The sequence below is a fragment of the Crossiella sp. NPDC003009 genome, from assembly GCF_053591555.1.
Genome location: NZ_JBSFUA010000021.1, coordinates 1 through 54,766 on the forward strand (window position 1 = coordinate 1; position 54,766 = coordinate 54,766).

Here is a 54,766-nt window from a genome sequence, read left to right on the forward strand (position 1 = left end):
CAGGGCAGCCCACTGCTCATCGGTCAGCTCATGACGACGCACCACGAACGTGATCAAAGCAGATCACACCAGCCGCTTTGAAAACGCCCCCTAGGGCCTGTCCTCAAAGGTGGTTCGTCTGACGTGCTTTGATCTTGTGTTGTGGTGCGCAGGCATGAGCTGACTGATGAACAGTGGCAGGCGTTGCAGCCGTTGTTGCCGGTGTCAGGCGCGAGGGGGCGTCCTCGTGTGGATGGCCGGCGTGTGATCAACGGAATGTTGTTCAAGGCCAAGACCGGGGTGTCGTGGCGTGATCTGCCCGAGCGGTACGGGCCGTGGAAGACGGTCTACAACCGGTTTTGGCGGTGGTCGCGCAACGGCACCCTGACCATGCTGGTGGCGAAGGTGCGGGTGATCGCGGAGGCGATCGACGAGCTGGACCGGAGGTCTCGGTCGACTCCAGCATCGTGCGCGCTCATCAGCACGCGGCCGGCGCCCGCCGCAGGCGTGGTCACACAGGGGGCGAGCGGGTCGTGTGGCGAGCAGACCGAACCAGATGATCATGCTATCGGCCGGTCACGCGGCGGTCCGTCCACCAAGATCCACCTGGCCTGCGACGGACACGGACGCCCGCTGACAACGGTGCTGACCGGCGGGAACACCAACGACTGCACCATGTTCGACACCGTGCTGGCCGGCGTGTGGTTCCCCCGGGCAGGGCCGGGACGGCCGGTCACGCGGCCGAGCAGGGTGATCGCGGACAATGGTTACTCCAGCCACGCCATCCGCGCTCATCTGCGCCGCCGCGGCATCCGGGCGAGCATCCAACCGGGCTCGCCGAGGCCGGGCGGGTGGCCGTCCACCCGCTTTCGATCCCGTGATCTACAAGCGCCGCAACGTCGTCGAACGCTGCTTCAACCGGCTCAAACAGTTCCGCGCGATCGCCACCCGCTACGACAAGACCGCACTGTCCTACCAGGCCATGATCGACCTGGCCACCCTCACCATCTGGCTTTGAGGACAGGCCCTAGGTCTGAATGCCATCGACTACCGGGGTGGTCCGCTGTCGTGCGCGTTCTGATCGGCTATCGACGCGGCGAGCATGACCACGGCGTCGTCGACCGCGCCGTCGGCGAGGTTGCCGTAACCCAGGACGAGGCAGTCGGCCGGTTCCCGGCGGTCCATTCGGTAGGTCCCCAGATCGACCAGCCGAAGCCCGCGCGCGGCCGCGGCCGTGACGACGTCGGCCGCGTCGATGCCGTCCCCGAGGTGAGCTACCAGGTGCAGGCCGGCGGCCGACCCGGTGACCTGACACGCCGGCAGCCGGGTGCGCAGCGCGTCGAGTAAGGCGGCCCGCCGGGCCCGGTAGCGCTGTCGCACCGACCGCAGGTGCCGGTCATAGCCACCGGTCCGGATCAGACGGGCGAACGCCAGTTGGTCCAGTACCGGCGGACCGGACCGGACGGTGCCGCTCGCCTGCAGCATCCGGCGCCACTGCGGCGGCGCGACCACCCAACCGATGCCGAGGGCCGGTGACAGCGTCTTGCTGACCGAACCGAGCAGCACCACTCGCTGCGGGCACATTCCCTGGACCGCGCCCAGCGGGCGGTGGTCGTAGCGGAACTCGGCGTCGTAATCGTCCTCCAGCACCACCCCGTCGATCCGCCGCACCCACTTCACGAGCGCGGCGCGCCGCTCAGCGGTGAGCGTGACGCCGGTCGGAAACTGGTGGGCTGGCGTGGTGAGCACCGCCCGGACCGTCGGATCGCGGTCCAACTCGGCCACCCGCAGGCCCTGCTCGTCCACCGGGACAGGCATGACGGTCAGCCCTGCTTCGCGCGCCACGTGGTGCAGCCGCGTCCAACCTGGATCCTCGACGGCCACGCGGGTGATCCCCGCCGCGTGCAAGGCCCGGAACAGGCGGGCGGCGCCGTCGGTGACGCCCGTGGAGATCACGATGTCGTCGGTGTCCGCCACGACGCCCCGTGAGCGGCGCAGGTGCTCGGTCAGGACCCGGCGAAGCTCGGGGTGTCCGCCCGGCGGGGGAAAACCCAGGTCGGGGAACGGCGCCCGCCGCGCCTGGTCGCGGACCGCCTCGCCCCACCGGGCGCGCGGGAAGGCCCGCAGGTCCGGCAGGCCCGGGGTCAGGTCGAATCGGGTCTGTGGTACTGACGGTCGGTCGGCGTCCGACGGTGCGGGCACTGTGTCAGGAGTCCAGCGCACCCTGGTGGCCGACCCGACCCGCGCGTCCAAATACCCCTCAGCGACCAGCTGCGCGTACGCCTGCGTGACGACCCAGCGGGAACAGCCCAGGTCGGCGGCCAGTGTTCGGCTCGGAGGCAGCGCACTGCCCGCGGGCAGCCGCCCGGAGCGGACCGCCACCCGCAGCGCGCGGGTCAGCCGCTCGTGCTTCGCACCCTCCCCTGGGAGGTCGAGCAGCGCGCTCCACGCGAGATTGGTTCGGGATTCCTCCATACGAATGGATCGTAATGCCGGGCCAATCGCCGTTAGCGTCATCCGCGATCACCACAGGAGGTCACATGGAACAGCGGACCTTGTCCGACGGCGGGTTGGGGCTCAGCGCGAGTGCGCTGTGCCTGGGCACCATGCACTTCGGCACGACGGTCGACGAACGGCGGGCGTTCGCCATCCTCGACCGGTTCACCGACGCCGGCGGCACGTTCATCGACACCGCCAACACCTACGCGTTCTGGGTGCCTGGCGGCACCGGCGCGGAGAGCGAGGAGCTCTTAGGCCGATGGCTGGCGTCCCGGCGGGCCAGGGACCGGGTCGTGCTGGCCACCAAGGTGGGCGCGCTGCCCGACCCGCTGGGCGCTACCTGGCCGCAGCACGCGGAAGGGCTGTCCCACAAGGTGGTCCGGGCCCAAGCCGAGGCCAGCATGCGCCGCCTGGGCGCCGACCACCTCGACGTCTACTTCGCCCACATCGAGGACCGTCGCACACCGTTGGAAGACACCGTGGCCACTTTCGCGTCGTTGGTGACCGACGGCCTGGTTAGGGTTACCGGGTGCAGCAACCACGCCGCCTGGCGCATCGCCAAGGCCCGTGAGATCGCCAGGACCGCGGGGCTGCCCGGCTTCACCTGTGTCCAGCAGCGCCACAGCTACCTGTGGCCGCGGCCGGACGCCAAGTTCGGTGCGAACCCGCACATCAGTGACGAGCTGCTCGACTACGCGCGCGAAGAGCCCGACCTGACAGTGCTCGGCTACTCGGTGCTGCTGTCCGGCGCGTACACCCGCTCCGACCGGCCCCTGCCCGAGCAGTACGACCACGAGGGCAGCAGGCGTCGGCTGGCGGTGCTGACTGACGTGGCGAAGGAGTTGGGCGCAACGCGGAACCAGGTGGTCCTTGCCTGGCTGCTGCGCGGCGAGCCTCCGGTGCTGCCGGTGCTCGGCGTCAGTTCGGTGAACCAGCTCGACGAGTGCCTCGGCGCCCTGGAGCTGGAGGTGGACGACGAGCTGCGGGACCGCCTCGACAACGCCTCATGACCTTGCGCGACCCCACCGTCCGGGCATTGACGAGGCAAGGCGATACAACTGCTGGGACTGGGGGGTCAGTGTGACGCAGGTGAGGGACGACGGGGCAGGCGGTTCGGTGGTGTGTGTGGTCACCGCCGAGGACGGTGCCCCGGGGCATGTCCCTCCTGTGGGGTGTTCGCCACCCGACTGAAGGGCTATCGCACCACCCGAGGCACCTGTCCTGCGGTGGGCGTCCCGTGCGCATCCGGTGGCGAAGGCGCAGGTACTGCACCGAACCTGCCCGGTCCAACCTGGCCGAACTGCTCGCGGCCAAGGGCGTGCCGGGCTTCGGCGTCGGCAGCTTCTCGGCCGCCATGCCCGGCGTCATCCTGGCCGTCACCCCCAAGAGCGAGACGTCGAGCGCCATGAGCTTCAACTACGTCGTCCGCAGCGTCGGGTACTCCCGGGCAGCGCCATCGGCGGCCTGATCCTCGCCGCGGGCACCTGCCCCGGCCACCTCTTCCCCGACGACAGCGCCTACACCACCGCGGCGCTGGTCGGCATCGGCGCCATGGCGGTCACGACGCTGACAAGCCTCCCCTCGCCCGCCGACGCTCACCCGAGACCAATCCGATCACAGCCCCATCCGGTTGATCGACGTCGTCCCCGTCGGCTCGCTGACCCACAGCGCGCCGGCGATGGATCTGAGTATGTTTCTGATGATCAATTCCGAACGCAGGAGGAACCGTGGCCAAGGGCTACTGGGTCAGCGTCTACCCCACCATCACAGACCCTGAGGGGCTTGATGTCTACAACGAACTGGCCGGTCTGGCCGTCAAGGCCGCAGGCGGGCGGGTGCTCGCCGGCATCGGCAGCCGGGTCGTCGCACACGAAGCCGGAATCGCCGAGCGCGTTGTCCTGATCGAGTTCGACAGCTTCGAACAGGCGGTCGCCGCATACGAGAGTGCGGCCTACCAGAAGGCGCTGGCCGAACTCCCCGACGGCTTCGAGCGCGACTTCCGCATCATCGAAGGCCTCGACTGACGATCGAGGCTGCGTCGGCGACGAACACCAAGCCGACTGCCGGGATCACCCCGACTCGTCAGCGCGCCGCACCGTCGCGAACAGCGCCAGGCCAGTGGTATCGGCAGTGATGTTCAGTCCGGCGACGGTTCCCGGCGGCGCGGCGGCACGGACGTTGGCCTCGATGTCGGCGGGGGTGCGTTCGACGAGGTTCCAGCGGCCGATGTGGGCCCCGTCAAGACCCTGACAGCGGATCGTGCCCACCCGGGCACGGTCAAGTTCGAAGACCCGTCATGTCCCGGGCGCCGTGGGTGATCACGGCTCACCTGCGTGTCGTGGCCGGTGCGTGCTGAGGTCGGTGACGCCGCTGCGGGCCGCGAGTTCGTTGGCGGGTCGGGTGTTGTCCACGGTGAGCCGCCGGATGTGTTCCTCGTAGAGTTCTACGTGCAGGCACAGTTGTTCGTTCTCCTGCCGCAGCTTGGTGTTCCGCTCGCGCAACTCCTGCGCAGCTGTTGGAGCTGACGGTGCTGCGGGGGTTCGGCTGGCGGCGGTCACGGCGCGGAACCGCTCGACGACGACTGGGTGGTTGCGGTAGAGCGTGGGCCGGGTGATCCCGGCGCGTTCGGCCAGGGCACTGATGCTGGCGCGGGCGGTCCCGGCGCGCGTCAGCGAGCAGGGTGTCGGCGATCTCCTGGATCTCGGCGTCGGTGGACGTGCCGCAGTTCATCAGGTGTCCTGCGGTGGGGCGGCGGGTTCCAGGAGGTCGCCGATCTGTTCGCGCCGTTGTCGCAGGCGTTCACGCACGTTGGGTGCCAGCGCATCCCCGGTGGTGAGCGCGACGCTGCGGCACGCCAGCGGCTGGCACTCGCCGAGCGAGGAACCTTGTTGGGTGCCGTTGTGGCACAGGGCCCGGTCGGGGTTGTGCACGCAGGTGACGTAGCGGCCGGGATAGACGTGCTGGTCGTGCCAGGCGACCAACGCGGCCAGCTGGCGGCGGTCGCGGGGCAGGGTACCTGGGAACCGGACGTGCCGACCGTACTCCCGAAGTCCGTGGGCGGTGCAGTAGTCGTTAATCCAGGTAATGAACCCGGCGATGTCGTCGTTCGAGGCGCGGCCACTAAGCCCTTCGTTGGTGTGCGGCTTGCCCTCTCGCTGCCCACGGTGGTGATGGCTGGTCGGCAGCGCCGCGAACAGCCACTCCTGCTCGGCGGGCTGCAGCTGTTCCAGGACCCGCACGGCCTGCGCGACCGGGGCACCGACGACCCAGGTGGCTTCCACGCCCAGCGGGGTGCCCTCGACCCTGAACGCCCTGCTGGTCACCTTGTACCGGGCCAGGCGTCCTTCGGTGTCGGCCTCGACGGTCAGACACCTGCGGCGCAGATGTTTCACCTCGCTGTCGCCCATGCCCGACAAGTAGGCGATCACGATGTAGCAGGCCGCGTTCAGCCGCTGTTCGTAGCGCGAGTAGGCGCGGTAGGACATGCGCTCCAGCCACTGGCGCCCGTCGACCTGCGCGGTCATCGGGCACCACAGGTAGGCGTCGTCGTCGATGCCGAGCTCGGCGATCGCCTGCTCGATGAGCACCCAGTTGCTGGCGCACTTCAACGAGTTGCGGGCGATGTCCACTTCGCGGGCCAGGTGGGAGATGCTCAGCCCGACCGGGCCACCCGGCAGCGGCCGGCCCGCCTCGCGGTAGCGCTCCAGCACCGCGATCAGGTGGGGTTGAGCGGTCTTGCTGCCCGCCGCGCGGTGTCCGTGCCGGCGCCGCCAGTGACAGGAGTAGAGGTGCGCCCATTCGGCGCGGGCGCCCAGGATGTCGCCGGCGAACTCCTGCACGTATCGCAGGGCCCAACCCAGCAGCGGACCGAGGACGGCCTCGGGAATGCGGCCGGTGGTGTTCTCGCCGGTTCCCTGGCTGACGCCTTCATCCCAGCGTTCCAGCGACGCCGGGTCGAAGCCGAGCCGGTCGCTGATCAACCGATCGCGGTAGACCCACAGACGGCGGACGGTCGCTCGCAGCCCAGCCCGCCAGGTGGCGGACACGCCAAGCCCAACCAGGTGCGTGCGATAGGCGTCCACCGTCTGCGGCCCCACCTCCGCCAGCGACGGGACGCCCTGATCGGCGGGCCATTCGAAGAAGATCTTCAACCGGGTGAACTCGACCCGGATCGTGACGATCCGCGGTCGACGCTGGCTCTCCGGGAGCTCGCCGGACAGCTGCGCGTAGAAGAGCTCCTCGGCCACCAACCGATACCGGCCGGGCAGAGTCGCGAAGTCCAGCTTCAGACTGCGTTGCCGTTTCTGCAGCACCGCCGGGGACAGATCCCACACGTCCTCGCCGAACCTCGCAGTCGAATCCAGGTCAACACCGTTTCGCAGCGGAGTCTGCGCGAAGATCAGGGCAACCGAGCTGACCGGCGTGTCGTCGGAGTGGCCGTGTGCCGTGGTCATGCGGTTTCCCTCGGTCCTTCCAGCAAGTCCAACGGCGTCGCGGCACGGCCATCGGCCCCTGACCGGGCTTGGTCCACTTCTGCGGGCGTGAACGTGGGCAGGATGTCCTCGGTGATCGACAGCCAGACCTGGCCGTATCGGCGCCACCATTCCTCGCGCCGGTTCCACTCCAGCGGTGCTCCAGCTCGGCGAGCAGGTCGAGCAGGCTCGGCAGATGTTCGGCGGTGACGATCGCGTTGCGGCAGGCAAAGCAGGCCAGGAACGAGGCCCGGCACACGCCCTCGTTGAACGGGCTGTTCCCGATGCCGGTGCACGAGGCGAACACCGTCGCCGTGGCGCGGCTGTCCGCATCAGCGTCCACCACCGGCACCGGTCCACCATTGCCCTCCAAGTTGTTGGTGGGCGGCTCGCGCGGCAGCTTCGGCGTTGGTCACCGCCTCGGCGACCACCTCCTCGGCCCAGTCACGAACCGTGGGATCGCCGGCGAGGTAGCTGGCGAACAGCAGGTCCTGGGTGCTGGTGCGCACCGCTGAGGGGAGATGCCCGCCGACGGCGCGGGTCGTGCGCCGCTCCACCGTGATCTTGAGCCGGTTCAACGTCAGCTCCACCAGCGCACCGTTCTCGGTCAGGCCGTGCCGCCGCGCCCACCGGCTCAGCGCCAGCCCCCGCGACAGGGTGGCGGCGAACGGGTCGGCGTGCCCTCGCCGACGAAGGCGTCCCGGACGCCGTCGTTGAGCCACACCGACCACGCCGTCGTCGAACTGCTGAACGCCCGCGACCGCTCGGTGAGTTCCAGCAACAATAGGTAGAACCCGCCCGGCGTGTGCAGTTGCCGACTGGGCGGCCCGATCTCCCAGACCACATCGCTGAACCAATGCCCGGCACCGCGGCGCCGCTTCACCGCCTGAACCTGCACCGCCTGATCCTCCAGCCGCCGGTGCTCAGCGGGCAACTCCTTGATGGTCTCGCCGTTGCGCCCCGACACCGCCACGCCGAGCACGATCAGTGGAGCAAGATCCACGCTCACCAGGAACAACCGGCTGGCGTAGGCCATCCGCGCCGGCGGATCTGGCGCCCCCGTCGGGAACCGAAAGCTCGGGACCTCGCCCGTCGCGGCCAGCTCCACCAACTCGGCCGCCTCACGACGCTGCTGAGCGCTGAGCCCGGCCTCCTCTGTCGAAGCCGCGGCCAACAAGCGTTCACCGGCCCGGATACGGTCCCGGATCCGGGCCACGTCCGAGCGGGCCGCCCGCACGATCTGCGCAAACACCTCGTCGCTGTAGCCCGGCACACCCGTGGCCGTAGTGCGGTTGACCATCAACTGCCCCGTGGTCAGCCAGGCTCGGGTCTCCGGCCTCATGCGCTCGGCGGGCACCTCCATCAACACGCGGCAGATCCGGCGCATCTCCGCCATCACCGCGACCTCGCTCATGGCAGCCAGCCGATCAAGCCGGAAGCGCCGCAGGTGCGCCTCCGTGATCTCGCCGATCGTCTCCGGTCGCCGCCCCAGCAGCCTGGCCAGGAACGCCGCGAACCGCCGCAGCGACTGCCACGCATTGTTCGCGCTGGTAAACGTGTGCAACGTGCCGGTGTACCCGGTCCGCACCGCGAACGCCGCCGCCAATTCCGCGCGCATGCCCGGCACCGGAAGTTCGCCGAAGTCGTAGCTGCGCCGACGATCATCCCGGCCCTCGAACTTGACCTCCAGGCCCTCGCCAGCCGACTTGACCGCGGCAGGGGCCTGATAGACACCCGCCGGCTGAGTCGATGTCCGACCGCGGCGCGTCGTGGCGCGGCGTGACCCGCCAACCCGCTCGGACGCACTCACGCAGTACGCTCGCTGAGCTCGGCGCCGCCGGTGGTGATCAGCTCGCTCTGCGCGTCCTCGGTCTCCAGTGCAAGGTCGGCCGCACGCAGCAGGCGTGGGTCTTCCCAGGCAGCGCCGACCAGGGCCACGCGTGTCTCCATCCCCAGTTCGGCCAAGGTGTGCAGGTAGATCTGGGTCGTTTCGACCGAGCGGTGCCCGAGCCGACGGCGGACCCAGTCCAGCGGGTCACCGAAGACCATGTGGTAGTTGCGGCGCTGCTCGGGGTTCATCGCGCCCAGCACGCTGAGGTGCCCGCGTTGCAGTTGTTCCAGGGGGGTCACGGCGAAGCTGTGCCGGAGCGCGTGCGGATGGCAGTAGATCACCAGCCCCGCCCGTCCGCATCGGTCGCTGGCGGCGCGGAACACCGACTTCCACGCGTGCGAGGTCAACGGCATCCCGTCCCCGCCCAGCCACAACGCCGCGGGTGCCAGCCCGTCAACCGTGCGGCGCAGTAGCCGGCTCCGCTGCTCGGGGTCGAGTCGGTCGACGGCCATCCAACGGCCGCCCAGTCGCACGGCGGCTCGTGTCGGATGCTCCACGACCAGGGCGTCGGCGAGACGGTCGTAGCGGCCGGCCGCGCGGGCCCGCGCGACCGCCTCGGCCCGGTCGACCTCAACGTAGGTCCGCAGATCCCGCAGCACGCTGTCAGGGAAGTAGATGTTGCGGGCCGAGCCGAGCTTCGCGATCGACGCGGGCAACCACGACCGGTAGTAGCCATGAAACCCGTCCCGGTCCGGTACTTCGTAGACCGTCAGGCTCGATTGCTCCTCCAGCCGGAGACCGGTTCGGACCATCGTGTCGGCGTAGACGGCGTTGCGCGCGACTCGTGCGCCGCGAAACGTTGGGTCCGGCAGGCCATCTGGGCCATAACCCCGCAGCCCCACATCCCGCCACGTCCGGTACATCCGCGGCGGCAACCACTCCACCCGATCCCGGCGCACATCCGGCCGCCGTTCCGCCGCCGTCTCCAACTCGCGCTGCGAACCCCGATTCTGCGGGTGCGAACGCGCCCGGCGCTGAACAATCGGGGAGTGCTCGACGTGTCCACTGTGGATAGCCCACCGGTAGAACCCGTTGATCGAGAACACCTCACGGTCCCAAGTGGACGCCGCCACCAACGGCCCCGACTCGTCACGGCACCGCCAGTACTCACAGAGACCGTCGCCGCGAGCCTTGTAAACGCTTCATGCCGCTCCGTTCCACAGTGGAGTCGGCGGCGACGTGGATCCGACCGCAGCGTGGGAGCGCTCGCACGACAAGGGCCGGCTCGCGGCGAGCGAGCCGGCCCTTCGGGAATCAGCCGGTTTCAGCCGCGCACTTCACGTCGCTCGGACGCTGTCCACCGAGCAGGTACTCGGTGACCTTGTCGTTGGCGCAGTTGTTCTTGCCGAGCAGGTAGGCGCCGTGCCCGCCCTGGTCGACGGTGATCATCGCGGCCCGGTCACCGAACGCGCGGCGCGTCGAGCGGGCGCCGACGAGCGGCGTGGCGACGTCACGTTCGTTCTGCACCATGAGGATGTTGCGCGGTCCGCGGTCGGACGGCAGCACCTGCTTCTCCAGCGGCTTCGGCCAGAACGCGCACGGGTAGATGTTCGCCCCTGCGGCACCGAACATCGGGTACCGGACGCGGTCCACGGCGACGTTGCGCTCGTAAGTGCTGACAGACGAAGGCCACTGGGAGTCGCCGCAGATCACGTGGAGGCGGCCGGAGATCAGGCTTTCCATGCGCGGGACCTCCGGTACTTCCTGGGGCGGCAGCGGCTGGTCGTTGTCGAGCGCCTTCCACTGCGCGGCCATCTTCGAGAACGCCGCGTCACCGGTGGCGAAGAGGCCGCCGAACACCAGCATCCGGAACTGCTGACCGGTGATGCCCTCGACGGACGGCTTCGCGTCCAGCCGGCCCGCGAGGTCGAAGTACTTGGCGCGCACCTCCTGCGACGTGGTGCCCAGCCCGTACTCGGGGTGTGCCGCCGCCCACTTCGCGAAGTCCGGGAACGTGTCCTCCACACCGGGGCCGTACATGCGGCCACCCTCGATGTCCCAGCCACCCTTGGGGAGGTTGCTGTCGAGCACGACGCGGTCGCTGGTCCTCGGGAACAGCGTGGCGTAGACCGAGCCCAGGTACGTGCCGTAGGAGTAGCCGAGGTACGAGGCCTTCTTCTCACCCAGTGCGGCGCGGATGCGGTCCAGGTCGCGGGCGATGTTCGCGGTCGTGTTGTACGGCAGTTCGTCGGCGGTCGACGACTTGAGGCACTGCTGTGCCATCGTCTTGACCTCCTCAGCCCGCTTGCGCACATCGGCCTGCGTCACGGCGTACGGCGGCACGCTGCCCGTAGACATCTGCGCATTGGTCAAGTTGCACGTGGCAGGCGAGCTGTAGCCGATGCCGCGCGGGTCAATGCCGATCACGTCGTACGCGTCCAGCACGCTCTGCGGCATTCCCATTGCCTTCAGGAAGAACGGGAACTTGAGGCCCTCGGCCGGCCCGCCGGGGTTGGTCAGCAGGATGCCCTTGCGCTTCTCAGGGCTCTTGCTGGCCAGCCGGCTGATCATGATCTCGGTCTGGCGGCCCTCCGGCTTGCGGTAGTCGAGCGGCACCTGGAGCTTTCCGCACTCCAGTCCGGAAACCGCCACGTCAGCGGGACACGCGACCCACTGCACCTGCTTCACGGGCGGTGCGGCGGACGCCACCCCCGGTACCGCCACCAGCGCTGCGGCGGCGGTCACCATCGTGGCCAGTGACAACGTTTTTCGCATTAGCAAATACCTCCCCGACGACGCGCCCCCTTCGGCGCGCCAAACCAATGAAATGTCAGCCGTTCATGCGGATCAGGACGTCGATCTGGGCCTTGTTGTAAAGCTCGGCCATGACCTTGACCATCGTCTGCACCGCGAACTTCTTGCCCCGCGGCGAATCGCCGTACATGCCGACGGCATCCGGGAACGCCGCACGCATCTCCTGCACGTACGGGAGCGCGCTCATGTGGTCGGCCAGGCGTTGGCGGGTCTCCTCGTCCGCGTCCGCGGGCAGGTTGTCGAACTCCACCATCGCGATGTCCTTCGAGTGGCTCCTCAACACCTCGTTGTAGGTGGCCAACGCCTCTGGTGAGAGCAACTGGGCGATCACGACGGTCGCCGCGCGGTCCTGCGGTGACAGGTTCGCCTCCGCGACCGTCGCCCCGATGTCGGGCGGCAGGTCGGTCGGCGCCTCCTGGCGCAGGATCAATGCCAGTTCGACGCGGATCCGTTGCAGCCGTTCGATCGTCGCGGCCAGTTCGGCGTCGAGTTCGCGCAACGCCTCGCCGGGATGTTCGTCCCCGTCACCGAGTTTCGCGATCTGCGTGAGCGACAGGCCGAGATCGGTGAGACGTTTGATCCTGAGCACCCGCACGAGATGGGTCACGCCGTAGCTCTTGTAGCCGTTGGAGCGGCGCTCGGGCTCGGCGAGCAGGCCCACGTCGTGGTAGTGCCGGATCGTGCGCAACGTCGTGCCGGCGAGATCAGCCAGCTGGCTGGTGCTCCACCCCACGACGTCTCCCTCCGTTCGGCCCTGACACGACCCAGTTGAAACTATGCCGCTGCGGCATGGTCAAGGCAGGCCGGATCTTTCAGACGAAGGTGTCGGGGAGAGTCCACTTTCGTCGCACGCAAAAGGCCCCGGTCAAGCCGACCGGGACCTTTTGTTGCGTTACAAGGACTTACCGGAACTGACCACCACGGGTGACAGCGCCGTAGGCGTCCACGATGCCGTGACCGTAGAAGCCGTTGAACTTCGAGTCACCCTCACAGGTGGCGTCGAATGCCGGCGTGCGGCCCACGTTGACGTATGAGACAGTGCGTGGGTTCGGGCAGGCGGGCTGGATCGCGGTTTTGTAGAGGACCTTCTCGACCTTGACCGGGCCGAGGCTGCGGCCGGGTTTCTTCTTGTATTTGCGGCCGTGCTCGCCGATGCCCAACGCAAGGTCCAGCCTGCACCATGCCCAAAAGAAGCGCGGTGAGTTAGCGCGCTAGAAGGTCCTGCGTAAGCGGAGGGGCCTGCACCCGCTCATCGGCATGAGCGTGCGTTCGGAGCTGCCAGATCCGGTGATGTCGTCTGCTTCTGGAAGTACTAAGTGCTCACCTGTGCCGTGATCGGCTGGTTCGAGGACTCCTTCTGTGTGAACGAAGGACGATGTGTTGCGCTGACCTGCGGAAATAGCGCTTCCGCAGGTCAGCGCGGAGCCGCTCAGATCCGTTGAAGCCCGTTTAGGGTCGTTCAGTTCGTAGTGTCGCTCCCAATCTGCTCCTTAGCGGTGCTCCCCACGGCCAACTCCGGGGATACGGCTACTCGTCGAACTTCATTGCCAGCGAGAATATCTGGAATCTCAGGAGGCCGGTTATGTGCTGCGGGCCGGTGTCCCTTCCGGGCCGACATGACACCGGGGGCTACTCCCGAACGTGTGGATACCCTGGTAGTTCAAGCTGGCTGTGTCCTGACCGAGAAAAGTGCTCCTGGACTGGGAAAACCCGCCGCACCCAAGGGCTCACGGCGACTTGGTGGCGGGCGGTGATCCGCTCGGCCCGCAGGATCGCAATCAAGACCAGGCTGACCATCGGGTCCAGCAGCCAGGCCGCCCACCACACCAGCGAGAATGCCAGGGCTCCAGCGGCTGCGAAGTCGTGGACATTGATCATGGTGAACAGCAGTCCGAGCACGATCCCGGTCCACAGCAGCGCATCGACCTGGTGCCGGATGCGCTCGACGGTTTCCACGACGATCGTGGGGTTGGGGTGGGGGTTCATCGGTGCTCACCACCCAGCTCGTCGGCGCGGTGGGTAAGCAGTTCATCCAGCCCGGCAGGCGGGACCAGCACGAGCCGACCGAGCGGCGGGTCGGCGGCCAGCAGGAGCCGGTCCCCGGCGATCAGGCCGCAAGCTCGGCGCACGGCGACCGGAAGCCAGAGATCGCCCTGGTTGCGGATCGCGAACTCCCCGGCCTCGTCCGCGGTGAGCACCAGCAGGTTGCGGGCGGTGCGCACGGCCAGCCGGGTTCCCGCTGACCAGCCGAGCGCGGTAAGGATGGCGCGGTCGAGGATGCGGCCGTTGCGGTCAATCGCCGACAGCCGGTACAGGGTGGTGGCGGTGCGGGCCGGTGGGCTGGCCACGGTGGCCAGCGGCAGCTTGCGACCGGCAGCGCCCTGGGTGCCCGGAGTCCGGGTGGGACGACCGGATCGTCCTGGAACGACGGTGGGCGGGATGAGCGGTGCGATGAGGGCGCCGGTCACGACAACCACCGCCACGAGTGGTGCTGTGGGGTGTCGCCGGAAGCTGCGGCGGTGTGTTCAAGCGTGCTTGAACACGACAACGTCAGATGTAGCAGGGACGCTACGTGGTGGTGTCCGAGGGCCGAGTTGAACCACCTTCCCAACCTGGTGTGCGCCACTGAACTGCGGCTTCTCTGAAATGCATCGTCACTGACTGGCGTGGACTCCAGAGAGCTAGCCCACCCCGCCTGGCTCAGCCCGTGTGCTGGTCACCCGCCCGGTGCCGCGCAGTTGGCGGCTGCTCCGACCGCGCACCTGGCCAGCCCACGCGGCCGGGCGGGCCGCGCTGTCGTCCGCGGTGCCGCAACGAAGGCGGGTCCACCTGACCCGCGAATGTGAACCCTGGTTCGCCGCGGCCGCCACCGCCGCGGCGCCGCAACGAAGGCGACTCGGTCTGAGCCGCGACGGGCGGAACATCGCCTCGTAGCCGCCGCTGCAGAACGGCGGGCCGCAACGACGGCGGCTCGGTGTGAGCCGCGCAGTGGCCTGTTCAGGAAGGTCATACGCCGGATGGCCGCCGCCGCGGACATCGGTTCCCCCGAGGGGCCGAAGCCGCGCAGGTCCACGTACAGCTGCCCGTCCGGGAACCGGTGGGCGTGCCGGTGCGCCCAGTGCAGCGCGAGGCAGGTCTTCCCGATTCCGCCCGCACCACCGATCGCGGAGATCACCACTGTCGACTGCGGACTCCCGTCGATCTGCGCGGCGCTCAGGACAGCGAGTTCGTGGCCGCGGCCGGTGAAGTGTTGCGGCGCGGCCGGCAGCTGACGCGGCACCGGGTGCGAACGGGCATGACCGGGATCCGCGGGCGGGGCGAGGACGGCATCGCTGGTGAGGATCTGCTCGTGCACCCGCCGCAACATCGGCCCCGGGTCGGCGCCCAGCTCCGCGGCGAGCAGCCGCCGGATCCGCTCGTACTCGCGCAGGGCGTCACCCTGGCGGCTGTCGCGGTACAGGGCGAGCATGAGCTGACTCGCGAGCCGCTCGTCCAGCGGATGTTCCGCGGTGAGCTCGGCCAGTCCGATGCTCAGCCCGTCGCACCGTCCACTGTGGAGCTGGATCTCGGCCAGGTCCAGCCGCGCGGTGAACCGTTGCCGCGCCAGCGTTTCCCGGACGCGCGCCGCCCATGCGCCGTCCAGACCGCCGAATGCCACTCCGGTCCACTGCGCCAGCGCTCGGGTGAGCAAGGTGGCGGTCTGCTGATCGTCCTGCGCGGCGCCGGCGTCGGCCATCAGCCCGCGGAACCGGTGCAGGTCCACGGTCTCGGGGTCCGCGGTCAGCAGGTAGCCACCGGATCGCTGCGTGATGGCGACCTCGTCGACCCCGGCCAGCACCGCACGCAGCCGGGACACATAGCTGTAGAGCGTGTCGCGGGGCCGCTCCGGCAGGTGTTCGCCCACACCCGATCAACCAGGGTGTCCTCGCGCCCCCACCCCTGTTGCGAGCCGTGGCCGGGCCCGCACGTCCGTCGCGTCGGATGCTAACCAGCCCGCAAGATCCGTACAGGCTCCACGCGAGCCCACACACCACCAGATAGGCCTGCAACTCACCGAGCGTGGCCCCGACTTATCCCGGCCTCCCGCAACATAGTCAGCTACTGCGCGGCCGTCGACTGCCCAGCGCCCACGGACAACGCCATCGTGACAGCGACCAGTCCGGCCTGGACAACTTCAGCGGCGAGCTGCGGCACGGCGCCGACTACCGAAATCCCGTGTTCCTACCGGGGAGGGCGCGTCATCGGACTGGAGTTCCAGCGAAAGTCCTGCGTCCGCCGGCCTTCGCTGCGTCGCCGCCGACGCGCGCTTCGGGTCGCCCGGCCCGCTTTGCCTCCGCCTCGGTGAGGAAGTCCAGCACCGGTCAGGGCCCGCCCGTGGTCGGCAAACCGACGCCACGCGGCAACCGCGCCCCGGTCTCCGTCCGATGGGACAGCAACCGGGTGATGGTGCGGCGGTTGGCCAGCATCGCCAGTCCGCTGGCCGCCACCACCGCGCCGATGACGAGGAAGTACGCCGGGTGGCCGAGGAGGTCGACCAGCCGGGCCAGCTGGCTGCCCAGTCCACCGCCGAGGGCGGCGAACAGCCACCACAGGCCGAGGGTCTGGGACAGGTAAGCCGGGGGCACCACATCCGCGGTAGCCGCGATGCCGACCGCGGCGATGATCAGTTCGCCGCAGGCGTGCAGGAGGTACACCGCCAGCAGCCACAGCACGGACACCTGACCGGGACCGGCGGCCGCGGTGGGCAGGGCCAGCAGCAGGAAGCTGCCGCCCGCGCACAGCAGGCCGAGGGCGAACTTCACCGGCAGGCCGCCGATGCGCGGCAGCAGCCAGGCCGCCGCCGGAGCCAGCAGGAGCACGAACAGCGGAGTCGCCGCGGGCAGCCAGCTCACCGGGACGGTGAACCCGAACAGCGTCCGGTCGGCGTGGTCCCGCGCGAACAGGGCGAGCACCGATCCGTCCTGAGCGGCGATCATCCAGAACAGCGCGGAACCGAGGAACACCCACAGGAAGGCTCGCAGCCGGACCCTGGCGTCCGGGGTGAGCGCGCGGCCCAGCCTGCGGTAGCCGATCACCGGGGCCACCAGGCTGGCCAGTCCCACCACCGCGATCGCGCCGGTCACGCCGAACGCGGCCCAGCCGGCGACGGGCAGGAGCAGGAACAGCGGGGAGAGCCAGAGCCGGCGCGGCAGCGCCGCCAGCGGCCTGCCGGGGCGATCGCCAAGCGGTCCGAGCCTGCGGGCGGCCACCACCAGCTGAACGACGCACACCGCCATCACGACGGCCGCGACCAGGAACCCCAGCCGCCAGCTGACCCGCTCGCCCAGGTAGCCGATGATCAGCGGAGCCAGCAGCGCGCTCGCCTGGATCGCGGTGTAGATCAGCGATATGCCCGCCTCCCGCCGGGCCCGGTCGCCGAACAACAGGTTGATCATCGCGAGGTGGTTCGGCTTGTACAGGCCGGTGCCCGCCGCGACCAGCAGCAGCCCGGCCGCGGCGCCCGCCGGGTCCGGCAGCGCCAGGCACAGGTAGCCGACGGTGATCACCACGCCGCCGAGCAGCACCGCTCGACGGGCGCCGAGCAGCCGGTCGGCCAGCCAGCCGCCGGGCAGGGACAGCATGAACATCAGGCCCATCCAGGCGCCGAACAACGTGGTGGCGTCGACCAGGTCCAGGCCGAGACCGCCCTGCCTGATCGGCGTGGCGGCGTAGAGCACCAGGATCGCCTGCATGCCGTAGAAGCCGAATCTCTCCCAGACGTCGGTGAAGTACAGCGTGACCAGCCAGCCCTTGGCGCCCGCCGCCTGCCGGGCGGGCGCGCTCATGAGGCGAGCCGCATCTCGGCGGTGGCGAACTCGCGCACCCCGCTCTGGAAGCCGACCTTCGGCTGCCAGTTCAGCTCCGCGCGCAACCGGTCCGGGGAAGCCACCACGTGGCGCACATCGCCTGCCCGGTACTCCCGCGTGACGATCGGCTCCGGCGTGCCCGCGGCCGCGGCGAGCGCGGTGGCCAGCTCGCCGATCGTGTGCGGCTCACCGCTGGCCACGTTGAACGCCCGCATGCCCGAGCCGTGCCAGCGCAGCGCCGCCACGTTGGCCGAGGCCACGTCGCTCACGTGCACGAAGTCGCGGGTGGACCCGCCGTCCTCGAACACCCTGGGCGCGCGGCCAGCCCGCACCGCGGAACGGAAGGTCGAGGCCACGCCGGAATACGGGCTGTCGCAGGGCATCCCCGGCCCGTACACGTTGTGGTACCGCAGCGCGACCGCCTGCCCGTCGGTTTCGGTGGACCAGGCGCCGACCAGGTGTTCCTGGGCGAGTTTGGTCACCGCGTACACGTTGCGCGGCGGGTCCAGCGGATCGTCCTCGCGCACCGCGCTCGCCAGCACGGCCAGACCGCACTTCGGGCAGAGTGGTTCGTAACGCCCGGCCTCCAGATCGGCTCTGCTGCGCCGGGCCGGCCGGATCCGGCCGTGTGCCGGACAGTCGTACCTGCTGTCGCCGTAGATCACCACCGAGCTGGCCAGGACCAGCCTGCGGACCCCGAGCCGGGTCATCACCGCCAGCAGGTTGGCCGTGCCGAGGTCGTTGCAGCCGACGTAACGCGGGCCGTCCAGGATTTCCTTGCCACGCCCCACCATCGCGGCGTGGTGGTTGACCAGCTCGATGCCGTCCAGCGCCCGCTCGACCGCGTCCGGGTCGCGCAGATCCCCGTGCACGAACTCCACGCCGTCGGGTAACGCCGGCGGCGCGCCGTGGACCAGCGCGTCCAGCACCCGGATCCCGTGCCCGTCGTCGACCAGCTGCCGCACAACCCGCGAGCCGATGAACCCCGCCCCACCGGTGACCAGTATCCGCATGGGCGCAGCCTGTCCCGGCGATGTCCAGAACCGTTCGAGGCCCGCTCGACCACCCGCTCCTACCGTCCCGGCACTCATCAGCCTGGGAGAGGACACGGACATGGGGCCTTCCGTCGCGGTCATCGGTGCGACCGGATTCATCGGCAGGCGGCTGATCGCCGCACTCGATCGCCGGGGCATCCCGGCGGCACGGTTCGACCGGACGACACCGGTCCTGCGCGCGGGCCGCGTGGCCGCGGAGATCCGCGAGGCCAGCGTGGTCTTCTACCTCGCGAGCACCATCAACCCGGCACTCGCCGTCCGCCATCCGGAACGCATCGAGCAGGACCACCAGCGGTTCGCCGCCTTGCTGCGCAGGCTGCCGGGCCAGCCGACCGTGGTGCTGAGCAGTTCCGGCGGGACCGTCTACGACCCGGATCTGCCCGCGCCCTACCACGAGACCACCCCAGCCCGGCCGGTCTCGGCCTACGGCATCGCCAAGATCAACCTTGAACGCGAGCTGCTGGCCAGTGCCGCGCGTCCGGTCATCCTGCGCATCGCCAACGTCTACGGCCCCGGCCAGCGCACCAGCACCCTGCAGGGGGTGGTCGGCCAGTGGCTGCTGGCCATCAGGGCAGGCGCCCCACTGCGGGTCTTCGGCGATCCGCGGGCCCGGCGGGACTACGTGTACGTCGATGACGTGGTCCGGGCCATGTTGCGGGTCTACGACCTGGTCGTGCTCGGCCTGGCCGCGCGGATCCCCCGGGTGCTCAACATCGGCTCTGGCCTGCCGGTCTCCCTCACCGACCTGGCCGCGGCAATCGGTCCGGCCACGCATTGCCCGGTCCGGCTCGCGCACGAGCCGGGCCGAGGCTTCGACCGGCACGACGTCTGGCTGGACTGCTCGCTGGCGGCGCACACGCTGGGTTGGCGGGTGACCACCTCCCTGGCCGACGGCCTGGCCAGAACCTGGCGGCTGGACCACGAGCCGCATCTCGTATAGTGTCGATTGCACTAATTGATTCGGAGTAGTGCATGAAGCATCAACTACGCGAGTTCGCGGGTCTCATCGCACTCAGCCTGCTGCTGGAAGGCCCCCGGCACCCCTACGAACTCCGGCGCATCTGCCAGGAACGGCAACAGCCGTGGTCGGGCAGCCTCTACCACGCGATCAACTGGCTCAGCCGGGCCGGATTCGTCGAACCGGTCGAGTCCCAGCGCGAAGGGCGCAGGCCGGAACGGACCGTCTACCGGATCACCCCGGAGGGCCAGGAGGAGTTCTTCGGCGCCCTGGGCGAACTGCTGACCAGCGAACCGACCGACTGCTCGGCCACCACGACGGCCGTCTCCCTGCTCGTCCACCTGCCGCCGGCGCAGGCCGCCCGGCTGCTCTCGGTGCGGGCGAGCCTGCTGGAGGGCAAGCTCGCCGGCCTGGACGCGCAGCTGCGGCTGGTCGCCGAGCACACCCATCGCGTGTGCGGCCTGGAACTTGAGCACCTGCGCGCGGTGTGGCGAGCCGAGCTGGACTGGCTGCGGTCCGTGCTGGCCAGCCTCGGCCGCGGCGAACTCGACTGGGACCCGGTCGCGGTGCGCGACGACCCCGAGGTGCTGCGGCACTCGCTCCGAAATCTGCACGTCGTGCCAACAGAGCGGAGTGGGTAGTGAACGACACTGTGCGCCGACTCGACCAGGTGACCAGGGCCGACGCCGGCCTGGTCGGCCAGAAGGCGGGCATGCTCGGCGAACTGCGCGCCGCGGGCTTCCCGGTGCCGGACGGGTTCGTGCTGACCGTGGCCGCGGACGAGGCGGGCCTGGACCGGATCCGCGAATCCGTGCGGGCCGCGCTGGCCGAACTCGGCGCGGACGGCGCCTACGCGGTGCGCTCCTCCGGCGTGGACGAGGACCTGGCCGGCGGATCCTTCGCCGGTCAGTACGAGAGCGTGCTCGACGTGCGCGGCCTGGACGAGGTGCTCGCGGCGGTGCGGGTCTGCTGGGACTCCGCCCGTTCGGACCGGGTGACCGCCTACCGGCGCGGCCGCGGCCTGGACGGCTCGGGGCGGATGGCCGTGCTGGTGCAGCGGATGGTGCCTGCCGACGCCGCCGGCGTGGCCTTCAGCGCCAACCCGGTCACCGGCGACCGGGCCGAGACGGTGGTCAGCGCGGTGCGCGGGCTCGGCGACCGGCTGGTGTCCGGCGCGGCCAGCGCGCAGGAGTGGGTGGTGCGGGAGGAACCGCGGCGCCGCTCCGACGGCGAGGAGGTGCTCACCCCGGCGCAAGCCGGTGCGGTCGCCGAACTGGCCCGCCGGGTCGAGCGGCATTGCGGCCTCGCGCAGGACATCGAGTGGGCGATCGCGGCCGGGCGGATCCTGCTGCTGCAGGCCCGGCCCATCACCGCGCTGCCCGAACAGCGGCCCGAGATCGAGGTGGCGGTGCCCGAGGGCTTCTGGCTCCGCGACCCCTACCTGCGCCGCCCGTGGACGCCGATGCAGCGCTCCCTGTTGCAGGAGGGGCTCAACCAGGTCAACTGGCGGCTGTTCGAGTACGGGCTGATGCACGGCTTCGAGTACCGCGACATCGGCGGCTGGTCCTACTTCCGGTTCGTGCCGCTCGGCGAGCGGACCGCGGACCGCATCCGGGACATCGTCACCGCGGTCGCCTGCGGGGAACCAGCCGAGGTGATCGAGCGCTGGCACACCGAATGGCAGCCGGACCTGGCGGCACGGGTCCGCGCCATGCGCGACCGCGAGCTGCCGCGGCTGACCGATGCCGCCCTCGCCGAGCACCTGCTGGCCGCGCGGGAGCTGTCCACCGAGTCCAACGAGGTGCACTTCCGGGTCGGCGGCGCCAGCTCGTTCATCTGGGGCACGCTGGGCGTCACCTGCGCGGAACTCCTCGGCTGGGACGCCTTCCAGGCGCTGCGACTGGTCGTCGGCATTCCGGGCAAGACCACTGAACCCGGGTTCCGGCTCGCCGGACTGGCCCGGCTGGCCGCGGCCAAGCCCGCCGTGCGCGAACTGCTGCCCACCGGTGAGGTGGACCGGATCCTGGCTGCCGACCGGGAGTTCGCCACGGCCTTCGCCGACTACCTGAGCGAGTACGGCAGCCGGACCATGGGGCAGGACATCACCAAGCCGACCCTGGCCGAGCAGCCGGAGCTGGTGCTGCGCCTGGTCGAGGGCCAGCTCACCGGCGAGCACGACCCGGAGGCGGAGCTGGCGGCACTGGCCGAGAACCGGGACCAGGCCTACGCGGAAGCTGTCGCCGGCCTGCCCGGCCCGGCCGCGGACCGGCTCGCCGAAGTGGTCCGGCTGGCCCGCCGGGCATATCCGGTGCGCGATGACAGCGCCTTCTACACCCACGTGATGCTGGCGGTACTGCGGCAGGGCGTGACCGAGCTGGGCCGCAGGCTCACCGCCCGCGGCCGGCTGGCGGATCCCGCGGACGCGTTCCTGCTGGAGCTGCCGGAGGCGCTGGCGGCGCTGCGGGACGGCACCGACCAGCGCAAGCTCGCCGAACGGCGCCGGGCCGAACATGCCTGGGCGAGCACCCATCCCGGCCCGCCGCACTACGGCGAGCCGCCCGCGCAACCGTCCGAACAGGACAGTGCGTCCTGGCTCGGCTCCCTGGAGGCGACGGCCCGGCAGACCATCGAGATCGTGCTGTGGGTGGGCCGGACGGCGAGTCCGGTCGCGCAGGCGCAGGCCACCGCGACCGGGCTGCGCGGGCTGGCCGCCTCGGGCGGTCAGTACACCGGGACCGCGCGGGTGATCCTGGACGAGACCGAGTTCCACAAGCTGCGGCCGGGAGACGTGCTGGTCTGCCCGGAGACCAACGCGCAGTGGTCCGTGCTCTTCGGCAGTGTCGGCGCACTGGTCACCGACACCGGAAGCATCCTGTCCCATCCGGCGATCATCGCCCGCGAATACCGGGTGCCCGCCGTGGTGGCCACCGGCAACGCCACCCAGCTGCTGCGGGACGGCCAGCTGGTCACTGTCGACGGCGACACGGGCGCCGTCGACTTCATCGAAAGCTGACAAGGAGTCAGAAGATGGCATTCAAGGGACCGGGACTCCGGACGTTGCTGCTGCGCCTGCTGGTGGATGTGGTGCTGCCCATCGTCCTGTTCATCGTGCTGCACCGGGCCTTCGACGTCCGGGACCTGTACGCGCTGCTCGCGGCGAGTGCGGTGCCGGCGCTCGCGTTCGCGGTGGAACTGTTGGTGCACCGCAGGATCGACGGCCTCGCGGTGTTCATGGTCTGCCTGTTCGGGGTGGGCATCGGCATGGCCCTGATCAGCGGCGACCCGCGGTTCGTGCTCGCCAGGGAGTCGGCGTTCACCGGCTTCGTCGGGCTCACCTTCATCGGCTCGATCTTCGTCCGGAAGCCGCTGATCCACCTGTTCGGCCGCAAGTTCGCCGAGGGCGGCGGCATTCCCGGGATGGACGCGGCCACCTGGGACAAGTACTTCGCCGAGTCGCCGCAGTTCCGGCGCGCGATGAACTTCATGACGATGGTGTGGGGCCTCGCGCTGGTGGTGGAGTCGGTGGTGCGGGTGATCGTGATCTACCTGATCCCGGTGACCGCCTCGGTGTTCGTCTCTCCCGCGCTGTACGTGCTCACCTTCGGTCTCCTGGTGCTGTGGACGCCGCGGTACGCGGGCCGGATCAGGGGGCGGATCAACGCGGCCTGAGTGGCGCGGTGCTGGCGCGGGTCAACGCATCCGCTCCAGCACCGGCACCACCTCGGCCGGTGTCGGCAAGGCCGCGTTCTCCCGCTGAAGCCGTTGCGCGGCAACGCTTCGCGTGGACAACGCGGCCACCGCCGCGGCCAGCCGGTCCAGATCAGCGCGCTCCAGCACGGTTCCCGCGCCGGTGGCCGCCAGCAGTTCCGCGTTGAACCGCTGGTCCGGCAGCTGCGGCACGACCAGCTGGGGCAGGCCACAGGTCACCGCCGCCATCATGGTGCCGAGCCCGCCCTGTCCCACCAGCGCGTCACAGCTGGGCAGCAACAGGTGCAGCGGCGCCGAGCGCACCACCCGCACATTGTCCGGGACCGGGCCGAGGTGCGCCATGTCGTCCTCGGACAGCGCGGCCACCACCTCGGCGGCCGTGTCGCCCAGTGCGCCGAGCACCTCGCCCGCCAGGTGCAGCTCCGCGTTCAGCCTGGTGGTGGAGGTGCCCCAGGTGACGCACACCCTCGGCCCGCGCCGCGGTTCCAGCAGCCAGGACGGCAACCGGCCCGCCCCGTTGTACGGCACGTGCCGCATCAGCTGCCGGTCCGGTTGACCGGCGCACTGCAGGCTCGGCGGACAGGGGTCGACGACCAGGCTGCCCTGTGCGTGCACCGCGCCGACGCCGAGCCGTTCCGCCAGCGGCGCCAGCAGATCGGGCTCCAGGTCCCTGGCCTGGTACATGAAGTCCGGCCCCCACCGGTGCCGCACACCCGGCACACCCAGCGCGGCCGCGACCAGTGGCCCGGCATAGGTGGTCGGCTCGTACACCACCAGGTCGGGCCGCCAGGACCGGCCGAAGGCGGCCAGCTCGTCCACCATGGCCTCGGCGACCGTGACGAACATGGCCAGCCCGCGGAAACTGCCGCCCTGCCCGCCACCGCGCATGCGTTGCCGGACCATGCCTACCAGGTCCACGTCGGCGCCGACCGAGACACCGGGCAGGCCAGAGGCCCTGATCACCGGCTGCAGGCCGGGTGTGCTCGCGATCCGCACCTCGTGGCCGGCGGCCCGGCAGGCCCAGGCCAGCGGCACCATCGGATAGTAGTGCGAGGGCCAGGCCCAGGTGGTGAAGAGGATCCGCATGGTCACACCGCCTCGAACTCGGACTGGTAGGCCGCCACCACCGGCGACCGGCGAGCTGGGTCGAGGCCGAGCGCCACCGGGTCGTACCGCATCCGGCCATGCCGATCGCGCGGGTGGTCACGCAGGTATTCGCGCACCGCGGCGCTGACCGCCGGGTCCTCCGGCAGGCCCGCCGCGGCATGGATCCGGGTCACCACGCCGAGCGGATCGCGCACCAGGTCGGCGAAGCGCACGTGCACGCGGCGCTCCACCGGAAACACGGCCTGGTCGGCGAGCAAGCGCGCCAGCAGGTGGTCGACCCGGTCCGTCCAGTAGCCGGCCACGGCCGGCACGTCCACCTCCCGCAGGGTCAGCCTCGCCGTGTACGTGGCCATGGTGACCAGCGAGGCGATGGCGAGACCGGGATCGCGGTGGGTGAAGACCACCACCGCGTCCGGGAAGGCCGCGTGCAGGGCGGGCAGCTGCTCCAGGTGCTGCGGCGCCTTGAGCACCCAGCGCCCGTCGCCGCGCAGCCAGCTCAGCGCCTGGAGCACGACCCGCAGGTGGGCGTAAGCCGGTGTCTGGTCCGTGCCGAGGTACCAGTCCCGGTAGCCCGGCAACGGCAGCTGGCACTCGAAGTAGGTCGAGGAGAAGTCGATGGCCAGCAGCCGGACCTCCTCCTCCGCGCCGTGCGCGGTCCACTGGTGCATGCGCTTGAGGTGCGGCAGGGCCAGGTCCAGGAACTCCAGCGCCCGCTCGGCCCTGGCCTGCCGCGCCCCCGGCCGCTCCGCCGGATCGGGCACCGGCTCCACGGCTTCCCAGTAGGGCAGGGAACGGCTGCCGGGAACAGCCGCGAGCAGGCGGTGCAGATGGGTGGTCCCGGTCCTGGGCAGCCCGGCGATGACGATCGGCCGGTCCACCGGCTCCTCGGCGATCTCAGGATGGCGGCGCAGCAGCTCCTGGAGCAGCAACCGGTCCCGCAGCAGTTGCACCAGGCCGTCGGCCTGGCCGACTGCGCCGGCCTGGCTGAGCGCGGCCTCGGTGCGCAGCGAGGTGCACAGGACCTCCAGCGGCTCCCGGAACCGCGGATCGCCGAAGTCGGACAGGCCGGTCCGGTCGCATGCCTCGGTGAGCAGCGCGTCCGGGCGCAGCGGTGGTCCGCCCGCGGCCACCACCTGCCGGAGCATCGGCGCGATCCGCGGGTTGGGGCGAGGGTTGGCCAGATCCTCGATCTGGAACGGGTTCATCGGACTGCGGCCTCCTCAGTCGCACGGGACAACGGAGGCGGAAGAGTGGCGGCGAGTGCGGCAAGCGTGACATGGCGATCCATGCGGGCAAAGGCCGGTCGAGCGATCCTCCAGCCGGTCTCGAAGGTCCGGTGTGACTGTCGGCTCCGGCGGAAGCACGAGGGACTGGCGAGGTGTCACATGATCGGCCGCAAACTGCTCCCAGAGCACCATCAGGACTGGAACAAGCGGTGGCACGCACCGTTCGGGGACGCACCGGGCTCGATGTCGGTCACGCAGCGCCTGGCCGCCGCGGACCGGGCCGAGTTCGGCCCGTTCGCCTTCCAGTGGAACAGCGTCAGCCGCGTGCTGGAGTACCCCTGGGCCTACCACGCGGCCGCGCTCGAACCGGGCATGCGGGTGCTGGAGGTCGGGGGTGGCCTGAGCGGTCTGCAGTACGTGCTGGCCATGGAGGGCTGTGCGGTCACCAACGTCGACCCGTCCGCGAAGGCCGCCGGGGACGACTGGGGCATGATGCCCTTTCCCGGCTACGCCTGGACTCTCACCCCCGGCAACCACGAGCTGCTCAACCGGACCTTCGGCACCGACGTGCGGCTGGTCGCCGACCGGATCCAGGACGCGGATCTGCCCAAGGGCGGCTTCGACCGGGTGCTGTGCTTGTCCGTGCTCGAACACCTCGACCCGGACGAGGGCCGATCCATGGTGCGGCGGATCGCCGAGCTGCTGGCGCCCGGCGGCCGTTGCCTGCTCACGATCGACCTCTTCCTGGACGTGCGCCCCTTCGGCGTGCTGGACCGCAACGTCTGGGGTGCCAACGTGGACGTGCGCAGGCTGGTCAGGGGCCTCGAACTGGTGGAAGGGGACCCGCGCGAGCTGTTCGGTTTTCCCGAGTTCGACCAGGAGCGGGTGGTGGACCTGCTGCCCGAGCTGTTTCGCGGCAACTACCCGGCCCTGTCGCAGACCCTGGTGCTGCGGAAGTGGCGCTGACCGATGCGCGTTCTCTTCGCCTCCTGGGCCTGGCCCTCGCACTACTACCCGATGGTGCCGCTGGCCTGGGCGTTCCGCGCGGCCGGCGCTGAAGTCCGGGTGGCGAGCCAGCCGGGCCTGCAGGCCACGATCAGGGCCTCCGGCCTGCCCGGCGTCTCGGTCGGCACGGACGTCGACGTCGCCGGACGGCAGCGTCCGCAGCTGGAGCGGGTGAGCAGGGTCCGGGTCCGGGTGCCGCTGGACCAGCTGCGGGTCAAGATCACCCGAGCCTTCCAGGTCTTCGCCGACGTGGCCGAGGTGATGCTCGACGACCTGCTGCGCTTCGGCCGCTCCTGGCGGCCCGACCTGGTGGTGTACGAGCCGACGACCTACGCGGGCCCCCTCGTCGCCGCTGCCCTCGGCGTGCCCGCGGTCCGGCACACCTGGGGTGTGGACTACACCTTCCGGGTACGCGACTACGAGCCTGCGGTGCTCGCCCCGCTGTGCGACCGGCTCGGCCTCGACGGGGTCGAGACGCTCGGCGCGGCCACCGTGGACGTCTGCCCGCCGAGCCTGCAGGTGCCGACGGAGTATCGACGGCTGCGCACGCGGTACATCCCGTACAACGGTTCCGGGCGCTCGCCCGCGTGGCTGAGCGCCCCGCCGCGACGACCGCGGGTCTGCATGACCTGGGGCACCTCGAGCACCCGGCTCGACCAGAACCTGTTCCTCGGCGGCCAGGTCGTCAAGGCGATCGCGGACCTCGACGCCGAGGTGGTGCTGGCGGTCACCCCGGCCGACCACGCGCTGCTGCGCCCGGTCCCCGACGGGCTCCGGGTCGCCGAGTCGCTGCCACTGCACCTGCTGGCGCCCAGCTGCGACCTGGTTATCCACCAGGGCGGGCTCGGCACCACGCTGACCACGGCCTCGGCCGGTGTGCCGCAGCTGGTGATCCCGCAACTGCACGACCAGGGCCTCAACGCGACCCAGCTTGCCGGGGCCGGGGCGGGCGCGGTGGTCTACGGCGACGAGGCCACCCCCGAGCTGATCCGCGAGCAGGCGCTGCGGGTGCTCGGCAACCCGGGGTACCGCGTGGCCGCTCAGACGCTGGCCGAGGAGATCAGCAGGCAGCCCGCACCGCACGAGACCGTCTCCGCCCTCCGAGAACTCTGAAGGGGTACCGATGCGTGTCCTGTTCACGACCTGGGCCTGGCCCTCGCACTACTACCCGATGGTGCCGCTGGCCTGGGCGTTTCGCACCTCCGGCCACGAGGTCCGGGTGGCCAGCCAGCCCGGGTTCGCCGAGGAGATCACCCAGTCCGGGCTCACCGCGGTGGCCGTGGGCTCCGACGTGGACGTGGCCAGCTGGGCGCGCAAGGTGCTCGCGGTCGGCGAAGCACCGGGCGAGATGCGCACCAGCAAGGGCGAACGGGCGGTGCGCATGTTCGCCGACCTGGCCGAGAACATGGCCGACGACCTGCATTCCTTCGCCACCGCCTGGCGTCCGGACCTGATCGTGTTCGAGCCGACCACCTACGCGGGGCCGATCGTGGCCGCGGCCCTCGGGCTGCCCTCAGTCCGGCACGTGCTCGGGGTGGACTTCTCCTACCGGGCCAGGCCGTGGGAGGGCGCGGCGCTCGCGCCACTGGCCGCCCGGTTCGGCCTGCCTGCCGCGGACACGCTGGGCACGATCACCGTGGACCCCTGTCCGGCGAGCCTGCAACTGCCGGTGCCGGTGTCCAGGGCGAACATGCGCTACGTCCCCTACAACGGCCCCGGCACGGTGCCGGACTGGCTGCTCGACCCGCCCGCGCGGCCGCGAGTGTGCGTCACCTGGGGCAATTCCAGTGGCCGGCTCGATCCACGGATGGTGATGATCCGCACGGTGATCGAGGCGATCTCGGACCTGGACGTGGAGATCGTCGCCGCGGTCGGCGCCGACGAGCCGGAGCTGGGCGAGGGGGTGCGGGTGGTGCGGAACCTGCCGCTGCACCTGCTGCTGCCCAGTTGCGACCTGCTGATCGCCCAAGGCGGTCTGGGCACGATGCTGACCGGGCTGTGCGCCGGCCTGCCCCAGCTGATCATCCCTCAGCTCCCGGAGACGGTCTGCAACGCAGAGCAGCTCAGCGCGACCGGCGCGGGCACGTTCCTGCACCGCGAGCAGGCGACACCGGCGGCCATCCGGGCCGGGGTCGCCGACCTGCTGGACAAGCCCGGCTACCGCGAGTCGGCGGAGCGCCTGCGCCAGGAGATCGAGGCCAGGCCCTCCCCCTTGGACGTGGTGGCCGATCTGACCGCCCTGGCCGGTGCGCGATGATCGGCCGGAAGGACCTGCCGGCGGAGTACCTGGCCTGGAACAAGCGCTGGGGCGCCCCGTTCGGCCATGGGCCGGCCCGCGAACTGTCCCTGCGCGAGCGGTTCGCGCACCCGGACCGGGCCAGCCTGGGACCGTTCGCGTTCCAGCATCCCAGCCTCACCCGTTGCTTCGAGTACCCGTGGGCCTTCGACACGGCCCAGCCGGAGCCCGGCATGCGGGTCGTCGAGGTCGGCGGCGGGCTGGCCGGTTTCCAGTTCGTGCTGGCCGAATCCGGTTGCGCGGTCACCACTGTCGACCCGGCCGCCACCGAGGGCACCAGCCAGTGGAACGGGCCGACCTACCAGGTGTCCTGGGCGCTGACGCCCGAGACCCACCAGCAGCTCAACACCACCTTCGGCACCGAGGTGCGGCTCATCGGCGACCGGCTGCAGGACTGCGCGCTGCCGGACGGGACCTTCGACCGGGTGTTCTGCCTCTCCGTGCTCGAACACGTGCCGGCCAAGGAGGCGCGCGGCATGCTGGAACGCGCCGTGGCGCTGCTCAGACCCGGCGGGCTGCTGATCCTGACCGTCGACCTGTTCCTGGACGTGCGGCCCTTCGGTGTGCTGACCGGCAACTCCTGGGGCGGCAACCTCGACCTGCACGAACTCCTCACCGGCCTCGGTGCCGACCTCGTGGCCGGGGACAAGCGCGAACTGCTCGGCTTCCCCGAGTTCGATTTCGATCGCGTGGTGCGGCTGATCCCCGAGCTGCTGATCGGCGCCTACCCCGTGCTCTCCCAGGCACTGGCACTGCGCAGGCCGGTCTGAGATGCGCGTGCTGTTCACCACCTGGGCCTGGCCCTCGCACTACTACCCGCTGGTCCCGCTCGCCTGGGCCTGCCGCACCGCAGGCCACGACGTCCGCGTGATCAGCCAGCCCGAGCTCGCCCCGGTGATCGCCCGCTCCGGCCTGCCTGCGGTCGCCATCGGCCGGGACCTGCCGCTGCTGAGCACCGAGAGCATGCGCGGGTTCGCCCGCCTGCTGTCCATCCCCGGCATCTCGCTGGAATGGGAGGACCTCCGGCAGCACGGGCCCGCCACGGTGGCGTTGTACGTGGAGATGGCGGAGGCGATGACCGACGACGTGATCGCCTTCGCCCGCCGGTGGCGGCCCGAGCTGATCGTGTACGACCCCACCACCTACGCGGGTCCACTGGCCGCCGCCGCACTCGGCGTACCTGCCGTGCGTTCGCTGTGGGGGATCGACTATCCGGCACTGAGCAGCGAATTCGAGCCCGCGGCGCTCGCCGGGCTGCTCGCCCGGCTCGGACTGTCCGAAGTGGACACACTGGGCCGGGCCACCGTGGATCCCTGTCCGCCCAGCCTGCAGCTCGACCGGACCGGCGTCACCCTGCGCATGCGCCACCTGCCGTACAACGGTCCGGGCGCGGCGCCGCGCTGGCTGCTGGCACCGCCGCGACGCCCCCGGATCTGCGTCACCTGGGGCACCTCGACCACGCGGATCTGCGGCGCCGAGCTGTTCGGGGTGCCGACCGTGCTGGACGCGCTGGCCGGGCTCGACGCGGAGGTGGTCGTCACCGTCTCTGGACCGGAACGCGAGCTGCTCGCGGCCGGGCCAGGGGTCCGCGTGGTCGCCGATCTCCCGCTGCACCTGGTCCTGGACAGCTGCGATCTGATCATCGCGCAGGGTGGCGGCGGCACGCTGATGGCGGCCGCCGGCGCCGGTGTGCCGCAACTGCTGCTGCCCCGGCTCACCGACCAGCTCTACAACTCCCGCAGGCTCGCGGCCGCCGGTTGCGGCGTGGCGCTGGTGAACGGGCCAGGGACGGGCGAGATCCGGCAGGCCGCCGAGACCGTGCTGGCCGACCCCGGGTACCGGCTGGCCGCGGCCGGGCTGCGCGCGGAGATGCGCGCGCAGCCGTCGGCCCGCGAGGTGGTGCGCGAGCTGGAGCGGCTCACCACCGCAGGGTCAGGCCGAACTCCTCGAGCCAGTCGTTGACCTGCAACGCCAGATCCATCTCGTACCGGTTCATGGCCTCGATCCGCGCCGGTGCGTCCGCGGCCAACAGCGGGCGCACCGGCGCGTCCGCACGGGCCAGCAAGGCCCGGATCCGCTGTCGCAGCAGCAGTTCGTAGCCCGGGTCCTGAGTGGACGGATACGGTGTTTTGGGCCGGTTGAGCACCGAGGCTGGCAACAGGTCGGCCACCGCGGCCCGCAGCAACGACTTCTCCCTGCCCGCGAAGGTCTTCATGGCCCAGGGCACGTTGAACACATACTCCACCAGCCGGTGGTCGCAGAACGGCACCCTGACCTCAAGGCCGTGCGCCATGCTGATCCGGTCCTTCCGGTCGAGCAGGCCGGGCAGGAAGCGGGTCAGGAACAGGTGGCCCACCTCCCTCATCCGGCGCTCCACCTCGGCTTCACCGTCGAGCACCGGCACCTCGGCGAGCGCGTCCCGGTAAGCGGCGTCCTGGTACCCGGGGATGTCCAGCCCGTCCATCGTCGCCGGGTCGAACAGCACGGACGGGGTGGAAGCCTTGCGCACCATGGCGATCCACGGGAACGTGCCGGCCATGGCGAACTCCGGTTTGGTGAACCACTGGTACCCGCCGAACACCTCGTCGGCCGCCTCGCCGGAGAGCGCCACCGTGCAGTCCCCCCGCACCGAGCCGAACAGCTGGTACAGCGAGGTGTCCATGTCCACCAGGGCGGTCGGGAACTCCCTGGCGCGCAACGCCGAGGCCCGGACCAGCTGGTCCGTGGCCCCGGCGTTGTCGACCACCACATCGGTGTGTTCGGCGCGGAGGTGCCGGACCAGGTCCTGGACGTAGGGCTGGTCCGCGGTCTCGCGCATCGCGTCGGGCTGGAACCCGCCGCTGAACCGCACCGAGAAGGTCCGGCAGCCCGCGCCCGCCAGCGCGGCGACCGCGCTGGAGTCGAGGCCGCCGGAGACCAGCACCCCGACCGGCACGTCGGCCACCAGCTGGCCGGTGACCGCCTCGGTGAGCAGTTGCCGCGTGGTGGCCACGGTGGTGGCCCAGTCGTCACGGTGCTCCCGTGCGGACAACCGCCAGTAGCGGCGCCGGGTGAGGCCGTCCCGCCCGAAGCGGACCAGCTCACCCGGCCGCACCTGTCGCATGCCGCTGACCAGTCCGCTGCCGGGGGTGCCGACCAGGCCGAAGATCTCGCGGAGGCCGTCGGCGTCAACGGTGCGCGGGACCTGGCCACTGGCCAGCAGGGCCTTGGGCTCCGAACCGAATACCACACCTGCGGTGAGCGGGTGGAAGTACAGCGGTTTGACGCCGAGCCGGTCCCGGACCAGCAGCAGCGTCTCCTGGCGCGCGTCCCAGATCGCGAAGGCGTACATCCCGGTCAGCCGGTCGACGAAGGTCTCACCCCATTCCAGGTAGGCCCTGAGCACGACCTCGGTGTCACCGCGCGTCCGGAAGTGGTGGCCGCGCGCCAGCAGCTGCGCCCGCAGTTCGCGGAAGTTGTACAGCTCGCCGCTGTAGGTCAGCGTCACCGACCCGGCCGACATCGGCTGCCTGCTGCCCACCGGGTCGATGACGGCGAGCCTGCGGTGCCCGAAGGCCACGTGGGTGTCCAGCCACTGCGCTGCCTCGTCTGGGCCCCGGCAGGCCATGGTCTCGGTCATCTCGTGCAGCAGCGTGCCGGCCTCACGCAGATCCCGCGTGTAGTCCACCCAGCCCGCGACACCGCACATCTACTCGGCCCGCCCGCGCGCGACCACCAGGGTCTCGGTCTCGCCGAGCGGGGCGGCGGTCACGTCGGTGAAACCGGCCGCGGTGAGCCAGCCCTCACACTCCTCGACGGTGTACTCGGAACCGCCGTGCGTGATGAGCAGCATGTCCAAGCTGATCAACAGGTTCACCCGGTGGGTCAGCTCCTCGTCGAGCATCGCGTCGTAGATCAGCACGGCGCCACCGGGGCGCATCGCGCGGAAGGCCTTCTCCAGCAGCAGCTGGCGCTGTTGCGGGGACCAGTCGTGCAGGACGTGCCCGAAGATCAGCACGTCCGCCGGGGGCAGCTCGTCGGTGAAGAAGTCGCCCGCGTGGAAGGAGATCCGGTCGTCCATGCCGAGCAGGGACATGTGCTCGTCGAAGGCCGGCTGCACCTGGGGCAGGTCGAACACCGTGCCGGACAGGTGCGCGTGCGACTTGAGCACGGTGGCGAGCAGGTTGCCACGGGCGCCGCCGACGTCGACCACCGAACGCGCGCCGGACCAGTCGAACGCCTCCGCCAGGCAGGGCCCGACCAGGCCGTTGACCGCGTCCATCATGGCGAGGAACTTGCCCAGTTCGGCCGGCTGTTTCGACATGTGGCCGAAGATGTCCCCGTTGCGGCCCGCCACCTGCGGCTGGCCGCTGCGCAGGGCCTCGGTGAACCGGCCCCAGGCCGGGTAGAGCTTGTGGTTGGCGCGTTCCAGGAAGCCGCCGACGTAGGTGGGCTTGCCCCGCACCAGGTACTGCTCGGCCGCGGGACTGTTGCCGTAACCGGCTCCGGCCCGGTTCAGCAGGCCGAGCGACACCAGCACGTTGAGCCAGTCGCGCACGCCCCGGCCGTGCAGGCCGAGCCGGGTGCGGACCTGCTCATCGGTCGCCGGTCCCTCCGCGAGCACGGTGAACAGGCCCAGCTCGGTGCCCGCGAGCACCGCCTTGGCGTCGCAGAAGGCGGTGCCGAGGTGGATGATCTGCATGGCGCTCGGCATGGTTGGCGCGTCGGTCATGGGTGTTGGCTCCTCTCGGGATGGGACCGCACCAGGCTGGTCGAGCAGGCTCAAGCCGGGCTGGACGCCTGCTCGATCGACCGGCGTTCAGGTTTCCGGCGGTGCGGCCGCGCCGATCACCGCGGCGTCCAGGTCACCGAACCCGGCGGCGACCGCCTCGGCGAACCGCGCGGCCGCGGTGGCCGCCAGTGGCAGATCGATGCCCAGCTCGGCGGCTTCTCTGGTCACCAGCCGCAGGTCCTTCTCCATCAGGCGGGCCCGGAACGCCGCGGGCTGATAGCGCGCCTCGCGCATCAGCGCTGCCCGGAAGGCCAGCACCCGCGAGCTGAAACCGCTGTGCTCGATGGCCGTGAGCAGCTGCTGCCGGTCCAGGCCGGCCCCGACGCCGTAGCGGACGGCCTCGGCCAGGCCGGCGAGTTGCGCGCCGAGCAGCAGGTTGAACACCAGCTTGGTGCTGGCCGCGTTGCCCGAGGGTCCCACGTGCCGCACCTCGCGGCCGAGGACCATGAGCAGGTCGCGCACGTCCCGCAGGTCCGCCGGCGTGCCCGCGGCCAGCACCCGCAGCTCGCCCGCGCGCGCCTGGTGCGGGTTGCCGAGCAGGCACGCCTCGACCCGGCGCAGGCCGGCATCGGCCAGCCGCTGGGCGGCCGCGCGCGCGTAGGTCGGCGAGACGGTGGAGGTGTCGACCACCAGCTGACCGGCCACCAGCCCGGGCAGTGCCTGCTCGAACAGCACGCGCTCGACCGCGGCCTCGTCGCCGAGGCTGACCAGCACGACCCGCGCGCTGGCCACAGCCTCGGCCGGGGTCGCCGCGAAGGTCGCGCCGTCGGCCACCAGCTCGGCGGCCTTGTCCGGCGATCGGTTGTACACCGTCAGCGGGAAGCGCGCAGCCAGCAGCCGGTGGGCCATTCCGGCGCCCATGTTGCCGAGTCCGAGCACCGCGGTGGGGTACATCGTGCCCCTCAGCCCGCGGTGAGCTGGGACAGGCACCGCATCGACGCGTCGCGGAAGTAGCGGGCGAAACCCTCCGGGGTGCCGGTGTCCCGCTGTTCCCGGAGGTAGGGCGCGAGCCTGCGTTCGAGTTCGTGCACGCCTTGCTGGGTGGCCATGTGCCGGCCGACCAGGCGCAGATCGCCCTCGTAGTGGATCACCCTGACCAGCAGGTCGTCCTTGACGAACACGGCGGTGCCCAGCAGGCGGCCCGCCTCGGCTCCACTGTCGTCCCGCAGGACGGGCGTGTCCACCCGGCGGAACCCGGCGAAGACCTCCGCGATCTCGTCCTCGTGCCCCGGCTTGATCCGGTAGGTGATCGCTGCGTACGGCATGGTTCCTCCCTAGACGTGGTTCGGTGTCAGATTCCGCCGTCGACCGGCAGGGTCACGCCGCTGACGTAGCGAGCCGGGTCGCCGGCCAGGAAGAGCACGACTTCGGCCACCTCCTCCGAGGTGCCGAGCCTGCCGAGCGAGGTAAGGCCCGCGACCCGCTCCCTGATGTGCGCGGGCAGCTCGTCGCCGGTGTCGATGAGTCCGGGCGCGATCGCGTTGACCCGGATGCCCCGCGGTCCCAGTTCCTTGGCCAGGGAGCGGGTCAGGCCGATCACGCCCGCCTTGGCTGCGGTGTAGTGCGCGCGTTCCGGGATGCCCCTGGTCGCCGCCGACGCGCTGAAGTTGATCACCGAGGCGCCCGGCCCGAACAGCGGCAACGCGGCCTGGGTGACCAGGTAGGCCGCGGTGAGCCCGGTGTCGAGCATGTCCCGCCACTCCTCTGCCGGCAGTTCGGCGATGGCGGCCTGTCCGTCCCGGCCCACGTTGTTCACCAGCACGTCCAGCCCGCCGAGGCGCCGCAGGCATTCGCCGAGCAGTCGCCGCACGTCCTCGGGCCGGGTCACATCGGCGCGCACCACGCCGATGTCCTGGGCCTCGAGTTCCTCATCGCCGTCCTGCCCGCGATGGCAGGTCACCACCCGCGCACCGCTGCGGGCGAAGGCGAGCACCGTGGCGCGGCCGATGCCACGGGTGCCTCCGGTCACCAGGACACGTTTGTCCTTCATCCTGTTCCTCCTGAGGGGTAAGGCGTTACTGGGCAACGAAGACGACGGCGTTGACGAGGAAGGCCAGTGCGGCGAGCACCGTCCGCACGAGGTTGAGCGCCCGCCAGCGGGGACGCGGATCCCGCCAGTCCGGCGGTGGCTCGCGGTCCTGCCGGACCAGCCGGTTGAGCGGGACGTTGCCGAAGTGGGACACCGCCGAGACGCTCAGCAGCAGCGCTGCCGCCAGCGCGAACCACCAGCGCGATCCGGTGGCCAGCACCGCGAGCAGCACGTCGGCGACCGCACTGGCCAGCACGATCACCGGCATCGCCGGGTCGAAGTGCCGGCCGATCAACCGATGGGCGGCCAGATACCGCCGCGGCGGCAGGGCCAGGAACATGGGCACCAGGCTGAGCGCGACGCAGAACAGCACTCCGGCGGTGAGCCCGCTGCCCACCAGCGCCACGATGCCGAGCAGGGGCACCATCAGTACTCCGCGGTCACCTGGTAGACCTGGAACCCCGTCCCGTACTGCCGCAGCGGGGCGGTGGCGGCCCGGTGGCCGGGGCCGCTCTCCCAGCGCTGGAACGCCGCCAGGCTCTCCCATTCGCTCAGCACCGCGAACTCGTCCGGAGCCCGCACGGACTGCAGCAACTCGTTCCCGAGCAGCCCCGGCGTTCCGGCCAGCAGCCCGCTGATCCGGTGGTAGGCCAGCGTCACCGCCTCCGGACTGCCGGCGGGGGCGACCGCGTACACCAGGACCCGCACCCGTGCGGTGCTCATGGCAGCTCGTGCACGAGGTGCATGGTGGTCATCGAGCCCGCGGAGCGGTACGGGTGCAGCTGGCTGCGGTGCTCGACGTGGCCCTGGCTGCGCTCGTACTCCCGGAACAGCTCCTCACTGGTCCAGTCGCTGACGATGTAGTAGACGCTCTCCTCCTCGGCGCTGCGGGACAGCGTCTGGCCCAGGTTGGCGGGTTGCCCGGTGATGGCGCCGCCGAGCCGGCGCCACACCTCCTCGAACTCGCGTTCCCTGCCCGGATGGATCTCCATGCGCAACAGCACGCGGAACATGGTCAGATTCCCCCGTCCACCTGGATGGTCTCGCCGGTCAGGTAGCTGGCCAGCCCGCTGGCCAGGAAGAGCACCACACCGCCGACCTCGTCGGGCCTGCCGAGCCGTCCCAGCGCGGTGAGGTTGCGATAGCGCTCGGTCACCTCGACCGGCAGCTGCCGCTCGGTCTCGATCACCCCGGGCGCGACGACGTTGACCCGGATCCCGCACGGTCCCAGCTCCTTGGCCAGCGATCTGGTGAGGCCGGTGAGCCCGGCCTTGGCCGCTGTGTAGTGCGCGCGCATCGGGACGCCCACGGACGCGGCGCGCGAACCGACGAACACCACCGATCCGCCCAGCGCCAGCAGCGGCAGCGCGCGCTGGGTCAGCAGGTAGGCTGCGGTGAGGTTGGTGTCGAGGATCCGGCTCCACTCGGCGGGCGCCAGGTCGGCGAACGGCTGATGGCTGATCGCGCCCGCGCTGTGCACGACCGCGTCCAGCCTGCCGAACCGCTCCTGACAGGCGCCGACGAGCTGGTCCACGCCCTCGGGAGAACTGATGTCGGCGGCCACGGCATGGTGCTTGCCGCCGGTCTGCCTCAGTTCGCGGAGCAGGTCGGCTGCGGACTCCTCGTCGCGGTGGTAACCGGCGACGACGTCGGCGCCTGCCAGGGCGAACAACCGGCTGATACCGCGGCCCACACCGCGGGTCCCACCGGTGACCAGGACTTTGTGGCCTTCCAACCGAATGGTCATGACATCTCCTCAGCGCAGTACGGCGACGGCCGCGGCGTTCGCCACGAGCGCGAAAGCGGCCAGGACGGTGCGGACGTTGTTCCAGGCCCGCCAACGGTTCCGGGGATCGAGCCGGGCCCAGTCCCGCGGCGCCGCCGCGGGATCCAGGGCCAGCACGTACCGGTTGATCGGGACGTTCTTGGCCACCGAGATGGCCAGTACCGCCAGGAGCAGGAGTGCGCCTGCGCTCGCACACCAGCGGGCGGCGCCGCGCGTGAGCGCGACCAGGGCCAGGTCCAGCAGCACGGTGGTCATGTGCAGGATCGGCATCATCGGGTCGAACCTCGGCCACAGGAAGCGCACCAGCCGCACGTACCGCTCGTACGGCGAGGCGCGGAACAGCGGCACGAAACCGACGACGGTGGCCACCATGACGCCGAAGGCGACGCCGTTGCCCAGCAACGCGAGCGCGGCCACGACGCCCGTCATCGTCGTTCGCCGGCCGCCGCGCGCTCGACCAGCTGCCGGATCCGCTGCTGCTGGACCTTGGTGCCCTGGCTGATGCGTTCGGTCATCGTCGCGTCGTCCACCGGGGCGTCCGGCCTGAGCTTGAAGTCCTGCACCCAGCGCATGAGCGTCCCGCCGTCCGGGGCCCTCCGGTAGGTCCACCGGATCCGCATGTACTCGTACGGGCCGGTCTCCACCCGGTGCGCGTGCACCGTCCACATGCTCGGGTCGGGGGTGCGTTCCGACACCCACGTCCACACCCTGCCGTTCTCGTCGGGGTGTTTGGTGAGCCGGAACCGCACCGTGTCGCCGCGCCGCTCCAGGACCTCCACCGAGGCGTACTCGCTGAACAGCGACGGCCAGGACTCGACGTCGTTGGTCATGTCCCACACCAGCTGCAGCGGAGCCGCGATCAGCACCTCGTGGTCGGTGTGGCCCGCCATGTCAGCCGACCGCCCGCGCGCCAGCCACGTAGGCGATGAACTCGTTCGGCGTGCCGAGGGTGAAGACGACGTCGTCCGGGATCGTCACGCCGGTGCGGCGGCCGACCCTGGTGGCGGTCTCCAGCACGACGAGCGAGTCGTACCCCAGCTCGGCGAACGGGGTGTCGCCGATATCAGCCGTCGACCCGGCGGACTCGCTCGGTCCGGCGACCTCGCGCATGATCTGTTGCAACTGCTCCAGTGTCAGGTCACGCATCTCTGGCTCCTTCTGGATGGACGAGCACGGCGGCGGAGTTGAAGCCGCCGTGGCCGCGGGCGAGCACCAGGGCGGCGCGCACGCGGGCCTCGCGGGTGGTGCGCACCAGGTCGAGACCTGGTGGCGCGGCGCGCGGTCCGGGAGTCGGCGGCAGCACCTGGTGCCGCAGCGACAGGCAGGCGGTGGCCAGGTCCAGCGCCGCCCCGCCCGCGTACAGCCGGCCGGTCATGCTCTTCGGCGCGGTCACCGGGACGCGGTCCGGGCCGAAGAGCGCGACGATCGCCTCGGCCTCCGCGCGGTCGAGGTCAGGTGAGCCCGCGGCGTCGGCGTACACGACGTCGATCTGCTCCGGCCGGAGCCCGGCATCGGCCAAGGCCAACCGGACCGCGCGCACGAGGCCGGGGCCCGCGCCGTCGAAGGTGGCCGCGTGACCGGCGAACACCGCGTACGGCGGCCGGGAGCCGGTCCGGTTCTCCATGATCAGCATCGCGCCCCCCTCGCCCGGCACGTGGCCGGCTGCCCCGGGGTCGAAGGGCAGGTACGCCGAGGCCGGGTCCGCGCGCGGGCTGAGCCGTCCGCCGGCGGCCTGGCATAGCACGGCGTACGGGGACAGCGGCGCCTCCGTGCCGCCGGTGACCACTACCCGCGCGCCCTGGCGCAGGGTGCGGCGGGCCTGGGCGGCGGCATCGAGACCGCCTGCCTGCTCGGCGACCAGGACGCCGCACGGCCCGCGCATGCCGTGCCGGATGGAGAGCTGGCCGGTCGTGGCGGCGTAGAACCAGGCGATGGACTGGTACACACCGACGTGCCGCGGCCCCATCGACCAGAGTCGCTCGATCTCCCGCTGCCCGAACTCGTTGCCGCCGGAGGAACTCGCGGTCTGCACGGCCAGCTCGTACTCGGGCAGGCTCGCCGGGTCGACGCCCGCGTCGGCCAGCGCCAACTCGGCGCCGGCCAGCGCGAGCTGCGTCCACCGGTCGGTCTGGGTGGCGAGCCTGGCCGGCACCAGCGCGTCGACCGGTTCGCTGGGCACTTCGCCCGCGCAGCGCACCGGGTAGGCCGAGGCGTCGAACCGGGAGATCGGCCCGATGCCGGAGCGCCCGGCCAGGGTCGCGGCCCAGTACTCCGCCAGCCCCACCCCGTTGGGCGCCACCACGCCGAGGCCGGTGATCACCGTGGTCATGCGGACCCGGTCCCTTGGCGGGCCAGCAGGATGGCCGTCTGGAATCCGCCGAAGCCGCTGCCGACCGACAGCGCCACCCGCACCGCGCGCTCCCGTGCGGTGATCGGCACGTAGTCCAGGTCGCACTCGGGGTCGGGGGTGCGCAGGTTGGCGGTAGGCGGGATCACGCCGTGCTCGATGGCCAGCGCGCAGGCCGCGATCTCGATCGCCCCGATCGCGCCGAGTGAATGTCCCACCATCGACTTGATGGAACTGACCGGCGTGTCGTAGGCATGGGCGCCGAGGCTGAGTTTGAGCGCCGCGGTCTCGTGCCGATCGTTCTGCACGGTGCCGGAACCGTGCGCGTTGACGTAGTCCACCGCGGTGGGGTCCAGCCGGGCTCCGCGCAGCGCGACGGTGATCGCCTCGGCCAGCTCGCGGCCATCCGCGCGGAGCCCGGTCATGTGGTAGGCGTTGCCGCGGTTGCCGAATCCGGCGATCTCCGCGTAGATCCGCGCCCGGCGGCGGCGGGCCGTCTCCCGCTCTTCCAGCACGAACACCGCCGCGCCCTCGCCGAGCACGAACCCGTCCCGGTGCCGGTCGAACGGCTTGGCGGCGTGCGCCGGATCGTCGTTGGCCGCCGAGGTCGCCTTGATCGCGTCGAAACAGGCCACCGAGATCGGGGATATCGGCGCCTCGGTGGCGCCGGTGACCATGACGTCGGCGCTGCCCTCCTCGATCAGCTGGGCCGCGTGCCCGACCGCGTCCAGGCCCGAGGTGCACCCGGTGGACACCGTGGTCACCGGTCCCTGCGCGGCAGCGCACCTGGCCACCTCCGCGGCGAGGTTGCTCGGCACGAGGTGCTCGTACAGGTGCGGCACCGCGTAGCCGGGATCGACGACCCACTGCCGTCCGCCGTCGCTCACCACGACGTACTCGTTCTCCAGGCTGATCGTGGCGCCCACAGCACTGCCGATGGCGACGCCGGTGCGGTGGGCGAGCGGTTCACTGGGTTCCAGACCGCTGTCGCGCAGGGCCTCGCCGGTGGCGACCACGGCAAACTGGGCTGCCCGGTCCAGTCTGCGGATCTGCTGCGGGCCCAGCCCTTCGGCCGCCGGGTTGAAGTCGACTTCCGCGGCGATCCGGGAGCGGTAGCCGGTGGCGTCGAAGGCGGTGATGGCCCTGGTGGCGGTCCGGCCCGCGGTGAGCTGGGCCCAGAACGCCTTCACCCCGACGCCGCCGGGGGCGACCACACCGATGCCGGTGATCACGGCCCTGCGCCGGCTCATGACGTGACCTCGGGATGTGGCAGTGCGGGGGCGGGCGGCGCCTCGGTGTCCACGTGCCCCAGCTCGGGCCGGGGCGCGAGCGGGCACAGGTGGAAGACCGCTTCGGCCGGGCCGCTTGACTGGTTCACCACGCGGTGCCGGACGCCGATCGGCACCACGAGGCCCTCCCCGGCCGCCAGCTCGACCGGCTCGCCGGCGACCTGGACGACGAGCACGCCCGCGGTGACGTAGAGGAACTCCTCGGAGTACGGGTGGTAGTGCTCGCTGACGTGCTCGCCGGGCGCCAGGCGCAGCACCCCGAGGAAGCCTGTGGTGGCGCCGACGGTCCGTGGGCCGAGCAGGACACGGATGTCGCCACCCCGGCGCCGGTTGGGCTCGACCTGCTCGACCGCCATCTTCCGCGTGTGTGGCACGGTGAACTCCTCTAGTCCTAGTCGACTCGCCACTGGTAGAAGGGGGTGGCCATCGCGTCTTTGGGCGCACGCCAGGTGCTCGGGTCGAAGGGCGACACGTGCCGACTCAGTTCCGCGTTCATCCCGGTGAACAAGGGGTGACGCCTAACCCGTTCCAGCTTGGGCAGAAGATCGTTCTCCGCCTCGATCAGATGGAAATAGAGACCGTGGTACTGAAAGAGCGTCCGGCCCGTGACACCAATCATCGCCGGTAGCTCGGTGGCGTCCGATTCCGCGAATATCCGGGCCACCGAACCGGCGTCTTCCGGATTCATCCGGGCGACGATCAAGGTGTGCTTCACCGCTTTCTCCCTCGGGTCGATCGCCTGTCTCGACTCGAAGAATGACAACCGGCGCTGAATAATCACTGGAGCAGCGCTTGAGCGCGGGGGCACCGCACCTTAGCAGCGCTGCAACGGCACTCCCCGGCGACTGGACTCGACCTCGGCGAGTTCGGCGGCGTACAGGCAGGCCAGTTCCGGCAGCCGGTAGAGCGACGGTCCCTCGACCTGGAGCAACCGCACCTCGACCAGCCGGTCGAGGGCGGTCTCGGCGCCCCGGCCGTCCTCGTCCATCAGCTCAGCCGCCTCAGCCACCGTGAGCAGTGGCATCCCGTGCCTGCCGATCTCGCGGAACAGGCGCTGTTCGGTCTCGCCGAGCATGCGGTAGCTGTCGCCGAAACCGGCCCGGAGGTCGGCCCCCACCTGGTTGAGCGCGGAGAGCCGCTGCCGAGGGTCCTGCAGCCGGGCCACCGACTTGGCCAGTGGCCAGTGCCGGGACAGACGCAGCTGGTTGCCCACCGCGCGGATGGCCAGGGGCAGGTGGTCGCACAGCGTGGTCAGCAGCTCGGCCTGGGTCCGCTCGCGGGCCACCCGGTCCCGGCCGACGACGCGGGCAAGCATGGCCACCGACTCGGCCGGTGTCATCCCGTCCAGCTCTACCGACATCGTCGCCATCGGTCCGCGCAACAACGCCCTGGACGTGATGAGCACGGCGCACCGGCGTCCGCTGGGCAACAGCGGCAGCACCTGTCCCGGGTCGGTGGCGCCGTCGAGCACGACGAGCAGCCTGCGGTCCGCGCTCCACGTGCGGAACATCCGGCTGCGCTCCGCCGGCGTTGCCGGCAGCTCGCACTGGCGGACGCCCACGGCCCGCAGGAACCCGGCCAGCACCTCCGAGGGATCAGCTCGCTCGTCGGCGGTACCGGCGAGTTCGGCGTAGAGCTGGCCGTCGGGGTACGCGCCCCGCAGCTGGTGGGCCGCCTGGATGGCCAACGCGCTCTTCCCGACACCTGCCGGTCCGACCACCTGCATGATCTGCACGCTGGACGCAGGGCCGGGGAAGCCGGTCAGGCTCTCCCTGACCATGGCGAGTTCGGTCTGCCTGCCGGAGAAGTCCATCGTGCCCGGCGGCAGCTGGGCGGGCGGGAGCGCCACGCCCGCCCTGGCGATGCCCTCCGCGGTGGCGCGCAGGTCGAGCAGCGGATCCGCGGACAGCATGCGGAGTTGCAACCGCTTGAGCGAGGGCGACGGCTCGAGCCCGAGTTCGCGCCGGATGACGCTGTGCAGCTGCTGGTACACGTCCAGGGCCTCGAACCGCCGCTCCGAGCGGTACAGCGAGATCATCAGCTGCGAGTAGAACCGCTCGTGCAGGGGGTGCTCGCTGATCAGCGAACGCAGCTCGCTGGTCAGCGCGCGGTGCCTGCCCAGACGGAGATCGGCCTCGATCCGCAGCTCGACGGCCTGCAGGCGGCGCTCCTCGAGCCGCACCACGTGCGCCTCCAGGATCGGACCGCACTGCACATCGGCCAGCGCAGGTCCCCGCCACAGGGCCAGCGCGTCCCGCAGCTGCGCGGCCGCGCGGTCGGGATCGCCGTCCTCCAGCAGCGCACTGCTCTCCTCGAGCTTCCGTTCGAAGACGAACATGTCCAGATCCTCGGGGTTGATCGCCGCTAGATATCCGGAAGGACGAGTGAGCAGCATTCCCTGTTGCGCGTCACCGGAAGGCAACAGCTTTCTGAGCTGGTAGATATATGTTTGCAGCGTGGTGAGAACACTCCGTGGCGGCGGATCCCGCCAGATCTCCTCCATCAGCGAGTTGATGGACACCACGCGGTTGTGCTGCAAGATCAGTAGCGCCAGCACGCTACGCAATTTCAGCGCGGTCGGGGTCAGGACAGTTTCATCCTGAGTCACCGATAGAGATCCGAGCACCTGAAACTTCACTGCCATCCCCCCAGACAGCCGTATGTCGCCCCCAACATGGTGCAGCTCACACTACAGATTGACGCACCATTTGTCATCACCGTCATGATCTCAGGACTTTTGTCCGCATTGGCCGCCTGACATCTGTACATGATCGTCCGGTTGGCACGCCGATGGCCGAAATCCGCCGATTCACCAGTCGATGCGCCGTCCACTCCGGAAAAAGCCGCCGGTCGGGCCACCGTCGGGAAGCGTGGCGGCCCAGACGACCTCCGCCGCGGCGGCTTCCGGCGACCGCGGCGCGTCCGGGCGCATCCTGGTCCGGACCAGTCCTGGGTTGACCGCGTTGACCAGCACACCGGTCTCCGCCAGTTCCGCAGCCAGCATCACGGTGAGTGCGTTGAGCGCCGCCTTGGACACGGCGTAGGCGGACAGCTCAGGCGCCAGTCCGTTGCTGAAGGCGCCGATGCCGCTGGACACCATCACGATCCGTCCCCAGCCGCGCCGGACCATCCCCGGCAGGAACGCCTGACAGACCCGCCACGAGCCGAGGGTGTTCACCTCCAGGTGCCTGCGCACCAGGTCCATGGGCACGGCCGAGGGGGTCTGTCCCTCCGGCAGCAGCACCCCGGCATTGTTGATCAGGACGTCGACCGCGCCCGCCTGCCGCTCCGCCCGCCGCACGCAGTCCGGATCGGTGATGTCCAGGTGCACCGCCCCGGTCTCGGCGGCGATCGCGGGATTCCGCACCCCCAGCACCACGTGGTGGCCCAGCAGGCGCATCCGGTCCGCGACCGCCCGGCCGAGCCCGCGGTTCGCACCGGTCACCAACACTCTTCGTTTCGGGTCCATGCCGCCACGGTGGCCGAGTTCCCTTGAGCCGCACTGGAATGCCCAGCGATCCTCGACCGCGTCTCGAGACCCCGGGACCACGCTGCCGGCATGCGCGTGCTGTTCACCACCTGGGCCTGGCCTTCACACCTGTACGCCATGGTCCCGCTCGCCTGGGCGCTGCGCGCCGCCGGCCACCAGGTACGGGTGGCCAGCCAGCCCGAGCTGACCCCCGCCATCCGCGCGGCCGGCCTGCCTGCCATGCCGGTGGGCCGCGATGTGGCCACGGTTCCGCTGTTCCGGGACATCCTCACCAGCGGGCGGCCGTCCGGATCGCCCAGGGTGCTCTCGGTGTTCCACGCGGTGGCCGAAGCCATGGTGGACGGGCTGGCCTGCGCGGTCCGCCGCTGGCAGCCCGACCTGGTCGTGTCCGACCCCACCTGCTGGGCAGGCCCACTCGCCGCGGCCGCGTCGGGCACCCCGGTGTGGCGCCTGCTCTACGGCTTGGACCTGCTCGCCGCGTTCCGCACGGATATCGCCGCGGCCCTGCGGCCCCTCGCGAACCGGCTCGGCCTGGCCGAGGCCGACCCGTACGCCGCCCCGGCCATCAGTCCGTGCCCGCCCGCCCTGCGCGACCGCGCGGTGCGACTGCCGATGCGCTACGTCCCGTACAACGGTCCGGGGCTGCCGCCCAGCCTGCCGGATCGGCCGCGGATCTGCGTGACCTGGGGGCACACCATGGCGCGGCTCGGGCCGTCGTACTTCCCGGTGGACCGGATACTCACCGCCCTGGCCCACCGCCGCGACGTGGAGATCGTCGTCGCGGTGACCGGGGCGCAGCGCCGGCTGCTCCCGTCACCGCCACCGACGGTGCGGTTCGCCGAATCGGTCCCGTTGCACCTGCTGCTGCCGCACTGCCAGGCGATGGTCGCGCACGGCGGCGCGGGCACCATGCTCACCGCGCTCGCCGCCGGCCTGCCCCAGGTGCACATCCCCCGGCTGCCGGATCACCGCGCGCACGCCGCCCGGCTCGCCGCGACCGGCGCCGGCGTCGTCCTCGGCCCCGACCTGTCCGGACTCAACGCGGCCGTCACCGCGTTGCTCGACGACCAGGGACATCGGAGCGCGGCCGGGGCGCTGCGCGCCGAGATGCTCGACCAGCCATCGCCCGCCGATGTGGCCGCGGCGATCCTCGAGATCGAAAGGGACGTCCATGCTCGCTGAAGTAATGGTCGACGCGGGCCACCGCTTGATCAGGAACTACCCGCCGGAAGGGCGCGGCTATTGGGCGGCGCGCTTCTGGGACCGCGAGGAGGTGGAGACCAGGGCCCACCTCGGGGACGACTTCCGCGCGCAGAAGGCGTGCATCGCCGACTACCTCTCCCGGTACGCCGCGGACGCCGGCCGGGTGATCGAGATCGGCTGTGGCACCGGCGAGTTCACCGACCACGCCGCCCGGCTCACCGCGGCGCAGGAGATCCTCGCGATGGACATCTCGGCGCGGGCGCTGGAGCGGGCCATGGCCAGGGTGACCCATCCCGGGCTGCGGCTGGTGCGCGGCGACTTCTGGACCGCCCCGGACCTGGGGACGGCGCCACTGGTGATGTGCGTCGACGCGATCCACCACCTGGGTGATGTGCGCCAGGTGCTGCAACGGATGAGCACGCTGGTGGAGCCGGGCGGCACGTTCATCGGCAACCTGTGGACGCTGGACAACTACCACGAGTACCAGCGCACTCGCAACGGAACCCTGGGACACCTGGGCCGGTGCGCGCTGTTCCTGGCCAACGCGCTGGCCATGCGCGCCAGTGGTGGCCGGTTGCGCTGGGCCTCCTACCGGACCCAGCTGCTGCGCGCCCGGCAGGTCGAGCCGCTGTTGCGGGAAACCTTCGACGAGGTGCTCGAAGTGGCCAGCACCCGGTACTTCGTCGCCTTCGCCTGCCGTCGCGCCGACTGAGGCACTTCGGCCAGTATTAGCGCTGTGACTCGCTCTTTGACCTCGCGTGACATCGTCGCACTGACCGTGCTCGGCCTGCTGCTCGAAGGTCCCAGCCACGCGTACAACCTAAACCGGGAAATCCGGACCAGGAAGATGGACTTCGTGAGCGGCTTGCCGCGCAGCGTGTACCACGCGATGGACCGGCTGGCCGCGCAGGGCCTGTCCCGGCTGGCCGAGACCAGCCGGGACGGCCGCAGGCCGGAGCGGTCGGTGTACGAGATCACCGACGGGGGCAGGAAGGAGTTCTACGAGGCCCTGGCCGACCTGCTCATGGCGCCGACCGACAAGGAGCTGCCGTTCACCATCGCGCTGTCCTTCCTGATCAGGCTGGCGCCACAGGAGGTGCTGGCGGTCCTGCGCAAGCGCGCCGCCCGGCTGCGGGCCGAACTGGCCGAGGTCGACGCCTCGCTGGAGGTCGGCAGGCAGCACGTGCACCGGCTGGCGCTGCTGGAGGTCGAGTACACCCGGACGTTGCGGCGGGCCGAGTTGGACTGGCTCGACCAGTTGGTCGCCGACATCGCCGCGAGCCGACTGGACTGGGATCCGGACGCGATCCTGCGGGATCCCTCGATCCTGTCCCGGTGAACCAGCTCAGCGCACGGCGTCGGCGAGCCGGTGCACCTGGTCGGACCCGGCCACGCAGGGCATGAAGATCAACTCATCGCAGCCGGCGTCCACGTGCTCGGCGATCTTGGCCCTGATGGCGGCGGGCCTGGTCAGCGCCTGGCCGGCGGCGAAGCGGGCCCGATCCCCAGCGAAGGCGAAGTAGTCCAGCAGGTACCGGGACGCCCGCTCGTCCGCCTCCGGGCCGAGCGCGAAGTACACCTGGCCCATCAGCCACGGCCGGTCGGTCCGGCCCTGCTCGGCCCAGGCCACGTGGACCCGGTCGGTCAGCTCCCCGTAACTCGACGCCGAGATCCCGCCGCCGATCCAGCCGGCGCCGAACCGGGCGGCGCGGCGCATCGCAGCCGGTGAGTGCCCCCCGACGATCACCGTGGGCCGGACCGGCGGACCGATCGTGCCGGCGGACCACAGCTCGCGCATGCGCTCCAGCATGTAGTCCAGCCTGCGGCCGCGTTCCCGGTACGGCACCCCGCACAGCGCGTAGTCGTCCTCGCGGCCCCCCGCGGCCACGCCGAGCACGAGGCGTCCCGCGGACAGCCGGTCCAGCGAGGCGATCTGTTTGGCCAGTGGTGCCGCCTCACCTCGCGTGGCCGCCAGCAGCACGGTGGTGGCTAGTTGGATCCTGCTGGTCGCCGCCGCCGCGACAGCCAGCGCGACCAGCGGGTCGCTGGTCGGGTACGCCACCCGGTCGGTGATCCCGACGGTGGCGAAGCCGTCGTGCTCCGCCCTACGCGCCCAGGTGACCAGGTCGGCCACCGTCGTGCCCGGCGGGTGCGCCGGAAGGCCGATGCCGATCCGCATGCCAGCTCCACTGTTCATGTCCGGCACCCTGCCCTCGGCCGCTCAAGCAGCGCTTGAGCAGGCCTCGACACCTGCTCGCCATGATCGTGCCCTCGCAGGCGAGAGGAGTCCGATCATGAAGGCGCTCGTGCTGGCCGGTGGTGTCGGCACCAGGCTGCGACCGATGAGTCACACCATGGCGAAACAGCTCGTCCCGGTCGGCGGCAGGCCGGTCCTGCACCACTGCCTCGACTCGATCGCCGCCGCGGGCGTCAGCCAGGTGGGCATCGTCGTCGGCGACCGCGCGAACGCCATCACCTGGTCGGTCGGCGATGGGTCCGGGTTCGGGCTCGACGTCACCTTCCTGCGCCAGGAGCAGCCCCTCGGCCTGGCCGATGCCGTGCGCACCGCCCAGCCGTTCCTCGGCGACGAGGACTTCGTGCTGTACCTGGGCGGCAACGTGCTGATCGACGGCATCACCGAGCTGACCGCCCGCTTCGCACGGGACCGGCCGGACGCCGGGATCGTGGTCGCCCCGGTGGCCGACCCGGCGCAGTACGGCGTTGCCGAGGTGGATGCCGGCGGCCGGTTGGTGCACGTGGTGGAGAAGTCACCTGCCCCGCCCAGCAACCTGGCCATGGTCGGGGTGTACTTCTTCACCCCCGCCGTCCACACCGCGATCCGCGCGATCAAGCCAAGCTCGCGCGACGAATGGGAGATCACCGACGCGGTCGAGTGGCTAGTCCGGCGTGGCCACGATGTGCGGGCCTACCGCTACCGGGGCTATTGGAAGGACACCGGCAACGTCGCCGATCTGCTGGCCTGCAACGATGCGGTGCTCGACGGCATGCCCGGCGCCGTGCACGGCAATGTGGATGCGGAGTCGGTGCTGCTGGGCCGGGGCGTGGTGCGTGAAGGTGCGAGCGTGAGCCGGTCCAGGGTGGTCGGTCCTGCGGTCATCGGCGCGGGGAGCACCATCGTGGACAGCTACGTCGGGCTGTACACCTCCATCGGCGAGGACTGCCACCTGGACCGGGCGGGTATCGAGTGCTCAGTCGTGCTGGACCGCGCCAGGCTCTCCGGCGTGCGGCGGCTGACCTCCTGCCTCATCGGGCGCCGCACCCAGGTGGTGGCCGGGGATGGCACCGAGCTGGTGATCGGGAACGACACGACGATCCGGCTGGAATCGTGATGGCGCCCCGCCGCCTGTGGCAGTCGATCGTCGACGGGCTGGCCGCGATGGCGCCGCCGTACTACTGGCCGCCGGTCCCCGGCGACTACGGGCGCGCCGCGTTCCCGGCCGCCGGCCCGGCACGGGAGTCGGCCGGACCGGGCATCACGGTGTTGCTCACCGGTCTGCCCAGCGCGGGCAAGTCGACCATCGCGCGTGGCGTCGCGGACCGGCTGCGGGCCGCCGGATGGCCGGTAGCGGTGCTCGACGGTGACGAGGTCCGCGCGCACCTGACCCGCGACCTGGGCTTCAGCCGGGCGGATCGCGAGGAGAACATCCGCCGGATCGGCTGGGTGGCACTGCTGCTGGCCACGCACGGGATCGCCACCCTGGTGCCGGTGATCGCACCGTACCGGACCAGCCGGGCGCGGCTGCGGGACCAGCACCGTCACGGCGGCGCGGACTTCGCCGAGATCCACGTGGCCACACCACTGGAGGTGTGCCGGGCGCGCGATGTCAAGGGCCTCTACGCGCAACAGCGCGCCGGTCGGCTGCGCGGCCTGACCGGTGTGGACGATCCCTACGAACCACCGGAGGCCGCCGAGCTGGTGCTGCCCGCGCACCGGCAGTCGGTCAGCGAGTCGGTACAGGCGGTGTGCGAGCTGGTCGTACATCGGAGCTGGGTATGACCGGGGCAGGCGCGACGGATTCGGTGCACCGGCTGGAGTCCGAGGCGGTGCACATCTGCCGCGAGGTGGCCGGGCAGTTCGATCGCGCAGTGGTCCTGTTCTCCGGGGGCAAGGATTCCACGGTGCTGCTGCACCTGGCGATGAAGGCGTTCTGGCCCGCTCCGGTGCCGTTCCCGGTGCTGCACGTGGACACCGGGCACAACTTCCCCGAGGTGCTCGAGTTCCGGGACCGGGTGGTGAAAGGCTACGGCGTGCGCCTGCTGGTGGCGCGGGTGCAGGAGTGGATCGACCGGGGCGCGGTGCGGGAGCGACCGGACGGGACGCGCAATCCGCTGCAGACCGTGCCGTTGCTCGACTCGATCAACGCCAACGGGTTCGGCGCGGTGCTCGCCGGCGGCAGGCGGGACGAGGAGCGCGCCCGGGCGAAGGAACGGATTTTCAGTCTCCGCAACGCTTTCGGCCAGTGGGATCCGCGCGCGCAGCGACCGGAGCTGTGGAACCTGTACAACGGGCGGCACCGGCCCGGCGAGCACGTGCGGATCTTCCCGCTGTCCAACTGGACCGAGCTGGATGTCTGGCGCTACATCGCCAGGGAACGCATCGAGCTGCCGTCGATCTACTTCGCGCACCGGCGCGCGGTCTACCTCCGGGACGGGATGCTGCTGACCGCGGGGCCGTGGGGCGGGCCGGCGGACGGGGAACGAGTGGAGACCAGGACGGTGCGCTACCGGACGGTGGGCGACGGTTCGTGCACCGGCGCGATCGAATCGTGCGCGGCTACCGTGCCGGAGGTCATCGCCGAGATCGCGGCCTCCCGGGTGAGCGAGCGGGGCGCGAGCCGGGCCGACGACCGGCTGTCCGAGGCCGCGATGGAGGACCGCAAGCGGGAGGGCTACTTCTGATGGCGGACTTGCTGCGCCTGGTCACCGCGGGCAGCGTGGACGACGGGAAGTCCACGCTGGTGGGCCGCCTGCTGCACGACACTGGAGCGGTGACCACGGATCAACTGGACGCGGTGGCCAGGATGAGCGAGCGCAAGGCGCTGTCCGCGCCCGACCTCTCGCTGCTGGTGGACGGGCTCCGCGCGGAGCGGGAGCAGGGCATCACGATCGACGTGGCCTACCGGTACTTCGCCACCCCCAGGCGCTCGTTCATCCTCGCCGACACACCGGGCCACGTGCAGTTCACCCGGAACACGGTGTCCGGGGCGTCCACGGCGCAGGTCGCGGTGCTGCTGGTGGACGCGCGCAAGGGGGTGGTGCCGCAGACCCGCCGCCACTGCGCGGTGCTCGCCCTGCTCGGCGTGCCCCACTTGGTGCTCGCGGTGAACAAGATGGACCTGGTGCGGCACGAGGAGGGCGCGTTCGAGCTGGCCGCCAAGGAGTTCACCGGCCACGTCAGCGCGCTGGGCTACCGGAACGGGTCGGTGACGGCTATCCCGGTGTCCGCGCTGGACGGCGACAACGTGGTCGAACCGAGCCCTCGGTTGCCCTGGTACTCCGGCCCGACCCTGTTGCGGTACCTGGAAGAGGTGGCGGTCGCCTCAAGCGCCGACGCCGCGCCCTTGCGGTTCCCTGTGCAGTGCGTGATCCGTCCCGGCACCGCGACTCACCCGGACTACCGCGGCTTCGCCGGCACGGTGTCCGCAGGCAAGGTTCGCCCTGGCGATGAGGTGGTGGTGCTGCCCTCGGGCGTGCGCGGCAGGGTCGAGCGCATCGATGTGCCCGACGGTCAGCTCACCGAGGCGGCGGCCGGGGACTCGGTGACACTCGTGCTCGCCGGCGACGCTGTCGCCGCCAGGGGTGACCTCATCGCCTCGGCGGCCGAACCGCCGAGGGTGACCGACGAGGTCGAGGTCACCCTCGCCTGGCTGGCCGAGCGGCCGTTGACCCCGGGTGCGCGGTTGCTCATCAGACATGGGACCAGCACGGTGCACGCCGTCGCCGGTGAGATCCACGAGCGGTTCGACGAGCAAGCTCTGTCCATTGTGGACAAGCCAGGACGACTGGGAGTCAACGAGATCGCGCGGACCTCATTGCGCCTGTCCAGCCCGCTGCCGGTGGACGACTACGTGCGCGACCGCGGCAACGGCGCGCTGCTGGTGATCGATCCCGACTGCGGGGACACCCTCGCCGCGGGCCTGGTCGGCAACCCGCTGCCAGTGCTCGAACCAGGCGGAGACACGGCCGCCCCGTCGACCGGAGCCGTGGCCCGCCTCATCGGGGTGACCAAACGCTTCGGGCACGGCGCGCGGTCGGTGAACGTGCTGGACGGCGTAGACCTGGACATCGTGCCTGGGGAATTCGTCTGCCTGCTCGGCGCCTCCGGCTGTGGCAAGACGACGCTGCTCAACCTGATCGCCGGTCTCGAGCGCCCCACCCTCGGCGAGGTCCGGCTCAGCGCCACTCGACCGGCGGTGATGTTCCAGGAGAGCGCGCTGATGCCGTGGCTGACCGCCGCGGGCAACGTGGAACTGGCCCTGCGGTTCGCCGGGGTTGGCCGGGCCGAGCGTCAGGCCCGGACGACCCGCCTGCTCGAACTTGTCCGACTGGACGGGGTTGGCGACCGGCGGCCGCACGAGCTGTCCGGTGGCATGCGCCAGCGAGTCGCCCTCGCCCGCGCGCTTGCGTCCACTATGGACGGTTCCGAGTCTGGAGGCCGTGCACTGCTGCTGATGGACGAGCCGCTCTCGGCACTGGATGCCATCACCCGCGACCTGCTGCAGGGCGAACTGCTCCGCGTGTGGGAGGCCACCGGTTCCGCCGTGGTGTACGTAACCCACGACGTCCGCGAGGCGGTTCGGCTCGGCCAGCGAGTGCTCCTGCTCAGCTCCAGGCCGGGCACCGTGGCCGGCCAGTGGCACACCGATGGCGTGACCGGGCCGGCCGAGCTGTCCATTGTGGACGAAATCACCGTCGCCCTCCGGAAGGTGATCGGCCCGCATGCGCAGAGCTGACCTGATGCCAACGGCCCGGCTGGACACTCCGACGGTCAGCGGGAACCGGCGCTCCCGGATCCGCCGGGCCGGGCGGGCCGTGCTCGCACCGGCCTTCGCGGTCGCCGCGCTCGTCGGCCTCTGGCAGGCACTGTGGGCGGCCGCTTTCTGGCCGGAGCACCGGCTCCCGGCGCCACTGGCGGTGTGGCGGGAGTTGATGGGCACGATCGAGAGCGGACAGGTGTGGGAACTGCTCTGGGTTTCGCTGCACCGAGCCGCCATCGGCTTCGGCATCGCGGTGCTGCTCGGCGCGCCGCTCGGCCTGCTGCTGGCGAAGGCGCCGCTGGTGCGCGCCGCGATCGGCCCGCTGGTCACCGGCCTGCAGAGCCTGCCTTCGGTGGCGTGGGTGCCCGCCGCGCTGCTCTGGTTCGGGCTCACCGACGGCGCGATCTACCTGGTCGTGCTGCTGGGCTCGGTGCCCTCGATCGCCAACGGGCTGCTCGCGGGCATCGACCAGACGCCGCCGATCCTGCCTCGCGTCGGCAAGGTGCTCGGAGCCAGCCGGCTGGGGACCGTGTGGCACATCCTCCTGCCTGCCGCGTTGCCGGGTTTCCTCGCCGGGCTGCGGCAGGGGTGGGCGTTCTCCTGGCGTTCCCTGATGGCCGCGGAACTGATCGCCACCTCGTCCGGGCTCGGTTTCGGCCTCGGCCAGTACCTGCAGCTCGGGCGGTCCCTGTCCAGCATGGAAATGGTGTTCGCCGGAATCTTCCTGATCTTCGGCGTCGGCGTCGGCGTCGAGCTGCTGACCTTCCGCCCGGTGGAGCGGGCCGTGCTCCGCGCCCGCGGACTCGGCCCGACCCACTGACCAGTTGCCCGCACCAGCGATATTCGAGCCGCGCACCACCTCCTGCCACCAGGATCCCGCACCGGCTCGCCGGCGAGCCATCCACCACACACCTGGAGGCGGACATGGATTCGACCACTCGGCGAACCTTCCTCAAGGCAGGCACCGCCGCACTAGCAGCGGTCCTGGCCTCCGCCGGAGAGGCGGACGCGCACCCGTGCACCGCGTGGTCCTGTCCCGAACCGGGCAAACCGATCATCATCGAAGGTGCGCTGAACGTGCGTGATGTCGGCGGCTACGAAACCACGGAGGGGCACACGGTCAGGTACAGCCAGGTCTTCCGGTCCGGCACACTGGCCTACGTCACCCCGCGCGGTGTGCAGCGGCTGGCCACGCTCAGCCTCAGCACGGTCGCCGATTTCCGCACCGCCGCCGAAGTGCGGAACCAAGGGCCGGACCGGCTGCCCGCCGGGGTGAGATCGATCTCCATCCCCATCGGCGAGGCGAACGCCGCCAACACCGCCGCCCTTGACCCGGCACTGGTCGAGCTGTACCGGGACTACGTCCGGAACAGCTCGTGGCGCGCCGGGTTCGGGCGCGCCCTGCGCCACATCGCCACCACGGCGGATCGGCCGCTGCTTTACCACGACAGCGCGGGCGCGCACCGGAGCGGCTGGTTCACCGCCGTGTTGCTGACCCTGCTGCACGTGCCGAAGGGGCAGGTCTACGCCGACTACCTGCGCAGCAACGACGCGCTCGGCGGCACCTACGCCCACCGGGAGTACCTCGATGCGGCCTTCGACCAGGTGGTCAGGGACTACGGGGCGTTCAACAGTTTCATCACCGACGGCCTGGGCCTCTCCACCACCACCGCGTTGCAGATCCGGGCATATCTCCTGTCGCTCGCGTGAACCCGGTCAGCGCTCGGGCCGGGGGTTCACCCGCGCGGAGGTGCGACATCAGGCCCGGGCGGCCGGAGCGGTCCTGGACCTCGGGGCCTGGTCCGGCTGCGTGTGGTCGTTCATGGGCTCTGCTCCACCGCAAGCTGGGCGGTGAGGTAGACGGCGCCGCCAACGTAGGCGGTGTGGCCGGTGTCGTGCGAGGCGGTGGTGGCCGCGGTGACCTCGGCGGCGAACTCCGGGACCCTGGGCAGGTGCCCGCCTGCTGCCTGCGGGCTTCCAGGGTGCCAGGGGTGGCGCGGTTGAGCAGGGTAACGGTGATGGTGTCCTCGATCATGTCGCCGGAGACCACCACCAGG

57 protein-coding genes and 3 pseudogenes are annotated in these 54,766 nt (G+C 71.0%); 24 read left to right on the plus strand and 36 right to left on the minus strand.

The genetic code is table 11. The features are described from left to right. Positions 1 to 201: 201 nt before the first annotated feature. Both ACWDY5_RS22170 and ACWDY5_RS22175 read left to right on the plus strand, forming a co-directional pair. Positions 202 to 765, plus strand: a pseudogene (locus ACWDY5_RS22170) (IS5 family transposase); the annotation flags it as partial. A gap of 91 nt (positions 766 to 856) precedes the next feature. Beyond that, positions 857 to 997, plus strand: a complete 141-nt coding sequence (locus ACWDY5_RS22175) for a transposase (RefSeq protein WP_449724069.1) — start codon at positions 857 to 859, stop codon at positions 995 to 997. Between the two features lie 29 nt (positions 998 to 1,026). Here the strand turns inward: ACWDY5_RS22175 and pdxR are convergent, their stop codons facing one another. Further along, complete coding sequence (gene pdxR, locus ACWDY5_RS22180; protein ID WP_449724070.1) at positions 1,027 to 2,454, minus strand: MocR-like pyridoxine biosynthesis transcription factor PdxR; 1,428 nt, start codon at positions 2,452 to 2,454, stop codon at positions 1,027 to 1,029. A 65-nt stretch (positions 2,455 to 2,519) separates the two neighbouring features. Here pdxR and ACWDY5_RS22185 point away from each other — a divergent pair, with 65 nt between their 5' ends. The 3 genes from ACWDY5_RS22185 to ACWDY5_RS22195 all read left to right on the plus strand — a co-directional run bounded on the left by ACWDY5_RS22185 (position 2,520) and on the right by ACWDY5_RS22195 (position 4,502). Continuing rightward, complete coding sequence (locus tag ACWDY5_RS22185; RefSeq protein ID WP_449724071.1) at positions 2,520 to 3,488, plus strand: aldo/keto reductase; 969 nt, start codon at positions 2,520 to 2,522, stop codon at positions 3,486 to 3,488. 227 nt (positions 3,489 to 3,715) lie between these two features. Continuing rightward, complete coding sequence (locus ACWDY5_RS22190; protein ID WP_449724072.1) at positions 3,716 to 3,946, plus strand: hypothetical protein; 231 nt, start codon at positions 3,716 to 3,718, stop codon at positions 3,944 to 3,946. Positions 3,947 to 4,205: 259 nt separating this feature from the next. Beyond that, on the plus strand, positions 4,206 to 4,502 hold the full coding sequence (locus ACWDY5_RS22195; protein WP_030243046.1) for a DUF1330 domain-containing protein: 297 nt from the start codon (positions 4,206 to 4,208) through the stop codon (positions 4,500 to 4,502). Positions 4,503 to 4,547: 45 nt separating this feature from the next. On the opposite strand, the gene ACWDY5_RS22200 is transcribed toward ACWDY5_RS22195, so the two are convergent. The 14 genes and pseudogenes from ACWDY5_RS22200 to ACWDY5_RS22265 form a co-directional block, all read right to left on the minus strand. Then, positions 4,548 to 4,745, minus strand: a complete 198-nt coding sequence (locus ACWDY5_RS22200) for a hypothetical protein (RefSeq protein ID WP_449724073.1) — start codon at positions 4,743 to 4,745, stop codon at positions 4,548 to 4,550. A 51-nt stretch (positions 4,746 to 4,796) separates the two neighbouring features. Beyond that, on the minus strand, positions 4,797 to 4,979 hold the full coding sequence (locus ACWDY5_RS22205; RefSeq protein ID WP_449724074.1) for a hypothetical protein: 183 nt from the start codon (positions 4,977 to 4,979) through the stop codon (positions 4,797 to 4,799). Positions 4,980 to 5,207: 228 nt separating this feature from the next. Next, entirely contained in the window at positions 5,208 to 6,932 is a 1,725-nt protein-coding gene (locus ACWDY5_RS22210) for a hypothetical protein (protein WP_449724075.1), read from the minus strand. A 350-nt stretch (positions 6,933 to 7,282) separates the two neighbouring features. Continuing rightward, positions 7,283 to 7,540: a hypothetical protein gene (locus ACWDY5_RS22215; RefSeq protein ID WP_449724076.1), complete on the minus strand. Its 258-nt coding sequence runs from the start codon at positions 7,538 to 7,540 to the stop codon at positions 7,283 to 7,285. Positions 7,541 to 7,584: 44 nt separating this feature from the next. Next, positions 7,585 to 8,760: a hypothetical protein gene (locus ACWDY5_RS22220; protein WP_449724077.1), complete on the minus strand. Its 1,176-nt coding sequence runs from the start codon at positions 8,758 to 8,760 to the stop codon at positions 7,585 to 7,587. Beyond that, entirely contained in the window at positions 8,757 to 9,887 is a 1,131-nt protein-coding gene (locus ACWDY5_RS22225) for a hypothetical protein (protein ID WP_449724078.1), read from the minus strand. Before ACWDY5_RS22225 ends, ACWDY5_RS22220 begins: the two co-directional genes overlap by 4 nt. A gap of 208 nt (positions 9,888 to 10,095) precedes the next feature. Further along, entirely contained in the window at positions 10,096 to 11,556 is a 1,461-nt protein-coding gene (locus ACWDY5_RS22230) for an alpha/beta hydrolase (protein WP_449724079.1), read from the minus strand. 55 nt (positions 11,557 to 11,611) lie between these two features. Next, positions 11,612 to 12,328: a helix-turn-helix domain-containing protein gene (locus tag ACWDY5_RS22235; protein WP_449724080.1), complete on the minus strand. Its 717-nt coding sequence runs from the start codon at positions 12,326 to 12,328 to the stop codon at positions 11,612 to 11,614. A 169-nt stretch (positions 12,329 to 12,497) separates the two neighbouring features. Then, positions 12,498 to 12,755: a hypothetical protein gene (locus ACWDY5_RS22240; protein ID WP_449724081.1), complete on the minus strand. Its 258-nt coding sequence runs from the start codon at positions 12,753 to 12,755 to the stop codon at positions 12,498 to 12,500. 550 nt (positions 12,756 to 13,305) lie between these two features. Then, a pseudogene (locus tag ACWDY5_RS22245) lies at positions 13,306 to 13,545 on the minus strand (hypothetical protein); the annotation flags it as partial. 32 nt (positions 13,546 to 13,577) lie between these two features. Then, entirely contained in the window at positions 13,578 to 14,063 is a 486-nt protein-coding gene (locus tag ACWDY5_RS22250) for an AbrB/MazE/SpoVT family DNA-binding domain-containing protein (RefSeq protein WP_449724082.1), read from the minus strand. Positions 14,064 to 14,311: 248 nt separating this feature from the next. Then, on the minus strand, positions 14,312 to 15,499 hold the full coding sequence (locus tag ACWDY5_RS22255; protein ID WP_449724083.1) for an AfsR/SARP family transcriptional regulator: 1,188 nt from the start codon (positions 15,497 to 15,499) through the stop codon (positions 14,312 to 14,314). 457 nt (positions 15,500 to 15,956) lie between these two features. Further along, complete coding sequence (locus ACWDY5_RS22260; protein ID WP_449724084.1) at positions 15,957 to 17,420, minus strand: peptide MFS transporter; 1,464 nt, start codon at positions 17,418 to 17,420, stop codon at positions 15,957 to 15,959. Beyond that, positions 17,417 to 18,454: an NAD-dependent epimerase/dehydratase family protein gene (locus ACWDY5_RS22265; RefSeq protein WP_449724085.1), complete on the minus strand. Its 1,038-nt coding sequence runs from the start codon at positions 18,452 to 18,454 to the stop codon at positions 17,417 to 17,419. Before ACWDY5_RS22265 ends, ACWDY5_RS22260 begins: the two co-directional genes overlap by 4 nt. Positions 18,455 to 18,554: 100 nt before the next feature. On the opposite strand from ACWDY5_RS22265, the gene ACWDY5_RS22270 reads away from it, so the two are divergent. From ACWDY5_RS22270 to ACWDY5_RS22285, 4 genes are read left to right on the plus strand one after another with little or no spacing between them, the layout of a single operon-like run. Continuing rightward, on the plus strand, positions 18,555 to 19,436 hold the full coding sequence (locus ACWDY5_RS22270; RefSeq protein ID WP_449724086.1) for an NAD-dependent epimerase/dehydratase family protein: 882 nt from the start codon (positions 18,555 to 18,557) through the stop codon (positions 19,434 to 19,436). A 32-nt stretch (positions 19,437 to 19,468) separates the two neighbouring features. Then, the gene (locus ACWDY5_RS22275) at positions 19,469 to 20,095 is read left to right on the plus strand and encodes a PadR family transcriptional regulator (protein WP_449724087.1); all 627 of its coding nucleotides are present in this window, start codon (positions 19,469 to 19,471) and stop codon (positions 20,093 to 20,095) included. Next, positions 20,095 to 22,467, plus strand: coding sequence for a PEP/pyruvate-binding domain-containing protein (locus tag ACWDY5_RS22280; protein ID WP_449724088.1), 2,373 nt, complete (start codon positions 20,095 to 20,097; stop codon positions 22,465 to 22,467). The genes ACWDY5_RS22275 and ACWDY5_RS22280 overlap by 1 nt, the downstream gene beginning before the upstream one ends. Before the next feature lie 14 nt (positions 22,468 to 22,481). Further along, on the plus strand, positions 22,482 to 23,123 hold the full coding sequence (locus ACWDY5_RS22285; RefSeq protein ID WP_449724089.1) for a VC0807 family protein: 642 nt from the start codon (positions 22,482 to 22,484) through the stop codon (positions 23,121 to 23,123). A gap of 21 nt (positions 23,124 to 23,144) precedes the next feature. Here ACWDY5_RS22285 and ACWDY5_RS22290 read toward each other — a convergent pair whose 3' ends face one another. Together ACWDY5_RS22290 and ACWDY5_RS22295 are read right to left on the minus strand one after the other, a co-directional pair. Further along, the gene (locus ACWDY5_RS22290) at positions 23,145 to 24,248 is read right to left on the minus strand and encodes a nucleotide disphospho-sugar-binding domain-containing protein (RefSeq protein WP_449724090.1); all 1,104 of its coding nucleotides are present in this window, start codon (positions 24,246 to 24,248) and stop codon (positions 23,145 to 23,147) included. Positions 24,249 to 24,250: 2 nt separating this feature from the next. Beyond that, positions 24,251 to 25,474, minus strand: a complete 1,224-nt coding sequence (locus tag ACWDY5_RS22295) for a sulfotransferase family protein (RefSeq protein ID WP_449724091.1) — start codon at positions 25,472 to 25,474, stop codon at positions 24,251 to 24,253. A 180-nt stretch (positions 25,475 to 25,654) separates the two neighbouring features. Between ACWDY5_RS22295 and ACWDY5_RS22300 the strand changes: the two genes are divergently transcribed. From ACWDY5_RS22300 to ACWDY5_RS22320, 5 genes are read left to right on the plus strand one after another with little or no spacing between them, the layout of a single operon-like run. Next, entirely contained in the window at positions 25,655 to 26,461 is an 807-nt protein-coding gene (locus tag ACWDY5_RS22300) for a class I SAM-dependent methyltransferase (RefSeq protein WP_449724092.1), read from the plus strand. A gap of 3 nt (positions 26,462 to 26,464) precedes the next feature. Beyond that, complete coding sequence (locus ACWDY5_RS22305; protein WP_449724093.1) at positions 26,465 to 27,613, plus strand: nucleotide disphospho-sugar-binding domain-containing protein; 1,149 nt, start codon at positions 26,465 to 26,467, stop codon at positions 27,611 to 27,613. A 10-nt stretch (positions 27,614 to 27,623) separates the two neighbouring features. Continuing rightward, positions 27,624 to 28,757, plus strand: coding sequence for a nucleotide disphospho-sugar-binding domain-containing protein (locus tag ACWDY5_RS22310; protein ID WP_449724094.1), 1,134 nt, complete (start codon positions 27,624 to 27,626; stop codon positions 28,755 to 28,757). Continuing rightward, positions 28,754 to 29,566 carry a class I SAM-dependent methyltransferase gene (locus ACWDY5_RS22315; protein WP_449724095.1) on the plus strand — a complete coding sequence of 271 codons (813 nt, stop codon included), beginning with the start codon at positions 28,754 to 28,756 and terminating at the stop codon, positions 29,564 to 29,566. Before ACWDY5_RS22310 ends, ACWDY5_RS22315 begins: the two co-directional genes overlap by 4 nt. A 1-nt stretch (position 29,567) precedes the next feature. Then, positions 29,568 to 30,758, plus strand: a complete 1,191-nt coding sequence (locus ACWDY5_RS22320; RefSeq protein WP_449724096.1) for a nucleotide disphospho-sugar-binding domain-containing protein — start codon at positions 29,568 to 29,570, stop codon at positions 30,756 to 30,758. On the opposite strand, the gene asnB is transcribed toward ACWDY5_RS22320, so the two are convergent. The 18 genes from asnB to ACWDY5_RS22410 form a co-directional block, all read right to left on the minus strand. Further along, positions 30,715 to 32,484, minus strand: a complete 1,770-nt coding sequence (gene asnB / locus ACWDY5_RS22325) for an asparagine synthase (glutamine-hydrolyzing) (RefSeq protein ID WP_449724097.1) — start codon at positions 32,482 to 32,484, stop codon at positions 30,715 to 30,717. The genes ACWDY5_RS22320 and asnB overlap by 44 nt on opposite strands. After that, positions 32,485 to 33,507 (minus strand): methyltransferase, encoded by a 1,023-nt coding sequence (locus tag ACWDY5_RS22330; RefSeq protein ID WP_449724098.1) that lies wholly within the window; start codon positions 33,505 to 33,507, stop codon positions 32,485 to 32,487. An 87-nt stretch (positions 33,508 to 33,594) separates the two neighbouring features. After that, a complete protein-coding gene (locus tag ACWDY5_RS22335; RefSeq protein ID WP_449724099.1) occupies positions 33,595 to 34,461 on the minus strand; it encodes an NAD(P)-dependent oxidoreductase in 867 nt (288 codons plus the stop codon). A gap of 8 nt (positions 34,462 to 34,469) precedes the next feature. After that, positions 34,470 to 34,832, minus strand: coding sequence for a SchA/CurD-like domain-containing protein (locus ACWDY5_RS22340; RefSeq protein WP_449724100.1), 363 nt, complete (start codon positions 34,830 to 34,832; stop codon positions 34,470 to 34,472). Positions 34,833 to 34,858: 26 nt separating this feature from the next. Continuing rightward, positions 34,859 to 35,557 (minus strand): SDR family NAD(P)-dependent oxidoreductase, encoded by a 699-nt coding sequence (locus tag ACWDY5_RS22345; protein ID WP_449724101.1) that lies wholly within the window; start codon positions 35,555 to 35,557, stop codon positions 34,859 to 34,861. A 25-nt stretch (positions 35,558 to 35,582) separates the two neighbouring features. Beyond that, positions 35,583 to 36,023, minus strand: a complete 441-nt coding sequence (locus ACWDY5_RS22350) for an anthrone oxygenase family protein (RefSeq protein WP_449724102.1) — start codon at positions 36,021 to 36,023, stop codon at positions 35,583 to 35,585. Further along, positions 36,023 to 36,319, minus strand: coding sequence for an antibiotic biosynthesis monooxygenase family protein (locus tag ACWDY5_RS22355; RefSeq protein WP_449724103.1), 297 nt, complete (start codon positions 36,317 to 36,319; stop codon positions 36,023 to 36,025). The genes ACWDY5_RS22350 and ACWDY5_RS22355 overlap by 1 nt, the downstream gene beginning before the upstream one ends. Next, a complete protein-coding gene (locus tag ACWDY5_RS22360; protein ID WP_449724104.1) occupies positions 36,316 to 36,609 on the minus strand; it encodes an antibiotic biosynthesis monooxygenase family protein in 294 nt (97 codons plus the stop codon). The genes ACWDY5_RS22355 and ACWDY5_RS22360 overlap by 4 nt, the downstream gene beginning before the upstream one ends. A 2-nt stretch (positions 36,610 to 36,611) precedes the next feature. Continuing rightward, entirely contained in the window at positions 36,612 to 37,343 is a 732-nt protein-coding gene (locus ACWDY5_RS22365) for an SDR family NAD(P)-dependent oxidoreductase (RefSeq protein WP_449724105.1), read from the minus strand. A 9-nt stretch (positions 37,344 to 37,352) separates the two neighbouring features. Further along, positions 37,353 to 37,811, minus strand: coding sequence for an anthrone oxygenase family protein (locus tag ACWDY5_RS22370; RefSeq protein WP_449724106.1), 459 nt, complete (start codon positions 37,809 to 37,811; stop codon positions 37,353 to 37,355). Then, entirely contained in the window at positions 37,808 to 38,272 is a 465-nt protein-coding gene (locus ACWDY5_RS22375) for an SRPBCC family protein (protein ID WP_449724107.1), read from the minus strand. The genes ACWDY5_RS22370 and ACWDY5_RS22375 overlap by 4 nt, the downstream gene beginning before the upstream one ends. A 1-nt stretch (position 38,273) precedes the next feature. Continuing rightward, positions 38,274 to 38,528 (minus strand): acyl carrier protein, encoded by a 255-nt coding sequence (locus ACWDY5_RS22380; protein WP_449724108.1) that lies wholly within the window; start codon positions 38,526 to 38,528, stop codon positions 38,274 to 38,276. Beyond that, the gene (locus tag ACWDY5_RS22385; protein ID WP_449724109.1) at positions 38,521 to 39,711 is read right to left on the minus strand and encodes a beta-ketoacyl synthase N-terminal-like domain-containing protein; all 1,191 of its coding nucleotides are present in this window, start codon (positions 39,709 to 39,711) and stop codon (positions 38,521 to 38,523) included. Before ACWDY5_RS22385 ends, ACWDY5_RS22380 begins: the two co-directional genes overlap by 8 nt. Then, positions 39,708 to 40,979, minus strand: a complete 1,272-nt coding sequence (locus ACWDY5_RS22390) for a beta-ketoacyl-[acyl-carrier-protein] synthase family protein (RefSeq protein WP_449724110.1) — start codon at positions 40,977 to 40,979, stop codon at positions 39,708 to 39,710. The genes ACWDY5_RS22385 and ACWDY5_RS22390 overlap by 4 nt, the downstream gene beginning before the upstream one ends. Continuing rightward, entirely contained in the window at positions 40,976 to 41,374 is a 399-nt protein-coding gene (locus ACWDY5_RS22395) for a cupin domain-containing protein (protein ID WP_449724146.1), read from the minus strand. The genes ACWDY5_RS22390 and ACWDY5_RS22395 overlap by 4 nt, the downstream gene beginning before the upstream one ends. A gap of 35 nt (positions 41,375 to 41,409) precedes the next feature. After that, positions 41,410 to 41,733, minus strand: coding sequence for a TcmI family type II polyketide cyclase (locus ACWDY5_RS22400; protein WP_449724111.1), 324 nt, complete (start codon positions 41,731 to 41,733; stop codon positions 41,410 to 41,412). A 99-nt stretch (positions 41,734 to 41,832) separates the two neighbouring features. Then, the gene (locus tag ACWDY5_RS22405) at positions 41,833 to 43,575 is read right to left on the minus strand and encodes a BTAD domain-containing putative transcriptional regulator (RefSeq protein WP_449724112.1); all 1,743 of its coding nucleotides are present in this window, start codon (positions 43,573 to 43,575) and stop codon (positions 41,833 to 41,835) included. A 252-nt stretch (positions 43,576 to 43,827) separates the two neighbouring features. Further along, positions 43,828 to 44,463, minus strand: a complete 636-nt coding sequence (locus tag ACWDY5_RS22410; RefSeq protein WP_449724113.1) for an SDR family NAD(P)-dependent oxidoreductase — start codon at positions 44,461 to 44,463, stop codon at positions 43,828 to 43,830. Positions 44,464 to 44,577: 114 nt separating this feature from the next. Here ACWDY5_RS22410 and ACWDY5_RS22415 point away from each other — a divergent pair, with 114 nt between their 5' ends. From ACWDY5_RS22415 to ACWDY5_RS22425, 3 genes are read left to right on the plus strand one after another with little or no spacing between them, the layout of a single operon-like run. Continuing rightward, positions 44,578 to 45,690: a nucleotide disphospho-sugar-binding domain-containing protein gene (locus ACWDY5_RS22415; protein WP_449724114.1), complete on the plus strand. Its 1,113-nt coding sequence runs from the start codon at positions 44,578 to 44,580 to the stop codon at positions 45,688 to 45,690. Then, the gene (locus ACWDY5_RS22420; protein ID WP_449724115.1) at positions 45,680 to 46,423 is read left to right on the plus strand and encodes a class I SAM-dependent methyltransferase; all 744 of its coding nucleotides are present in this window, start codon (positions 45,680 to 45,682) and stop codon (positions 46,421 to 46,423) included. The genes ACWDY5_RS22415 and ACWDY5_RS22420 overlap by 11 nt, the downstream gene beginning before the upstream one ends. Positions 46,424 to 46,447: 24 nt before the next feature. Continuing rightward, the gene (locus ACWDY5_RS22425; RefSeq protein ID WP_449724116.1) at positions 46,448 to 47,050 is read left to right on the plus strand and encodes a PadR family transcriptional regulator; all 603 of its coding nucleotides are present in this window, start codon (positions 46,448 to 46,450) and stop codon (positions 47,048 to 47,050) included. A 6-nt stretch (positions 47,051 to 47,056) separates the two neighbouring features. Here ACWDY5_RS22425 and ACWDY5_RS22430 read toward each other — a convergent pair whose 3' ends face one another. Next, positions 47,057 to 47,908, minus strand: a complete 852-nt coding sequence (locus ACWDY5_RS22430) for an LLM class flavin-dependent oxidoreductase (RefSeq protein WP_449724117.1) — start codon at positions 47,906 to 47,908, stop codon at positions 47,057 to 47,059. Positions 47,909 to 48,005: 97 nt separating this feature from the next. Between ACWDY5_RS22430 and ACWDY5_RS22435 the strand changes: the two genes are divergently transcribed. From ACWDY5_RS22435 to ACWDY5_RS22465, 7 genes and pseudogenes are all read left to right on the plus strand, one after another. Further along, on the plus strand, positions 48,006 to 49,061 hold the full coding sequence (locus ACWDY5_RS22435) for a glucose-1-phosphate thymidylyltransferase (protein ID WP_449724118.1): 1,056 nt from the start codon (positions 48,006 to 48,008) through the stop codon (positions 49,059 to 49,061). Next, positions 49,061 to 49,729, plus strand: coding sequence for an adenylyl-sulfate kinase (cysC, locus tag ACWDY5_RS22440; RefSeq protein ID WP_449724119.1), 669 nt, complete (start codon positions 49,061 to 49,063; stop codon positions 49,727 to 49,729). The genes ACWDY5_RS22435 and cysC overlap by 1 nt, the downstream gene beginning before the upstream one ends. Then, on the plus strand, positions 49,726 to 50,631 hold the full coding sequence (gene cysD / locus ACWDY5_RS22445; protein WP_449724120.1) for a sulfate adenylyltransferase subunit CysD: 906 nt from the start codon (positions 49,726 to 49,728) through the stop codon (positions 50,629 to 50,631). Before cysC ends, cysD begins: the two co-directional genes overlap by 4 nt. Next, positions 50,631 to 51,899, plus strand: a pseudogene (locus ACWDY5_RS22450) (sulfate adenylyltransferase subunit 1); the annotation flags it as partial. The gene cysD and the pseudogene ACWDY5_RS22450, both read left to right, overlap by 1 nt. Then, entirely contained in the window at positions 51,891 to 52,685 is a 795-nt protein-coding gene (locus ACWDY5_RS22455; RefSeq protein WP_449724147.1) for an ABC transporter ATP-binding protein, read from the plus strand. The pseudogene ACWDY5_RS22450 and the gene ACWDY5_RS22455, both read left to right, overlap by 9 nt. Beyond that, positions 52,672 to 53,529 (plus strand): ABC transporter permease, encoded by an 858-nt coding sequence (locus ACWDY5_RS22460; protein WP_449724121.1) that lies wholly within the window; start codon positions 52,672 to 52,674, stop codon positions 53,527 to 53,529. The genes ACWDY5_RS22455 and ACWDY5_RS22460 overlap by 14 nt, the downstream gene beginning before the upstream one ends. 104 nt (positions 53,530 to 53,633) lie before the next feature. Next, on the plus strand, positions 53,634 to 54,419 hold the full coding sequence (locus ACWDY5_RS22465) for a tyrosine-protein phosphatase (RefSeq protein ID WP_449724122.1): 786 nt from the start codon (positions 53,634 to 53,636) through the stop codon (positions 54,417 to 54,419). Positions 54,420 to 54,766 lie beyond the last annotated feature (347 nt).

Bases quoted from the DNA above. Each gene is read 5' to 3' on its own strand.
- ACWDY5_RS22380 (WP_449724108.1), bottom strand. From the start codon at position 38,528: ATGCGTGACCTGACACTGGAGCAGTTGCAACAGATCATGCGCGAGGTC.
- ACWDY5_RS22395 (WP_449724146.1), bottom strand. From the start codon at position 41,374: ATGGCGGTCGAGCAGGTCGAGCCCAACCGGCGCCGGGGTGGCGACATC.
- cysD (WP_449724120.1), top strand. From the start codon at position 49,726: ATGACCGGGGCAGGCGCGACGGATTCGGTGCACCGGCTGGAGTCCGAG.
- pdxR (WP_449724070.1), bottom strand. From the start codon at position 2,454: ATGGAGGAATCCCGAACCAATCTCGCGTGGAGCGCGCTGCTCGACCTC.
- ACWDY5_RS22335 (WP_449724099.1), bottom strand. From the start codon at position 34,461: ATGTACCCCACCGCGGTGCTCGGACTCGGCAACATGGGCGCCGGAATG.
- cysC (WP_449724119.1), top strand. From the start codon at position 49,061: ATGGCGCCCCGCCGCCTGTGGCAGTCGATCGTCGACGGGCTGGCCGCG.
- ACWDY5_RS22370 (WP_449724106.1), bottom strand. From the start codon at position 37,811: ATGACGGGCGTCGTGGCCGCGCTCGCGTTGCTGGGCAACGGCGTCGCC.
- ACWDY5_RS22275 (WP_449724087.1), top strand. From the start codon at position 19,469: ATGAAGCATCAACTACGCGAGTTCGCGGGTCTCATCGCACTCAGCCTG.
- ACWDY5_RS22285 (WP_449724089.1), top strand. From the start codon at position 22,482: ATGGCATTCAAGGGACCGGGACTCCGGACGTTGCTGCTGCGCCTGCTG.
- ACWDY5_RS22430 (WP_449724117.1), bottom strand. From the start codon at position 47,908: ATGAACAGTGGAGCTGGCATGCGGATCGGCATCGGCCTTCCGGCGCAC.
- ACWDY5_RS22465 (WP_449724122.1), top strand. From the start codon at position 53,634: ATGGATTCGACCACTCGGCGAACCTTCCTCAAGGCAGGCACCGCCGCA.
- ACWDY5_RS22230 (WP_449724079.1), bottom strand. From the start codon at position 11,556: ATGCGAAAAACGTTGTCACTGGCCACGATGGTGACCGCCGCCGCAGCG.
- ACWDY5_RS22305 (WP_449724093.1), top strand. From the start codon at position 26,465: ATGCGCGTTCTCTTCGCCTCCTGGGCCTGGCCCTCGCACTACTACCCG.
- ACWDY5_RS22260 (WP_449724084.1), bottom strand. From the start codon at position 17,420: ATGAGCGCGCCCGCCCGGCAGGCGGCGGGCGCCAAGGGCTGGCTGGTC.
- ACWDY5_RS22360 (WP_449724104.1), bottom strand. From the start codon at position 36,609: ATGTTCCGCGTGCTGTTGCGCATGGAGATCCATCCGGGCAGGGAACGC.
- ACWDY5_RS22265 (WP_449724085.1), bottom strand. From the start codon at position 18,454: ATGCGGATACTGGTCACCGGTGGGGCGGGGTTCATCGGCTCGCGGGTT.
- ACWDY5_RS22300 (WP_449724092.1), top strand. From the start codon at position 25,655: ATGATCGGCCGCAAACTGCTCCCAGAGCACCATCAGGACTGGAACAAG.
- ACWDY5_RS22270 (WP_449724086.1), top strand. From the start codon at position 18,555: ATGGGGCCTTCCGTCGCGGTCATCGGTGCGACCGGATTCATCGGCAGG.
- ACWDY5_RS22435 (WP_449724118.1), top strand. From the start codon at position 48,006: ATGAAGGCGCTCGTGCTGGCCGGTGGTGTCGGCACCAGGCTGCGACCG.
- ACWDY5_RS22355 (WP_449724103.1), bottom strand. From the start codon at position 36,319: ATGAGCACCGCACGGGTGCGGGTCCTGGTGTACGCGGTCGCCCCCGCC.
- ACWDY5_RS22290 (WP_449724090.1), bottom strand. From the start codon at position 24,248: ATGCGGATCCTCTTCACCACCTGGGCCTGGCCCTCGCACTACTATCCG.
- ACWDY5_RS22315 (WP_449724095.1), top strand. From the start codon at position 28,754: ATGATCGGCCGGAAGGACCTGCCGGCGGAGTACCTGGCCTGGAACAAG.
- ACWDY5_RS22345 (WP_449724101.1), bottom strand. From the start codon at position 35,557: ATGAAGGACAAACGTGTCCTGGTGACCGGAGGCACCCGTGGCATCGGC.
- ACWDY5_RS22210 (WP_449724075.1), bottom strand. From the start codon at position 6,932: ATGACCACGGCACACGGCCACTCCGACGACACGCCGGTCAGCTCGGTT.
- ACWDY5_RS22365 (WP_449724105.1), bottom strand. From the start codon at position 37,343: ATGACCATTCGGTTGGAAGGCCACAAAGTCCTGGTCACCGGTGGGACC.
- ACWDY5_RS22310 (WP_449724094.1), top strand. From the start codon at position 27,624: ATGCGTGTCCTGTTCACGACCTGGGCCTGGCCCTCGCACTACTACCCG.
- ACWDY5_RS22185 (WP_449724071.1), top strand. From the start codon at position 2,520: ATGGAACAGCGGACCTTGTCCGACGGCGGGTTGGGGCTCAGCGCGAGT.
- ACWDY5_RS22385 (WP_449724109.1), bottom strand. From the start codon at position 39,711: ATGACCACGGTGATCACCGGCCTCGGCGTGGTGGCGCCCAACGGGGTG.
- ACWDY5_RS22340 (WP_449724100.1), bottom strand. From the start codon at position 34,832: ATGCCGTACGCAGCGATCACCTACCGGATCAAGCCGGGGCACGAGGAC.
- asnB (WP_449724097.1), bottom strand. From the start codon at position 32,484: ATGTGCGGTGTCGCGGGCTGGGTGGACTACACGCGGGATCTGCGTGAG.
- ACWDY5_RS22320 (WP_449724096.1), top strand. From the start codon at position 29,568: ATGCGCGTGCTGTTCACCACCTGGGCCTGGCCCTCGCACTACTACCCG.
- ACWDY5_RS22350 (WP_449724102.1), bottom strand. From the start codon at position 36,023: ATGGTGCCCCTGCTCGGCATCGTGGCGCTGGTGGGCAGCGGGCTCACC.
- ACWDY5_RS22375 (WP_449724107.1), bottom strand. From the start codon at position 38,272: ATGGCGGGCCACACCGACCACGAGGTGCTGATCGCGGCTCCGCTGCAG.
- ACWDY5_RS22460 (WP_449724121.1), top strand. From the start codon at position 52,672: ATGCGCAGAGCTGACCTGATGCCAACGGCCCGGCTGGACACTCCGACG.
- ACWDY5_RS22420 (WP_449724115.1), top strand. From the start codon at position 45,680: ATGCTCGCTGAAGTAATGGTCGACGCGGGCCACCGCTTGATCAGGAAC.
- ACWDY5_RS22390 (WP_449724110.1), bottom strand. From the start codon at position 40,979: ATGAGCCGGCGCAGGGCCGTGATCACCGGCATCGGTGTGGTCGCCCCC.
- ACWDY5_RS22415 (WP_449724114.1), top strand. From the start codon at position 44,578: ATGCGCGTGCTGTTCACCACCTGGGCCTGGCCTTCACACCTGTACGCC.
- ACWDY5_RS22330 (WP_449724098.1), bottom strand. From the start codon at position 33,507: ATGACCGACGCGCCAACCATGCCGAGCGCCATGCAGATCATCCACCTC.
- ACWDY5_RS22295 (WP_449724091.1), bottom strand. From the start codon at position 25,474: ATGAACCCGTTCCAGATCGAGGATCTGGCCAACCCTCGCCCCAACCCG.